Origin of the sequence: Micromonospora sp. A202, assembly GCF_006715105.1 — a bacterium.
Taxonomy (GTDB): domain Bacteria; phylum Actinomycetota; class Actinomycetes; order Mycobacteriales; family Micromonosporaceae; genus Micromonospora; species Micromonospora zamorensis.
In genome coordinates, this window is sequence record NZ_VFMP01000001.1 from 6,930,600 (window position 1) to 6,984,285 (window position 53,686).

General features: G+C 70.8%; 63 protein-coding genes, 1 tRNA gene and 2 pseudogenes (2 of these 66 only partly in view). 26 read left to right on the forward strand and 40 right to left on the reverse strand.

The features are described 5' to 3' along the window. A protein-coding gene (locus FBZ33_RS32220; RefSeq protein WP_099856886.1) for a Rieske 2Fe-2S domain-containing protein crosses the window boundary here: on the forward strand, positions 1-170 show its 3' portion. It extends 685 nt beyond the left edge of the window; the window shows 170 of its 855 coding nt (coding positions 686-855); its start codon lies off the left edge, out of view; its stop codon occupies positions 168-170. An 836-nt stretch (positions 171-1,006) separates the two neighbouring features. On the opposite strand, the pseudogene FBZ33_RS33595 reads toward FBZ33_RS32220, so the two are convergent. The 12 genes and pseudogenes from FBZ33_RS33595 to FBZ33_RS32285 form a co-directional block, all read right to left on the reverse strand. After that, positions 1,007-2,098, reverse strand: a pseudogene (locus FBZ33_RS33595) (LysM peptidoglycan-binding domain-containing protein); the annotation flags it as partial. A gap of 14 nt (positions 2,099-2,112) precedes the next feature. Beyond that, positions 2,113-2,484, reverse strand: coding sequence for a hypothetical protein (locus tag FBZ33_RS32235; RefSeq protein WP_370453118.1), 372 nt, complete (start codon positions 2,482-2,484; stop codon positions 2,113-2,115). Between the two features lie 95 nt (positions 2,485-2,579). Then, positions 2,580-3,104 (reverse strand): TadE/TadG family type IV pilus assembly protein, encoded by a 525-nt coding sequence (locus FBZ33_RS32240; RefSeq protein ID WP_141912202.1) that lies wholly within the window; start codon positions 3,102-3,104, stop codon positions 2,580-2,582. Then, entirely contained in the window at positions 3,101-3,550 is a 450-nt protein-coding gene (locus FBZ33_RS32245) for a TadE/TadG family type IV pilus assembly protein (RefSeq protein ID WP_141912204.1), read from the reverse strand. The genes FBZ33_RS32240 and FBZ33_RS32245 overlap by 4 nt, the downstream gene beginning before the upstream one ends. 5 nt (positions 3,551-3,555) lie before the next feature. Then, the gene (locus FBZ33_RS32250; RefSeq protein ID WP_088950980.1) at positions 3,556-3,759 is read right to left on the reverse strand and encodes a hypothetical protein; all 204 of its coding nucleotides are present in this window, start codon (positions 3,757-3,759) and stop codon (positions 3,556-3,558) included. 24 nt (positions 3,760-3,783) lie between these two features. After that, entirely contained in the window at positions 3,784-4,656 is an 873-nt protein-coding gene (locus FBZ33_RS32255; RefSeq protein WP_141912207.1) for a type II secretion system F family protein, read from the reverse strand. A gap of 55 nt (positions 4,657-4,711) precedes the next feature. Beyond that, positions 4,712-5,655: pseudogene (locus FBZ33_RS32260) on the reverse strand (type II secretion system F family protein). After that, the gene (locus FBZ33_RS32265; protein WP_141912212.1) at positions 5,616-7,157 is read right to left on the reverse strand and encodes a CpaF family protein; all 1,542 of its coding nucleotides are present in this window, start codon (positions 7,155-7,157) and stop codon (positions 5,616-5,618) included. The pseudogene FBZ33_RS32260 and the gene FBZ33_RS32265 overlap by 40 nt, the downstream one beginning before the upstream one ends. Beyond that, complete coding sequence (locus FBZ33_RS32270; protein WP_141912215.1) at positions 7,147-7,947, reverse strand: ParA family protein; 801 nt, start codon at positions 7,945-7,947, stop codon at positions 7,147-7,149. The genes FBZ33_RS32265 and FBZ33_RS32270 overlap by 11 nt, the downstream gene beginning before the upstream one ends. 2 nt (positions 7,948-7,949) lie before the next feature. Continuing rightward, on the reverse strand, positions 7,950-8,609 hold the full coding sequence (locus tag FBZ33_RS32275; RefSeq protein WP_141912218.1) for an SAF domain-containing protein: 660 nt from the start codon (positions 8,607-8,609) through the stop codon (positions 7,950-7,952). A gap of 40 nt (positions 8,610-8,649) precedes the next feature. Next, positions 8,650-9,612, reverse strand: a complete 963-nt coding sequence (locus tag FBZ33_RS32280) for a hypothetical protein (protein ID WP_141912220.1) — start codon at positions 9,610-9,612, stop codon at positions 8,650-8,652. Continuing rightward, complete coding sequence (locus FBZ33_RS32285) at positions 9,606-10,172, reverse strand: hypothetical protein (protein WP_141912222.1); 567 nt, start codon at positions 10,170-10,172, stop codon at positions 9,606-9,608. The genes FBZ33_RS32280 and FBZ33_RS32285 overlap by 7 nt, the downstream gene beginning before the upstream one ends. A 767-nt stretch (positions 10,173-10,939) precedes the next feature. Between FBZ33_RS32285 and FBZ33_RS32290 the strand changes: the two genes are divergently transcribed. Beyond that, a complete protein-coding gene (locus tag FBZ33_RS32290; protein WP_370453062.1) occupies positions 10,940-11,647 on the forward strand; it encodes a prepilin peptidase in 708 nt (235 codons plus the stop codon). A 5-nt stretch (positions 11,648-11,652) separates the two neighbouring features. Here the strand turns inward: FBZ33_RS32290 and FBZ33_RS32295 are convergent, their stop codons facing one another. Further along, positions 11,653-12,282: a phosphatase PAP2 family protein gene (locus FBZ33_RS32295; RefSeq protein ID WP_141912223.1), complete on the reverse strand. Its 630-nt coding sequence runs from the start codon at positions 12,280-12,282 to the stop codon at positions 11,653-11,655. A 218-nt stretch (positions 12,283-12,500) separates the two neighbouring features. On the opposite strand from FBZ33_RS32295, the gene FBZ33_RS32300 reads away from it, so the two are divergent. Next, positions 12,501-14,852, forward strand: a complete 2,352-nt coding sequence (locus FBZ33_RS32300; RefSeq protein WP_255509195.1) for a glycoside hydrolase family 65 protein — start codon at positions 12,501-12,503, stop codon at positions 14,850-14,852. A 63-nt stretch (positions 14,853-14,915) separates the two neighbouring features. Here the strand turns inward: FBZ33_RS32300 and FBZ33_RS32305 are convergent, their stop codons facing one another. Next, the gene (locus FBZ33_RS32305; RefSeq protein ID WP_099856892.1) at positions 14,916-15,380 is read right to left on the reverse strand and encodes a hypothetical protein; all 465 of its coding nucleotides are present in this window, start codon (positions 15,378-15,380) and stop codon (positions 14,916-14,918) included. A gap of 244 nt (positions 15,381-15,624) precedes the next feature. Here FBZ33_RS32305 and FBZ33_RS32310 point away from each other — a divergent pair, with 244 nt between their 5' ends. Next, entirely contained in the window at positions 15,625-16,788 is a 1,164-nt protein-coding gene (locus tag FBZ33_RS32310; protein ID WP_141912229.1) for a low temperature requirement protein A, read from the forward strand. A 10-nt stretch (positions 16,789-16,798) separates the two neighbouring features. Next, positions 16,799-17,695, forward strand: coding sequence for a helix-turn-helix domain-containing GNAT family N-acetyltransferase (locus FBZ33_RS32315; protein WP_141912232.1), 897 nt, complete (start codon positions 16,799-16,801; stop codon positions 17,693-17,695). Positions 17,696-17,714: 19 nt separating this feature from the next. Here FBZ33_RS32315 and FBZ33_RS32320 read toward each other — a convergent pair whose 3' ends face one another. Then, complete coding sequence (locus FBZ33_RS32320; protein WP_255509091.1) at positions 17,715-18,920, reverse strand: low temperature requirement protein A; 1,206 nt, start codon at positions 18,918-18,920, stop codon at positions 17,715-17,717. Between the two features lie 48 nt (positions 18,921-18,968). Further along, positions 18,969-19,871: a LysR family transcriptional regulator gene (locus tag FBZ33_RS32325; RefSeq protein WP_255509092.1), complete on the reverse strand. Its 903-nt coding sequence runs from the start codon at positions 19,869-19,871 to the stop codon at positions 18,969-18,971. A 114-nt stretch (positions 19,872-19,985) separates the two neighbouring features. On the opposite strand from FBZ33_RS32325, the gene FBZ33_RS32330 reads away from it, so the two are divergent. Continuing rightward, positions 19,986-20,597 (forward strand): dihydrofolate reductase family protein, encoded by a 612-nt coding sequence (locus tag FBZ33_RS32330; RefSeq protein WP_141912234.1) that lies wholly within the window; start codon positions 19,986-19,988, stop codon positions 20,595-20,597. Further along, positions 20,594-21,541 (forward strand): GNAT family N-acetyltransferase, encoded by a 948-nt coding sequence (locus FBZ33_RS32335; protein WP_141912237.1) that lies wholly within the window; start codon positions 20,594-20,596, stop codon positions 21,539-21,541. The genes FBZ33_RS32330 and FBZ33_RS32335 overlap by 4 nt, the downstream gene beginning before the upstream one ends. Before the next feature lie 55 nt (positions 21,542-21,596). Here FBZ33_RS32335 and FBZ33_RS32340 read toward each other — a convergent pair whose 3' ends face one another. Genes FBZ33_RS32340 through FBZ33_RS32350 form a run of 3 tightly spaced genes read right to left on the reverse strand, consistent with a single transcriptional unit; the run spans position 21,597 to position 23,196 of the window. Then, positions 21,597-21,992, reverse strand: a complete 396-nt coding sequence (locus FBZ33_RS32340) for a hypothetical protein (RefSeq protein ID WP_141912240.1) — start codon at positions 21,990-21,992, stop codon at positions 21,597-21,599. Beyond that, positions 21,989-22,903 carry a class I SAM-dependent methyltransferase gene (locus FBZ33_RS32345; protein ID WP_141912243.1) on the reverse strand — a complete coding sequence of 305 codons (915 nt, stop codon included), beginning with the start codon at positions 22,901-22,903 and terminating at the stop codon, positions 21,989-21,991. Before FBZ33_RS32345 ends, FBZ33_RS32340 begins: the two co-directional genes overlap by 4 nt. After that, positions 22,903-23,196 carry a hypothetical protein gene (locus FBZ33_RS32350; RefSeq protein ID WP_088950997.1) on the reverse strand — a complete coding sequence of 98 codons (294 nt, stop codon included), beginning with the start codon at positions 23,194-23,196 and terminating at the stop codon, positions 22,903-22,905. Before FBZ33_RS32350 ends, FBZ33_RS32345 begins: the two co-directional genes overlap by 1 nt. 56 nt (positions 23,197-23,252) lie before the next feature. On the opposite strand from FBZ33_RS32350, the gene FBZ33_RS32355 reads away from it, so the two are divergent. Beyond that, on the forward strand, positions 23,253-23,897 hold the full coding sequence (locus tag FBZ33_RS32355) for a TetR/AcrR family transcriptional regulator (RefSeq protein WP_231927186.1): 645 nt from the start codon (positions 23,253-23,255) through the stop codon (positions 23,895-23,897). Positions 23,898-24,011: 114 nt separating this feature from the next. Here the strand turns inward: FBZ33_RS32355 and FBZ33_RS32360 are convergent, their stop codons facing one another. From FBZ33_RS32360 to FBZ33_RS33015, 6 genes are all read right to left on the reverse strand, one after another. After that, the gene (locus tag FBZ33_RS32360; protein WP_231927187.1) at positions 24,012-25,919 is read right to left on the reverse strand and encodes an ABC transporter permease subunit; all 1,908 of its coding nucleotides are present in this window, start codon (positions 25,917-25,919) and stop codon (positions 24,012-24,014) included. A 125-nt stretch (positions 25,920-26,044) separates the two neighbouring features. Then, on the reverse strand, positions 26,045-27,475 hold the full coding sequence (locus tag FBZ33_RS32365) for an extracellular solute-binding protein (protein WP_141912246.1): 1,431 nt from the start codon (positions 27,473-27,475) through the stop codon (positions 26,045-26,047). Between the two features lie 302 nt (positions 27,476-27,777). Then, positions 27,778-28,548, reverse strand: a complete 771-nt coding sequence (locus FBZ33_RS32370) for an IclR family transcriptional regulator (RefSeq protein ID WP_088951000.1) — start codon at positions 28,546-28,548, stop codon at positions 27,778-27,780. A gap of 159 nt (positions 28,549-28,707) precedes the next feature. Continuing rightward, entirely contained in the window at positions 28,708-29,076 is a 369-nt protein-coding gene (locus FBZ33_RS32375; RefSeq protein WP_141912249.1) for a hypothetical protein, read from the reverse strand. Next, entirely contained in the window at positions 29,073-29,387 is a 315-nt protein-coding gene (locus tag FBZ33_RS32380) for a hypothetical protein (RefSeq protein WP_141912252.1), read from the reverse strand. Before FBZ33_RS32380 ends, FBZ33_RS32375 begins: the two co-directional genes overlap by 4 nt. Positions 29,388-29,552: 165 nt before the next feature. Next, positions 29,553-29,690: a hypothetical protein gene (locus FBZ33_RS33015; protein WP_185755454.1), complete on the reverse strand. Its 138-nt coding sequence runs from the start codon at positions 29,688-29,690 to the stop codon at positions 29,553-29,555. A gap of 610 nt (positions 29,691-30,300) precedes the next feature. On the opposite strand from FBZ33_RS33015, the gene FBZ33_RS32390 reads away from it, so the two are divergent. From FBZ33_RS32390 to FBZ33_RS32410, 5 genes are all read left to right on the forward strand, one after another. Beyond that, the gene (locus FBZ33_RS32390) at positions 30,301-30,807 is read left to right on the forward strand and encodes a helix-turn-helix domain-containing protein (protein WP_141912255.1); all 507 of its coding nucleotides are present in this window, start codon (positions 30,301-30,303) and stop codon (positions 30,805-30,807) included. Continuing rightward, positions 30,804-31,346: a DUF6036 family nucleotidyltransferase gene (locus FBZ33_RS32395; protein ID WP_141912257.1), complete on the forward strand. Its 543-nt coding sequence runs from the start codon at positions 30,804-30,806 to the stop codon at positions 31,344-31,346. Before FBZ33_RS32390 ends, FBZ33_RS32395 begins: the two co-directional genes overlap by 4 nt. A gap of 64 nt (positions 31,347-31,410) precedes the next feature. Then, positions 31,411-32,187: an ATP-binding protein gene (locus tag FBZ33_RS33600; protein WP_141912260.1), complete on the forward strand. Its 777-nt coding sequence runs from the start codon at positions 31,411-31,413 to the stop codon at positions 32,185-32,187. A gap of 145 nt (positions 32,188-32,332) precedes the next feature. Next, a complete protein-coding gene (locus tag FBZ33_RS32405) occupies positions 32,333-32,569 on the forward strand; it encodes a hypothetical protein (RefSeq protein WP_141912263.1) in 237 nt (78 codons plus the stop codon). Positions 32,570-32,647: 78 nt separating this feature from the next. Next, the gene (locus FBZ33_RS32410) at positions 32,648-32,908 is read left to right on the forward strand and encodes a hypothetical protein (RefSeq protein WP_141912266.1); all 261 of its coding nucleotides are present in this window, start codon (positions 32,648-32,650) and stop codon (positions 32,906-32,908) included. A gap of 74 nt (positions 32,909-32,982) precedes the next feature. Here the strand turns inward: FBZ33_RS32410 and FBZ33_RS32415 are convergent, their stop codons facing one another. Beyond that, entirely contained in the window at positions 32,983-33,354 is a 372-nt protein-coding gene (locus tag FBZ33_RS32415; protein WP_141912269.1) for a hypothetical protein, read from the reverse strand. A 124-nt stretch (positions 33,355-33,478) separates the two neighbouring features. On the opposite strand from FBZ33_RS32415, the gene FBZ33_RS32420 reads away from it, so the two are divergent. From FBZ33_RS32420 to FBZ33_RS32430, 3 genes are all read left to right on the forward strand, one after another. Then, positions 33,479-33,736: a hypothetical protein gene (locus FBZ33_RS32420; RefSeq protein WP_141912272.1), complete on the forward strand. Its 258-nt coding sequence runs from the start codon at positions 33,479-33,481 to the stop codon at positions 33,734-33,736. Beyond that, positions 33,733-34,146 carry a hypothetical protein gene (locus FBZ33_RS32425; protein WP_141912275.1) on the forward strand — a complete coding sequence of 138 codons (414 nt, stop codon included), beginning with the start codon at positions 33,733-33,735 and terminating at the stop codon, positions 34,144-34,146. Before FBZ33_RS32420 ends, FBZ33_RS32425 begins: the two co-directional genes overlap by 4 nt. A gap of 457 nt (positions 34,147-34,603) precedes the next feature. Then, positions 34,604-35,296, forward strand: coding sequence for a hypothetical protein (locus FBZ33_RS32430; RefSeq protein ID WP_141912277.1), 693 nt, complete (start codon positions 34,604-34,606; stop codon positions 35,294-35,296). Positions 35,297-35,501: 205 nt separating this feature from the next. Here FBZ33_RS32430 and FBZ33_RS33605 read toward each other — a convergent pair whose 3' ends face one another. Beyond that, positions 35,502-35,636, reverse strand: coding sequence for a hypothetical protein (locus tag FBZ33_RS33605; RefSeq protein WP_255509093.1), 135 nt, complete (start codon positions 35,634-35,636; stop codon positions 35,502-35,504). A 159-nt stretch (positions 35,637-35,795) separates the two neighbouring features. Further along, a tRNA-Lys gene (locus FBZ33_RS32440) sits at positions 35,796-35,870 on the reverse strand. A 172-nt stretch (positions 35,871-36,042) separates the two neighbouring features. Here FBZ33_RS32440 and FBZ33_RS32445 point away from each other — a divergent pair. Continuing rightward, positions 36,043-36,345 (forward strand): hypothetical protein, encoded by a 303-nt coding sequence (locus FBZ33_RS32445; RefSeq protein WP_141912279.1) that lies wholly within the window; start codon positions 36,043-36,045, stop codon positions 36,343-36,345. 160 nt (positions 36,346-36,505) lie between these two features. Beyond that, positions 36,506-37,588, forward strand: coding sequence for an NAD-dependent epimerase/dehydratase family protein (locus FBZ33_RS32450; protein WP_141912281.1), 1,083 nt, complete (start codon positions 36,506-36,508; stop codon positions 37,586-37,588). Between the two features lie 149 nt (positions 37,589-37,737). Here FBZ33_RS32450 and FBZ33_RS32455 read toward each other — a convergent pair whose 3' ends face one another. The 6 genes from FBZ33_RS32455 to FBZ33_RS32480 form a co-directional block, all read right to left on the reverse strand. Next, a complete protein-coding gene (locus tag FBZ33_RS32455) occupies positions 37,738-38,922 on the reverse strand; it encodes a hypothetical protein (RefSeq protein ID WP_141913071.1) in 1,185 nt (394 codons plus the stop codon). Between the two features lie 185 nt (positions 38,923-39,107). Further along, entirely contained in the window at positions 39,108-39,857 is a 750-nt protein-coding gene (locus FBZ33_RS32460; RefSeq protein ID WP_141912282.1) for a ZIP family metal transporter, read from the reverse strand. A gap of 54 nt (positions 39,858-39,911) precedes the next feature. Beyond that, the gene (gene eis, locus FBZ33_RS32465; protein WP_141912284.1) at positions 39,912-41,102 is read right to left on the reverse strand and encodes an enhanced intracellular survival protein Eis; all 1,191 of its coding nucleotides are present in this window, start codon (positions 41,100-41,102) and stop codon (positions 39,912-39,914) included. A 178-nt stretch (positions 41,103-41,280) separates the two neighbouring features. Beyond that, the gene (locus FBZ33_RS32470; protein WP_185755455.1) at positions 41,281-41,598 is read right to left on the reverse strand and encodes a hypothetical protein; all 318 of its coding nucleotides are present in this window, start codon (positions 41,596-41,598) and stop codon (positions 41,281-41,283) included. Continuing rightward, complete coding sequence (locus FBZ33_RS32475) at positions 41,595-41,933, reverse strand: PadR family transcriptional regulator (protein ID WP_099849791.1); 339 nt, start codon at positions 41,931-41,933, stop codon at positions 41,595-41,597. The genes FBZ33_RS32470 and FBZ33_RS32475 overlap by 4 nt, the downstream gene beginning before the upstream one ends. Positions 41,934-42,036: 103 nt before the next feature. Beyond that, positions 42,037-42,756, reverse strand: coding sequence for a PP2C family serine/threonine-protein phosphatase (locus FBZ33_RS32480; RefSeq protein ID WP_099849794.1), 720 nt, complete (start codon positions 42,754-42,756; stop codon positions 42,037-42,039). Between the two features lie 63 nt (positions 42,757-42,819). Here FBZ33_RS32480 and FBZ33_RS32485 point away from each other — a divergent pair, with 63 nt between their 5' ends. After that, positions 42,820-43,860: a helix-turn-helix domain-containing protein gene (locus FBZ33_RS32485; protein ID WP_141912286.1), complete on the forward strand. Its 1,041-nt coding sequence runs from the start codon at positions 42,820-42,822 to the stop codon at positions 43,858-43,860. Between the two features lie 5 nt (positions 43,861-43,865). Here FBZ33_RS32485 and FBZ33_RS32490 read toward each other — a convergent pair whose 3' ends face one another. Further along, positions 43,866-44,426 (reverse strand): XRE family transcriptional regulator, encoded by a 561-nt coding sequence (locus FBZ33_RS32490; RefSeq protein WP_088951048.1) that lies wholly within the window; start codon positions 44,424-44,426, stop codon positions 43,866-43,868. Positions 44,427-44,484: 58 nt separating this feature from the next. Between FBZ33_RS32490 and FBZ33_RS32495 the strand changes: the two genes are divergently transcribed. After that, entirely contained in the window at positions 44,485-45,726 is a 1,242-nt protein-coding gene (locus FBZ33_RS32495) for a benzoate/H(+) symporter BenE family transporter (RefSeq protein ID WP_141912288.1), read from the forward strand. 67 nt (positions 45,727-45,793) lie between these two features. Here FBZ33_RS32495 and FBZ33_RS32500 read toward each other — a convergent pair whose 3' ends face one another. The 4 genes from FBZ33_RS32500 to FBZ33_RS32515 form a co-directional block, all read right to left on the reverse strand. Then, positions 45,794-46,165, reverse strand: a complete 372-nt coding sequence (locus FBZ33_RS32500) for a hypothetical protein (RefSeq protein ID WP_088951050.1) — start codon at positions 46,163-46,165, stop codon at positions 45,794-45,796. A gap of 252 nt (positions 46,166-46,417) precedes the next feature. Next, positions 46,418-46,669: a hypothetical protein gene (locus FBZ33_RS32505; protein WP_088951051.1), complete on the reverse strand. Its 252-nt coding sequence runs from the start codon at positions 46,667-46,669 to the stop codon at positions 46,418-46,420. A gap of 82 nt (positions 46,670-46,751) precedes the next feature. Continuing rightward, on the reverse strand, positions 46,752-47,213 hold the full coding sequence (gene mscL / locus FBZ33_RS32510; RefSeq protein WP_088951052.1) for a large conductance mechanosensitive channel protein MscL: 462 nt from the start codon (positions 47,211-47,213) through the stop codon (positions 46,752-46,754). A gap of 39 nt (positions 47,214-47,252) precedes the next feature. Further along, positions 47,253-47,933 carry a FadR/GntR family transcriptional regulator gene (locus FBZ33_RS32515; RefSeq protein ID WP_141907553.1) on the reverse strand — a complete coding sequence of 227 codons (681 nt, stop codon included), beginning with the start codon at positions 47,931-47,933 and terminating at the stop codon, positions 47,253-47,255. Positions 47,934-48,067: 134 nt separating this feature from the next. Between FBZ33_RS32515 and FBZ33_RS32520 the strand changes: the two genes are divergently transcribed. Then, the gene (locus FBZ33_RS32520; RefSeq protein WP_370452931.1) at positions 48,068-49,348 is read left to right on the forward strand and encodes an MFS transporter; all 1,281 of its coding nucleotides are present in this window, start codon (positions 48,068-48,070) and stop codon (positions 49,346-49,348) included. Between the two features lie 11 nt (positions 49,349-49,359). On the opposite strand, the gene FBZ33_RS32525 is transcribed toward FBZ33_RS32520, so the two are convergent. Further along, positions 49,360-49,716, reverse strand: coding sequence for an STAS domain-containing protein (locus tag FBZ33_RS32525; protein ID WP_088951054.1), 357 nt, complete (start codon positions 49,714-49,716; stop codon positions 49,360-49,362). Positions 49,717-49,879: 163 nt separating this feature from the next. On the opposite strand from FBZ33_RS32525, the gene FBZ33_RS32530 reads away from it, so the two are divergent. The 5 genes in view from FBZ33_RS32530 to FBZ33_RS32550 are tightly spaced (each overlapping or abutting the next) and all read left to right on the forward strand, a layout consistent with a single transcriptional unit that may run on beyond the window. Then, a complete protein-coding gene (locus FBZ33_RS32530; RefSeq protein ID WP_141907554.1) occupies positions 49,880-50,740 on the forward strand; it encodes an STAS domain-containing protein in 861 nt (286 codons plus the stop codon). Beyond that, complete coding sequence (locus FBZ33_RS32535) at positions 50,740-51,150, forward strand: STAS domain-containing protein (protein ID WP_088951056.1); 411 nt, start codon at positions 50,740-50,742, stop codon at positions 51,148-51,150. Before FBZ33_RS32530 ends, FBZ33_RS32535 begins: the two co-directional genes overlap by 1 nt. After that, the gene (locus FBZ33_RS32540) at positions 51,147-51,566 is read left to right on the forward strand and encodes an anti-sigma regulatory factor (protein ID WP_099849810.1); all 420 of its coding nucleotides are present in this window, start codon (positions 51,147-51,149) and stop codon (positions 51,564-51,566) included. Before FBZ33_RS32535 ends, FBZ33_RS32540 begins: the two co-directional genes overlap by 4 nt. Further along, positions 51,554-52,576 carry a SpoIIE family protein phosphatase gene (locus FBZ33_RS32545; protein WP_370452932.1) on the forward strand — a complete coding sequence of 341 codons (1,023 nt, stop codon included), beginning with the start codon at positions 51,554-51,556 and terminating at the stop codon, positions 52,574-52,576. The genes FBZ33_RS32540 and FBZ33_RS32545 overlap by 13 nt, the downstream gene beginning before the upstream one ends. After that, a protein-coding gene (locus FBZ33_RS32550; protein ID WP_141907555.1) for a sensor histidine kinase crosses the window boundary here: on the forward strand, positions 52,573-53,686 show its 5' portion. It continues 248 nt past the right edge of the window; 1,114 of the gene's 1,362 nt are visible here — the first part of the coding sequence; the start codon lies at positions 52,573-52,575; the stop codon falls past the right edge of the window. Before FBZ33_RS32545 ends, FBZ33_RS32550 begins: the two co-directional genes overlap by 4 nt.

Genomic DNA, 53,686 nt, shown 5'->3' on the forward strand with positions numbered 1-53,686 from the left:
GCGAGGGTGAGGTGCAGGAGATCGACGGCCACGCCTGCGTGGTCTGCCCGTGGCACGGCAGCGCGTTCCGGCTCAACGGCGGCGAGGTCGTGCAGGGGCCGTCCGGCAACGACCAGCAGATCCTGCCCACCCGGATCCAGGACGGCGTGCTCCAGACCCGCCTGCCCTGACCCAGCGGCACGGTGGCCGCGGTTCGCCCGACCGCCACCGGCTCCGTGGGGTGTGACTCGGCGCCGATGCCCGCGTCGTCAAGCGGTGCCGCTTTCGACGCTGATGCCTGTGAGTCATCTTGATGCCTCACAGGCATCACGCATTCTGGAGACCTGGTCCTCCGCGCGGACCGCTGCCGACCAGACCCGCCTGCTGGCTGCTGCGACAGCCGAGTTGTGGTCGGTCGAGTCGGTGCCGGGCGGGCGGAGAGCCGCTCACGCCTCGCCCGTGCGGATCAGGTGCGTCGGTGGCGGCCGACCGGAGGTCCGTCCGGTACGGAGTCCAAGCCGTGCCCGCCCCCGAACAACCCGCCCTCAGCGCCATCGCCGGCCCAACTGTCGTCACCCCCCCAGCCCGATGCGCCGGCCCCCGCCCCGCCGCCGGTAGCTGTCGCACCGCCGGAGAGAGCCATCCCGCCACCGGGGAACGCCGTGCTACCGGGAGGAGCCATCCCACTGCCAGCGGGCCACACCCCGCCGTCGCGAGGTGTCGTCCCATCGCCGGTAGGTGTCATCCCGCCGCCGGTGGACGTCATCCCACCTCCGCGCGGTGTCATCCCGTCGCGTGGTGCGAAGACGTCGCCGCTGGGTGCCGTGCCGTTGGTCCGTGTTGCCGGGGCTTCGATGGCCGCGGCCGCTCGGCTGGCGGCCCATGCGGCACCGCTTCCGACCGCTCCACCGCCAGTCCGCCGGTCCGCGCTGGTGGTCCGGTCTGCGCCGCTGGTCCGGTCTGCGCCGCTGGCACGGCCCGCACTGCTGGCCCGGCCCGCTCCGCTGGTTCGGCCCGCGTCACCGATGCTTCGGGCCGCGCCTCCACGGGGCTTGCGGGAGGACGCGGCCAACCGGGGAGCCGCCCCGGCGGTCGCCGGGCGTCGGCGCAGGCCCAGCACCGCACCGATCTGTGCTCCGACGATGCTCGCCACGGCCAGGACGGCGGAGACCGCCAGCGGTCGATTCACCCGGTCGGCCGTGGCTGCTCGGGCTGCGCCGACGGTCATGGCGGGTGGCTGGCCTGCTGACTGCGTACCGCTGGGGGGTGCCGGGTCCACCCGCTCCGGTGCGGCACGTTCGGGCGCCGGCCGGGGCGCGGGCGGTTTGGGCGCCGCCGGCCGGCCGGCCAGGCGGCCGCTGGCGTGCTGCCGGGCCCCCTGGTCGGCGGCCTCGGTGGGGAGTCGGAGCAGTTGGCCGGGGTGGATCCGGTCGGGGTCGTCGAGCTTGTTCAGCTTGGCTAGCTGTCGGTAGTCGCCGAACTCGTCCAGGTAACGCTCGGCCACCTCACCGAGGTAGTCGCCGCGCGCCACCCGGTACATCGGCGCGGCCTCGTTGTTCGCCGCAGAGCCGCCGAATGCGGCCCGCTCTGTCCCGGCAAACCCGAGTGGCCCGCTGCGGGCCAGCGGAGCCGCCGTGTCGGGTGTCGCAGCCGCGCGGGCCGGAGCGGCCAGGGCACTGGCGCCCGGTGCGCCGGTGTACGCCGGCGCGCCGTAGATCGCGGCGGCGCTGGCGGCGGCCGGGCTGGCGACGAGGATCAGCGCGACCGAGCCGACCAGCGCGGCGGCGGCCTTCTGCTGGCGGCCCATCCCGGGCAACTTCGGCGCCGGTCGGCGCAGGCTCTGTGCCCCCAACTCGACGAGGACGGAGAAGGCGAACGTGGCCCAGCCGAACCAGCCGGCCACAGCCAGGGCGCGCAGGAAGAGTTGGCCGTCGTCCCGGCTGGTCAGCGCGGTGCCCACCTCGCTGATCGTGGGGAGGTGATCGGGCAGCGGGTTTCCGGCGAAGGCCAGCAGCGCGATCGGAGCGCCGACCAGCAGAGCGCACAGCACGGCCAGGGCGCCGATGCCGGTGAGGATCCGTCCGGTCCGTCGTACGACGGACCCACCCGATACGGGCATGGCTGTCTTCCTTCCTACGGTGTTGCGGTGATGGCTCGCGCGGTCGCCTCGCCGGTGACGGTGACGGTCTTCTCGGGAACGAACAGCCCGAGCATCGTGCGGTGATAGGTGATCGGGACGGTCACCCGGATCAGGGTCTCCCCGCCGACCACGGGGAAGCTCACGGTGTGGCCGGAGACGCCAGCGGCAGCCAGGTACCTGTCGACCGCCACGCGGGCCTCGGACTCCTTGATCCGCTTCGGTCCGCCCTCGATGGCGACGGCCCGGTCGATGGCCTGACCGCCGGTCCGGGCCGCCTCGGCAGCCAGGTTCTCGGCGCGTTGCAGGGTGCGTAGCTGCCCGGCGCCGTCGTAGGTGAGGCCGATGATGGCCAGTACGCCGATCATCGTCACCGCGAGGAAGATGCTCACCCGGCCGTGCTCACCGTGCGAGTCTGCCCGGGCCCGTTGCCCTGACCCGCCCAGAGTCCTGTCGGCGTTCATCAGACGCCACCCGCACTCGTGTCCGGCGCGGAATCCACGCCCACCGCCCCGGGCCCGAGAGCCCTGCCGCGGTAACGGTCCAGCGGCGAGGTGAATTTCGACTTGATCTGCTTCCCGGATGTCATGCCGGGCAGGATGTCGAGCGAGATGTCCTTGAAGGACACCTCGCAGATGATCTCGACCGTCACCGTGGCGTTCTCACCGACCGCGCTGCTGAAGGCGACGTCGAAGGTGGTGCGCTCGCCGGCCACCGTGCCGCTGAACGTGGGTGCCAGCTCGTTGGTGCAGGCCAGGCCGTACCAGTCCAGCTGCTGCCGGGCGGCTTCGAGCGCGGCGGTCTCGGCGGTGCTCGAGCTTCGCGAGATCGAGGCGGCGCGGGCGGCGTCGTGCGCGGCGGCGTCGATGGCCTCCGCAGCCAGCGCGGTGCGCCCGACCACGCCGGCCAGCACCATCAGCGCGATGAAGGCGGGCGCGAGCACCGCCACCTCGATGGAGACCGAGCCACGCTCGGCGGTGCGGTTCATGGTGTGGTCACCCTCTCCACCGTCCCGTGGGCGGTCTGCTGCACGGCGAAGTCCACGCCCGGCACCACCGACAGGGATCGGCCACGCACCGTGCAGGTCACCTCGGTGTCGTCGTTGAGGACGACGCAGTTCGGGCCGGTCTTGTCCCAACCCACCAGCCAGCCGCCGGCGGCCTTCAGGAAGCGGGTGGCGCTGTCCACCCCGGCGCCGTCCCTGGCCTGGTACGTCCGCTGGGCGTTGACGCCGCTCTGGGCGGCGTTCAACGCTGTGGAGCGGGCGAGGAAGACGGCCGCGATCTGGATCGAGGCGAAGAGCAGCACCAGGATCAGCGGCATCATCACGGCCAACTCCACCGGGTTGGCACCTCGCTCCCGGTCGCCGGCCGCGAGGTGGCGCCGGACGGCGCTGATCGCCCGGTGCCACCTCGGGAACGCGGCTCGGCGCATGCCGGTTACTGCGGGTTCTTGTTGTTCGGGATGGCGTTCATCCAGTTGTTGGCCTTGGCCAGGGCCAGGCCGGTGACGACCGTCGCAATGAAGACCAGACCGAAAATGATCACGGCGGTGGGGACCGGGCTGTCACCGCGCTCACCGTCGCGGCGCAGCTCGGCAAGGCGCGTCGTCAGCGCGACGTGCAGATAGCTGAGGATGGACATGGCGTTCTCCTTCAGGGGATGGGGTCAGACGCGGGCGATGAACGGATAGACGACGAAGCCGAGCAGCACGAAGACGAGCAGTGCGCCCGGAATGTCGAGTTTGCTGGTCACTCCCTCGGCGCGAGCGAGGTTGTCGGTGCGGATCTGGTCGCGTAGCGAGTCGGCCCGGCTGCGCAGGGTCTCGTGCACCTGGGCGCCCTCGCTGCCGGAGGAGCGCATGATCGCGCCGACGTCCCCCAGCTCCGGAATGCCGATCTTGTCGGCGAGGTCGCGCAGCTCGTCCCAGGGCGCATGCATCTGCATCTGGGCGATCCGCAGCGACTCCTGGAGTCGATCGAAGACCCAGCCGTCACAGACCGCCGCCGCGCGCTCCAGCGACTGCACCGGGCCGTGTGCGGCGGAGAGCTGCAACGCCACCAGATCGAGGTAGGTGCAGACCGCCTGGCGGAACTCGTCCCGGGCGGTGTCGGCCTTGGTCACCACGGCGCGGTGCGCCAGCAACGCACCCAGCAGCGCCAGGCCGAGACTGCCGAGCACCGGTATGACGAACGGGAACGAGACGTCGAGCACCAGCAGCGCCACCCCTAGCAGGGTCGGCGTGGCCAGCCCGATCAGCGCGGAGAGCAGCACCGACAGGGCGTACTGCTCGGGGGTCTGCCCGATCAGGGCGAGCTGCCGATGCGGCGGACGCAGCCAACGGGACAACCCGGTCAGCGAGTCCAGCCGGCGGGAGGCGGGAGTGGCGACCAGACCGCTGCCCGGCGGCTGGTGCAGTCGACGCAGCGCCGGCCCCAGCGCCGGGGTCGCCGGCACCAGCTCCCGGACCACCAGGAACACGCCCAGCCCGACCCCGGCACCACCACACACCGCGATGGCCAACTGCCAGTTCACGGTCACGGGACCCGCCCTTCGTTCGCGACTGCGGGGCTCCGCTGCGCTGCACTCCTCGCGCTCACGCAATCACCTCGCTCGGGTCGGGCGCCGGGAGGAACCGGGCCGGCCGCTGCGGCTGACTCATCGACCGCACCCAGGCCAGCAGGGCGATGAAGGCGGCACCGAGGACCGCCATCACCACCTGGCCGACCGGAGTGCCGTACGGCTTGATGTACTCGGTGTTGATCAGCCCGTACGCGAGGGTCGCCAGGGTCATTCCGGTGAGGAAGCGGACCGCGAACCGGGGCTGGGTGCGCTTGGCCTCGATCTCCCGGCGGGTGGCGACCTCGGCGGACGCCGCGCCGGCGATCGAACCGAGCACGTCACCCAGTCGTTCACCCCGGTCGGAGAGGTGCAGGATCAGCGCCGCGACCACCTGGTCGCAGACCGGGTCGGCGATCTCGTCGGCGAACGCCAGCAGCGCCGTGCGGGCCACCCAGCCGGCCTGCAGACGGGCGGCGAGCAGTCGCACCTCGTCCTCGACGCCGGGTGGCACGCTGCCGATCGTGCCGATGATCGACTGCTGGAGGCCCTGCCCGGTGTTGGACACGTCCTTGAGGCGTCGGGTCCACTCGCCGACCGCCTCGATCCGTGCGATCGCCCGCTGTTCGGCCTTACCCACCCCGAACAGCCACGGGGTGCCGGGCACCGCCACGGCCACCAGCAGACCCACCACCGGCAGCCCGGTCAGCAGGAACGCCAACGCGCCCGCGACCAGCGCGGCGATCAGCAGCGCCTGGTAGGACCGCTGCTCGGAGGGCGTGCTGCCGGGCCCACGCCACAGTCGATCGAGACCCGAACCGGCACCGGGGCGGGACCCGGGAGGCCGTCGGGTGCCGACCAGGGCCACCACGGCCAGCAGCAGTCCGGCCACACAGGCGGCCCCGGAGACCACCGCGATCAACTCCAGGCTCAGCATCAGGTCACCGCCGGGCCAGTCGGGTCTGCCGGGGTCGCCGCCAGGCGCCGGCGCCGGCCTCGATCCACCGGGTCAGCAGACGTACGTCGTAACCCACCCGCAGCAACTGGTCGCGCACCCGCTCCGGCAGGTGCCGGGGGACCGCACGACCGTCCGGCCCAGGCCCGAAGACCGTGGTGGTGGTGATCCGGCCGCCCTCGCCGGCGCCGATCACCTCCTCCACGTGGGAGACGAACCGGTGTTTACGCCCGCCGATCGCGGTCTCGTCCTCGACGGTGACGTAGACGATCAGGTCGAGGGCGTTGCCGGCCATCCGGCGGGCCTGGTCGACGGTCATCTCGCGGCCGTGCGCCAACGCCAGCTCGACGATCCGTTCACCCACACCCGCCGCGGTGCGGGCGTGGATGGTGCACATCGAGCCCCGGCTGGTGGTCATCGCCTGGAGCATCGGCACGATCTCCCGGGACCGCACCTCACCCACGATGATCCGCAGTACGCCCATCCGCAGCGACAACGGGATCAGGTCGGCGATGGTCACCTCACCGGCCGGGCGGCCGTCGAAGCCGCGCTCCCCATGGCCCTCCCGGGCCTCGAAGCTCATCACCGCCCGGTGCCGTTCCCGACGGCGGGCCGGCAACAGCTCCCGGCTCTCCTCCAGCAGCACGTACGGCTCGTCCTGCGGGATCTCGTTCATCAACGCCCGGATGATCGTGGTCTTCCCGGCGCCGGCCAACCCGGCGACCATGATGTTCAGCCCGGCGCGCATCGCCGCGCGGAGGAAGTCGCGCAGGAGCGGGTCGATCATCTCGTCCAGATCGCCCCGGGCACCGGCCACGTCGTCGAGGCTCACGTCCAGGGTGTTGTGCTTGCGGATCACCGCGTACGGGCGGTGGCTGACCAGGAACACGGCGGCCAGCCGGCTGCCGTCGGGCAGTTGCAGGTCGAGGGTGGGCTTCACTGTGGACAGGGACCGCTCGGTCGCGCCCGCCCGGCGGGCCGCCGCCTGGAGGATCTCCACCAGCTCGTCGTCGCTGTCGGCGATCGGCTCGGCCCAGTCCACCCCGCCGCCGTGCCGGGTGATGCGCACCTGGTCGCAGCCGAGGATGTGCACCTCCTCGATGGTCTCGTCGACCAGCAGGGTCTGCAGCCGGCCGAGCCCGACCAACTCGGCGGTCACCTGGTCGAGCAGCAGGCGTTCCTCACCGGCGGCCATCGGCGTGCCGGCCCGGCGCACGGAGTCGGCGTACGCGGCGACCACCCCGACGGCGAGCCGCGCCCGTTCGGTGTCCTCCTCGTCGACGGTGAACTCCCGGCCGCGCTGCCACAGGGTGAGCCGTTCGGTGAGTTCCCGGCGCAACTCCCGGACCACCTGGAAGTCCATTCGGGGCCGGGGTGCCGCCTCCGGCTGCGCCGTCACCGTGGGCGGTGCCTGCGGCATCGGCCCGGCCTGCTGGTGTCGTCCGTTCGACGGGGCCAGCGGCGGCACGGTGGAGGTGACGCCCGGCGGCTGCTGACGCGGGTCGGTGGAGACCGGCTCAAACCGCATCCGGCACCCCCTGCTGCACGGGCCACGCCAGCCGGGCCCGCCGCCGTTCCAGCAGCGCGCCGATCGGCACCTCCAGCGCGGCCGCCGCGCGCATCAGCGGCCGTCCGGCGCGGACAGTGCCGCCCAGTGCGAGCACCCTGGCGGTACGCGGGTCGTGCGGCAGCCGTGCGATCACCGGCAGTTTCAGGGCGCGGCTGATCTCGGTGCGCCCGTGCCCGTCGCCGACCAGCAGCAGCCGCAGGGTGCCTGGTGGCACCCGGTGCTCGGCGAAGTCCCGTTCGATGGCGGTGACCACCGCCCGGGTGCCGGAGAGGTCCGGCAGCTGCGCCCCGGTCACCAGCAGCACCACCGACGCGGCCCGCAGCACCGGCCACGGTGGCCCGGTGACGTGCAGCCGGCCGCAGTCGACCAGGACGTCGTAGCCGGGGGTGCCACGGTCCAGCGCGTCGAAGTAGTCGGCGAAGCGCTGCCAGAGCGGGGTGACGCTGCCACCCTGGGCCGGGTCGACGAGCCCGGGCAGCAGCAGCCGTTCCCGACGGGGCGCGTCCAGGTCGACGAGCTGGGACCAGAACGCGGTTTCCAGGTTGCCGTCGCGCAGCTCCCCGACGGCGAGCTCCCCGATGCCGCGCGGGCCGTCCAGCTGACCGCCGAGGTAGCCGGCCAGGATGGAGCCGCCGGCCGGGTCGCATTCGGCGAGCACCAGCCGCCGGTGCCAGGCCAGCGCGCAGGCCAGCGCCGAGGTCGTGACGCCGGGCGAACCCTTCGCGGACACCAGCGCGATGATCGCCATGCTCAGGCCGCTTCGGTCAGCACGACGGCGAGCCGTTCCTGTGCGGCGAGCGCCACCACCGCGGGGACATCGCGGGTGGGCAGCGCCAGGTACAGGACCTTGTCGTCGTTCGCCGGGCTGACCATGTCGATCACGGTGGCCGTGAACCGGGTGCTCGCTGCGGCCGCGTCCCCGGTGGCGTTGCTGTCCGGCGTGCTGACCAGCAGGACCTTGTCACCGGGGTGCAGTTCGCGGGCCGGCACCTGGGCGGTCTTCAGACCGAGCGCGATCTGCTGTTGGCCGGGGCCGAGCAGCGGGTCGTCGGTGACCTGCCCCAGCGTGAGCAGGGTTCCCGGGACCAGCGCCACCGCGGCCCGTTTGCCGATCATCTCGTCGAGCCGGCCGGCCGGCACCGGGCGCAACCCCTGACCGCCGGCGACCTGCACGCTGACCAGGTCAGCGGCGCTGATCTCGCGGCCCACCTCCACCGGCCGGGCCACCGCGAGGTAGCTACCGGTGGCCCGGACCGAGGTGACCGCGAACGCCGCGCCCAAGCCACCCAGGGCGATCAGGAGTACGGCGAGACCGAGCAACCCCGGGCGGACCCGGCGCTGCCGGACCACAGTCGGTGGGGTGACCGGCGCGTCGACCGACCCGGTTCCGTTGCGCGTCGCGAGGCTCACTGCGTCATCTCCGTTCGCGGGGCTCGCACACTGGGCTCACTCACCGGGTCACCACCTGAAGCTCGTTGATCTGGATCTGCACGACGCCGCTGCGGCGGGTCACCAGGATTTCTCCGGTCTGGCCACCGCCGCGCCAGGTCACCTTCCAGTGCGTGGTGGCGCTGATCCGGTACTTGCCGGCCTTCTGGTAGCCGTTGTCGTAGCCGCAGGTCGGGGAGGTGCCGCCCGCACGCTCGCCGTCGCGCTTGTATTCGGTGCCCGCGCTGTAGCAGGTGACCGTCTCCTTGTTGCCCATGTCCCACACGGTCCGGTCGACCTTCGCCGTGATCTCGACGGTCACGTCCCGGTCGGTCGCCTTGGCGGTCAACGGGCCGAAGTAGTTCTCGCCCGGGTCCGCCCACATCCAGACCGGCAGACCGACCAGGCCGGGGCCGATGCCCTTGCGAGGTGCGACCTTCAGCGGTGCCGGCAGCAGCTTGATCGACGCCAGGGCGCGACGGGCGAGTTCCTCCGGGTTGGGCGGCGCGCCGTAACCGGGTGGCGGCTCGGCCCGCAGAACCATGTTCCGATTGCCCACGTCGGCGCCGCCGTTGCAGGTCTGCACGTACCACTGCTGACCCTCGGGTGCCTCGTTCTGCGGCGAGGCCAGCTTGTAGTAGCAGCCGTCGCCGCTGTTGAACCAGCCCTTGAACTCGTCGTAGCAGGGGATGGTCCGCCCCTCCCACCGGCAGACGCCGCCGCCACCACCGCCGCCGCCGTCGTCCCCACCGTCGTCCCCGCCGCCGCCCGGGTCACCCGGGTTGCCGGGTTCGTCGTCCCACACGCTGCAGTCGGGCTGGTCCGGTGGGCAGCCGGCCCCCGGGTCGGCGCGGCCAGCGGCGGCGGCCGGTGGGGTCGCGCCGGCCACCAGCAGGAGCGCGAGGCCGATCCCGGCGAGCGCGCGCCAGGTGGCGCCAGCCCGACGCGTACGGGCCGGAGCGCCTCGTTCCTGCCACGTCAGCACGGCTGATCCCGGTGCGTCGCGCCGTAGTTGATCAGCCAGCGGCCGTCGGGATACCGGGTCGCGGTGGCGGTGGAGAGGTGCTTGCCGCCCCCGCTGCCCGGGACCACTCGCTTGTCCTTCGCGTAGACCAGTCGGTAGCCGGTCGTGTCCAGGCAGTCCTGGATCTCCACGGTCGCCGGCTTCGCGTCGAGGCTGACCGCGGTCACGGTCGGGTCGGACTTCACCGTCCCGGTACGCATAGCGCCGTGCTCCTTAGCATCGCGAATGGACAATTGGACCCGACTGAGAAGTGGGTCGGCGAGATACCGGGCGAGTTCCGGCGCGCGTGGGTCACTGCGCCCACTCGCCGTTCGTGAGGCCGCGAGATAACCGGAGTACGCGTCGAGGGCCGCCTTTTCGGCAGCTCTCCGTTCTGCGTCGGGATCGGCCCGTTGTCCGTCTTCACGGGCTGCCGCCGGTCGTCCGACCGACTCCTGTCCGCTGGCGCAGGCGGTGACCGGCACCGCCGATACGACCGCCAGCAGGCAGATTGCCGCTCGTCTGAGCTGCCGTCCGCGCACCGTCGAGCCTCCTCGTGGTCGCCCCGCGCGGTGTCGGTCCACCGCCGCCGGGCATGCGGAAGCGCGCCCGGATCAGCACATCCGGAGCCGTTCATTGCGCTTCTGCATTCACCGTTACGGATCTTCTACAAATGCAAGGTCCTGTGTCTTCCGGTTGTCGAGGTGAGGCTTGCGTCACACCCAAGGGGCGAGCATAGGCTGACGTTCGCCGATGCAACAGAGGTAATTCAAGTGAACACTCTCAGTGATGACAGGTGGTGGTGGCGGGTGTTCGCACTGCGCCCGAGGCAGTGGCCGAGCAAGGGTTCGTCGAAGATCGGGCGTTATCGGGACGGGTGGCGTCCGGTACGTCCCGTCGCCGGTCCCGGGAGTAGGACATCGCGCCCTCATCCCGGCATCCCAGCGGAGTTGCCGACCCGTCCGAGGGTCACCTCGTCCGACGGGATGCCCACTCGGAGGCCGGTCGAGAGCGCCGTCCGACGGCCGCGCGGCAAGGTCGCTTTCTGCGCCATTCGCTACACCACAGCGATCGTTCCATCACGATGCGTGTTCACCTTCGCGGGGGACCACCCGGGCGTCACGGACGCGGCATGGCGCTGACCGGCCCCCCGGCAGCCGTCCCGGGGCGCGAAAACCTACCCGATCGGAGCCCGGCCTCCCCACCGACCGGCGACACGACGAACCCCGCTGACCGGGAAGCGCCCCCTCCGGATCGTCGACCAGACGCGGAGCGCGTTCCTGCTGCGGCCCGCGCCCGACTCGCGACAGTGCTCGCGATCCTCGCCATCGGTCCACTGATGCGGATGGCCGCGCTGCGCTACGCCGTACCCCCGGGCATGCCCAGCCGCACCGGCTGCGACGCGTGCGGCGCGCCGCTCGGCCTGACCCGGCCCTGGCCGGCGCTCGGCCCGGCGGCCCGGTGCGGTCGCTGCCGGGCGCGGGTCGGGCCGCCACCGGGCACTGTCGAGCTGGCCCTGCTCGCCGCTGTGGTGCTGCTGGCCCTGGTCGGTCCCTCGGGCGGGGCGCTCCCGGCGCTGGCCTGGTGGCTCGGCTGGACGATCCCGGCGGTCTTCGTCGACCTGGCCGTGCACCGGCTGCCGGACCGGCTCACCCTGCCGGCGGCTGCCGGGACCTGGCTCCTGCTCGGCGTCGCCGCGCTCGACGCCGAGCCGGGGCACTGGCTGAGAGCCGTCATCGGCGGAGCGGGACTGGCGCTGTTCTTCGCCAGCACCACGTTGCTGCTCGGCCGTCGCGGCTTCGGGCTGGGCGACGCCAAGCTGGCGCTCAGTGTGGGAGCACTGCTCGGCTGGTACGGCTGGCCGGTGCTGCTCCTCGGGCTGCTGCTCGCCTTCGGGCTGTCCGCCCTGGTGAGCCTGGCTCTGCTCGCCACGCGGCGTGCCCGCTGGAGCACGCACCTGCCGTTCGGCCCGTTCCTGCTCCTTGGCACGGTAGGTGCCCTCGCACTGGCACTCTGACCGGGTCAGGGGCGGGAGCGGCTCGCCAGTTTGGGGACCGGGCTGTCGGCGCGGTCGGCTCGGCGGCGCAGCACCTCGGCGGTGGGTCGGGCCAGCAGCGGGGTTGCCACAACGGCGACCAGGGCGCCGAACAGCACGCCCGCGACCACGTCGTGCGGGTAGTGCACTCCCACGAAGACCCGGGAGAAGGCGCCGAGCGCGGCCAGCGGCAGCGCGATCAGACCGAGCCGGCGGGAGAGCAGCAGCGTGGTGACCGCCAGCGCGCCGGCGACGGTGGCGTGGTTGCTGGGAAACGACCAGTCACCAGGGGGTGGGCAGGCACCCGCGATGATCGCCCGCCCGGTCGTCCGGCAGGGGCGGTCCTCGTCCACCACGGTCTTGAAGAATTCGCTGCCCACGTACGCCAGGAGGGCCGGCACCGGCGCGATCAGCGCGAGTGCCCGGTCGTGCGGGCCGCCGCCGCGGCGGCTCAGCGCGGCCATCAGCAGCAGCACGCCGAGCAGCAGGATCACCCCCTCGGTGGCGTGTCCGACGAACCATTGCACCGGTTCTGGGCTGCGGGCGGCGGCGTCGACGACGTCGTCGTACCACTCAGCGCTGATCTCCGGAACGTCCATGCTGCCGTTGTGGACCATGCATCACCTCACTTCACGTTCATACCTCGTTCACCTTGGGGACACCCTAGGAACACGGCAGAGGGCATGGCAGCCGTCGAAGGTCAGGTCGGGTTCACGACCTTCGTCCAGGATTCGTTCAGCCGGCTCTGCTTGGCTGGTCAAGGACGTCGGCATCCACAGGAGGCTTTGTGCACACCAGTTCGGCCACCGACCAACCGCCGCCCGCTGCCGGGACGGTGGACGACCTGACCTGGCAGATTCGGCGTACGGAGGCCGATCTGGACCGGCTCGGCGAGACCGAATCGATCTTCGCGTTGGGTAACGGGTGGGTCGGTTGGCGTGGTGTGCTCGACGAGGGCGCACCCTGCGGGATGCCGGGCAGTTACGTCAACGGTCTGCACGAGCGGCGGGAGCTGACCTACCCCGAGGAGGGGTACGCGTTTCCGCAGGCCAGCGACACCGTCATCAGTGCGCCGAACGCCGCGCTGATCCGGCTCTGGGTCGGCGACGAGCCGCTGGACATCCGGACCGGGACGCTGCGCCGCCACGAACGGGTGCTCGACCTGCGCAACGGTGTGCTGCGCCGGGAAACCGAGTGGATCTCCCCGGCGGGGCGGGCGGTGCGCATCCGCAGCACCCGGCTGGTGTCCCTGCCGCGCCGCCCGGTGGCCGCCGTCCGGTACGAGGTCGAACCACTGGGCGCCCCCGTCGAGCTGCGGGTCTGCTCGGACCTGCTGGCCAACGAGACGGTGCCGGAGCGTTCCGACGACCCTCGGGCCGCCTCGGTGCCCACCGACCCGCTGACCGCCGAGTCGTACAGCGCGACCGGCCTCGACGGGATGCTGGTGCACCGCACCGAGCGCAGCGGTCAGCGCGTCGCTGTTGCCGTCAGTCACCTGCTGGACGGGCCGGACACCGTCACCACCACCGGTGACTGCACCCCGGACCGGATCCGGCTGACCGTGACGGGTCGCCTGCACCCGGGGGAGCGCCTGCGGCTGACGAAGTTCGCCGCGTACGAGTGGGCATCGGTCGACGGGAAACCGGCCGACGAGTTGGCGGCCCTGGTCGTCGCCGAGGCGGACGCGGCCCGCGCGGACGGCTTCGATGCCCTGCTCACCGACCAGCGCGCCGCTCTGGACGCGGCCTGGCAGGTCGCCGACGTGCAGCTCGACGGCGACCAGGATCTCCAGCAGGCGGTCCGCTTCGGGATGTTCCACCTGATCCAGGCCGGCCGCCCGGACTCGGAACGGACCATCTCGGCGAAGGGGTTGACCGGCAACGGCTACGACGGGCACGTCCTCTGGGACACCGAGAGCTACGTCCTGCCGGTGCTCACCTACCTGGCCCCGGCGGTGGCCCGCTCGGCGCTGACCTGGCGGCACGCCCACCTGCCGGAGGCTCGGGAACGGGCCCGCGAGCTGCGGCTGACCGGCGCAACCTTCCCGTGGCGCACCATCGGCGGCCGGGAATCATCCGGCTACTGGCCGGCGGGCACCGCGGCGCTGCACGTCAACGCCGACATCGCTGACGCGGTGCTGCGCTACCTGGCGGCCACCGACGACCAGCGGTTCCTCGCCGAGGCGGGGCTGGAGTTGCTGGTGGAGACCGCCCGGCTCTGGCACGGCTTCGGGCACTGGTCGGACGACGGTGACTTCCACCTGCATGGCGTGACCGGCCCGGACGAGTACGCCGCCCTGGTCAACGACAACGTCTTCACCAACCTGATGGCCAAGCGCAACCTGCTGGGAGCGGCGGACGCCGCCGTGCGTCACCCCGACGTGGCGGGTCGGCTCGGCGTGGACCACGACGAGGTGACCGGCTGGCGGGCCGCCGCCGACGCCATGTTCATCCCGTACGACCACGAGCGCGGGGTTCACCAGCAGGCCGCCGGCTTCACCCAGCAGCCCGAGTGGGACTTCGCGAACACGAGCGAGGACGACTACCCGCTGCTGCTGCACTTCCCGTACCTGGAGTTGTACCGCAAGCAGGTGGTCAAGCAGGCCGATCTGGTGCTCGCCATGCAGCTCTGCCCCGGTGAGTTCACCGCCGCCGAGAAGGCCCGCAACCTGGCCTACTACGAGGCCCGCACGGTCCGCGACTCGTCGCTGTCGGCCGCCCCGCAGGCGGTGCTGGCCGCCGAGGTCGGGCACCTGGATCTGGCGTACGACCTGTTCGCCGAGTCGGTCCTCCAGGACCTGGCGGATCTCGGGGACAAGACCGCCGACGGGCTGCACCTGGCCTCGCTGGCCGGTGCGTGGCTGGCACTCGTGCAGGGTTTCGGCGGGCTGCGCGACGACCGGGCGGTGCTCTCCTTCGACCCCCGGTTGCCGCGTCGGATCGACCGGTTGGCCTTCAGCCTGCGTTGGCGCGGCCACCGGCTGCGGGTCACGCTGACTCCCAGCGAGGCCCGCTACGAACTGCCCGACGCCGCCGCCGACACCGAGGTCGAGCTGTGGCACCACGGTGAGTCGGTGCGGGTCACCGGGGCGGAGCCGGTCACCCGGCCGATGCCCCCTGTGCCCGACCCGGGGCCGGAGCCGTCCTCCCCGCCCGGCCGCCGTCCCACCCGTCGCTCGGCCGGCTGAGCCGCCTCGACCGACTCCCGCATCAGCTCGGGACCGGCGGCCCGGGTCGGGCCGGCGGCCCGGTCAGGTCGGCGGGAGGCCGCCGGCCATCCGTTCGCGGACGGCCTCCAACTCCTCGAAGGCGTACGCCCAGTTGTGGCACTTGAAGCTGCGCAGGCCGTCGATCGCTGTGTGGCAGTCGGCGCAGCGCACGCCGGCGATGGCGTCCGGGATCTCGGTGTTGACGTACTTGCGCTCGCCGAGGATGACGGTGGCGATCATGGCCTTGTCGTGCAGGCCGGAGAGCGCCGACGACACGATGTCGTACCAGGTGACCCGTCGGCCGCACTTCGGGCAGTCCGGTTCGTCGCCACTGACCCAGAGCGGGGCGCCGATGCTGCGCGCCGGCATGCCGAGCAGCTTCTCCAGCCGCCGGACGTCCGACTCCGGGGTGGTCCAGCGGTGTCGGCCGGGCAGTGATGCGGGTGAGTCGTACACGGCGCGGAACAGGTCGTGATCGACCTGCACGGTCTCCCGCTGAGCGGTCATCGGCGTCCCTCCTCGTTGAGTCGGTGCCCCCACCGTGGTCAGCGACGACCATGGGCGCTGCCGGATCAACGACACGAGGGGTCAGCGGGTCGTCGCCAGGGTGCTGAACATCGAGATCGGCCGGCGAGCCGGAGACCGTGGATTCCCACGGTCGGCGTCCGCCGCTGACCCGTTTCCGCCTCCGGTGGCCACCTCGGGTGGTACGACGGACGCGGGGCGTGCGTGCCACCGGGGAGGAGCGCCGATGGCGAGCAGGCCCGAACGGCTGCTGCGGGGCAGTGACTCCCCGCTGAGCGCCTCGTTCCTGGAGCTCTTCTTCGACCTGGCGTTCGTGCTCGCCCTCAGTCAACTGGCAGGGCACCTGCTGCACGACCTCACCCTGGCCGGCGCACTGCGTACCGCGGTGTTGTTGGCCGGGGTGTGGTGGATCTGGGTGACCACCACCTGGTTCGCCGACTGGTACGACCCGGAGAGCCCGTTGGTCCGGTGGCTGCTGGTCGTCGCCGCGCTGGGCAGCCTGTTGGCCGGGGTGGCGATCCCGCAGGCGTTGGACGGGCGCGGCCTGCTCTTCGCCGGCGCGTACGTCGCTGTCCACATCGCTCGGGGCACGGTGACCGCGTTCGCGCTGCGCGGTCACCCCCGCCAGAAGAGGGCGTTGCGGATCCTCTGCTGGTTCGGTGTCTCCGCCGTACCGTGGCTTGTCGGTGGGTTCCTGCCGGAGTGGCGGGTGCCGCTCTGGGTGCTCGCCCTCGCCCTCGACTTCACCGGCCCACGAATCGGCTGGCCCACCCCACGGCTAGGACGGACGAGCGGGCAGGAGTTGCGCCTCGCAGGCGAGCACTTCGCCGAGCGGTACCAGCAGATCATGATCATTGCGCTGGGCGAACTCGTCCTGGTCGCCGGTCTCTCGTACGCCGGCACCCACCTCGACCTCCCGCAGACCGCCGCCTTCCTGCTGGTCTTCGCCACCGCCGTGCTGACCGGTCTGCTCTACGTGACGCCCGCCGGCCAGCGGCTGGCGCCGGCCATCGATGACGCCGACCCGTCCCGGCTCGGCGTCATCACCGGATACCTGCACCTCGTGATGATCGCCGGGCTGGTGGTCACCGCCGTCGGGGCTGAGTTGAGCATCGCCCACCCCACCAGGGCAGCCGACATGACCGCGGCCGTCGTCATCCTCGGCGGTCCGATGCTGTTCCTCGTCGGGCGGATCCTCTTCTCGCTGTCGATCCACCGACGGCTCTCCTGGCCGCGGGTGGTGGCCCTGCTCGTGCTGGCTGTCGGCGCGGCCGTCCTGCGACTGCCGCTGCTGGCGGTCACCGCGGTCGCCACCGGGGTGGTGCTCACTGTGGTCGTCCTGGACCACGCCGGCATCCTCTCCTACCATCGCAGCCGAAATCCTGACTAAAGTCAGGCTTATGGACTCCGCGCTCATCGCCGCCGTACGGCGGTTCAACCGGACGGTCACCCAACGGGTGGGTGCGCTCGACGACGAGTACATGGCTCAGGGGCGACCCCTCGGGCAGGCCCGCCTGCTCTGGGAGATCGGCCCCGCCGGCGCCGAGGTCGCCGCGCTGCGCGCCCGGCTGGGCCTGGACTCCGGATACCTCAGCCGGCTCCTGCGCGTCCTGGAGAACGACGGCCTGATCACCGTGGGACCGGCGGACCAGGCCGGCGGCGACGGCCGGGTCCGCACCGCCGCGCTCACCGACGCCGGCCGTACGGCATGGGCCGACCTCGACGAGCGGTCGGACGACCTCGCCGCCTCGATCCTCGAACCACTCAGCGAGCACCGGCGCGAACGACTCGTCGCCGCCATGGCCGAGGTCGAACGCCTCCTCGTCGGGTCGATGGTCGTCATCGAGCCGTGCCCGCCGAGCGACCCGCGGGCCCGCGCCTGCCTGCGCGCGTACGCCCGGGACATCGCCAGTCGATTCGACGACGGGTTCGACCCGGCGCTGAGCAACCCCGTCCACGACGAGGCACTCGTCCCGCCCGCCGGCGTGCTCCTGCTCGCCACCCTCAACACCGAACCGATCGGCTGTGGCGCGGTCAAACTCCACCCCGACGCGCCCGCCGAGATCAAGCGCGTGTGGGTGGCCGACACCGTACGCGGGCTCGGCGTCGGGCGGCGGCTGCTGGGCGAGCTGGAACGGTACGCCGCCGAGCGTGGCGCGACGGCCGTCCGGCTGGACACCAACCGCAACCTCACCGAGGCGATCGCCCTGTACCGGGCGGCTGGTTACCGGGAGATCGAGGCGTACAACGCCGAGCGCTACGCCCAACACTGGTTCGAAAAACAGCTGCGACGGTGACGGCGTGGGTCCTGGCCGGCTATCCAGGTGGCGATGGCACCTCCGATGGACGTCCTCTCGCGCGGGCGGCGTCCGAGATGGCGACCCCGGCCAGGACCGCGGCGGCGGCGAGGGCGGCCACGATCGGCGGTACGAGGAACATCAACGGCGTCAGGGCGGCCAGGGCGAGCAGCCCGATCGGCCGATCCCGGGACACCCGGCTGAAGACCACGTACTCGAAGCGGGAGCGCCCGGCCAGGAACAGCGCCGGTCCGCCGAGGATGATCGCGATCCAGGCAGGTTCAGGATGCCCGGACGGATGGGCGATGACGAGTTCGGCGCCGACCGCCGCGACGACGACACCGGCCACCATGACCAGGTGGGCGTAGAACGCCGACAGTCCGAGGCGGGCCGGGTCGTGGGAGCCGGCGATGGCTGACGCCGACAACTCCCCGGCACGGTAGATGTAGATGCGCCAGAGCAGGACCGTGGCGGCGATCGACACCAGGAACGCCGTGGTCCGGTCGGGCGCGAAGCCGCTGCCGCCCAGGGTCGACGCGGAGACCAGGATCATCTCGCCCAACGCGATGATGAAGAACTGTCGGTGGCGCTCGGCCAGGTGTTCGGCCGCGCTCGGCAACTCCGAGGGCGGCGAGCGGCCCAGGCCGGGTGTCAGGTAGCGGAGTTTTCCGGCCAGATAGTCGATGGCCACCGCCAGCACCCACAGTGCCTCCCGGACGGTGCCGTGCACCAGTGCCCCCGCGACCCACGGCACGGCAGACACGCAGAACCAGATGACCACCCGTAGGGCGCCGCGCTGCAGCTCGTGGCCCCGCAGGGCGATGAGAAGGCCGATGCTGCGACCGACCTGGACGGCGACGTACGCGCCCGCGAAGACGAGGCCCTGCGCTCCGAAGGCCTCCGGTAGCGCGACAGCCATCAGCAGACTGCCGACCAGGGTCGCGATGACCAGCAGTTGTATCGTCGGCCGCTGCGGGTCGAACCGGTCTGGCACCGTCGCCGTGCTGCACCAGACCCACCACACCGCCAGCAGCAGCACCAGCGTGTGGAAGGCCCCACGCCAGGTGAGGTTCTGGCTGAGCACCTGCCCGAGCTGGGTGAGCACGTAGACGAACGCCAGATCGAAGAAGAGCTCCAGGAAGGTGGCCCGCTGCGGATCCCCGGGCTTCCGCAGCAGCTTGCCCGCCCTGCTCGTCGTCATCGGCTCGCCCGTTCTGTGGGTCATGCGCGCTCTGCGGCATTCGTACCACGCGGCAGGGGTGAGCCGGCCGGGCTACTCGATGGAGGTGAGGTGGCGTGCGGCGCTGGCGAACGACCGGATGAGTTCGGTCTCGTTGCCGGTACGCCAGATCAGCCCCCACCGGCCCGGCGGAGCGTCGTGGATGGGCACGTAGGCGAGGTCCGGCCGTGCGTAGTAGCGGGCGGCCTGCGCGTGGACCGGTGAGACGGCTTCGCCCGTGACGAGGATCGGGATCATCTCCTGAAAGTTGGAGACCGACGGGCCGATCGGGATCAACCGTCCGCTGGGTGTGCGTACGGGCACCAGGATCTCCCGCCAGTAGTCCGGCCGGGCCCCGCCCATGACCGTCTCGTCCGCCAGGTCCTCGTAGGAGACCGACTCACGGCCGGCCAGGCGGTGGGTCGCCCCGACGGCCAGCACGATGGGTTCGGTGTAGATGACCGGGCCGACGGTGAGGTCCGGTTCCTTGACGGGCAGCCACACGATCTGCACGTCGATGTCGCCGGCGCGCAGCTGACCGAACGGGTCGCCGAAGTCGACATGCCGGAGTTGCACCTCGCACTCCGGGTGGTCCTTCGCGAACCCGTCGAACAACTCGCGGAAATCGTGGAGGTTGACGGCGATCGACCCGACCCGCAGCACCCCGGTCCTGCCGCGGGCGGCGAGCCTGGCCCGGTCCATGCCCTCGTGCAGCCCTCGGTACATGGGTTGAATGTCGTCGAAGAGCCGTTGACCGATCGGTGTGAGTGCCACCTGCCGGTTGTTCCGCTCGAACAGCGCCGCGCCGATCCGACGTTCCTGCTTCCTGATCGCCTGGCTGACCCGGGCCTGGGTCACGTGCAGCCGCTCGGCGGTGCGGGTGAAGTGCAGTTCCTCTGCCAGGGTCAGAAAGATCTCGATGTCGCGGAGTTCCATCACTGTCCCCGATCCACTCATTAGCGAAGGGTTATGGCACGTTGCCAGATGTGATCTTGTAGCCCGGGGCCTCGCCGGGCAGGCTGAGGGACGTCGGAGCGGAACAGCATCAGGCACCCTAACGAGGAGATCGTCGTGCGCAAGCTCGTGTATTACATCGCCGCCACCCTGGACGGTTTCATCGCCGGTCCCGACGGCGCCGACCCCACCGGCCCCGACGGCTTCTGGCCCATCCCGGACGACTACCTGCGCCACCTCGTCGGCGAATATCCGGAGACCCTGCCCGGTCCGGCCCGGCAGGCGTTCGGCATCACCGACCAGGGCAGCCGGTTCGACACCGTGCTGGAAGGGCGCCACTCCTACGAGGTGGGCCTGAAGGCCGGCGTGACCGACGCGTACCCGCATCTGCGCCACCTGGTGTTCTCCCGCACGCTGGGCGCCAGCCCGGACCCGGCCGTCGAGGTCATCGCCGAGGACCCCATTGCCACCGTACGAGAGCTGAAGCGCCACGACGGCAGGGACGTCTGGGTGATCGGCGGCGGCGCCCTGGCTGGTGCCCTCTACCCCGAGATCGACCAGCTGATCATCAAGCTTGCCCCGTTGACCATCGGCGCCGGCATCCCGCTGTTCGGCCGCGACGCCGTCTTCGCGCCAACCACCTGGCGCCTGACCGACCACACCGTTCTGGACAGTGGCGCCCTCTTCCTCACCTACACGCGCGCACAGACCGGGAACGAGCCCGCATGAGCACATCCCCCAGCGGCGTCACCATCCGTCCCATCACCGGGCCGGACGAGATCGCCCTGTTCAACCGCCTGCCGTACACCATCAACCACGAGCTCGACGACGACCTCGCCGCCAAGCGCCGCCGACCGGAGTGGATGTGGGTGGCCCTGCGCGGCGACCGCCTGCTCGCCAGGGTCGCCTGGTGGGGTCGCGGCGACGACACCGCTCCGCTGCTGCTGGACATCCTCGACGTCGACGACGGTGCCGAAGACCTCACCGAGGTGGCGCAGGCGTTGTACGAGACCGCCGCGAGGCAGGTCCTGGCACCCGGCGTGGCCCCTCCCGAATACGGCCGCTTCATCCCCGCCGACTGGCGCGAGGACCCGGACACGTACCGGGCGGTGCGGACCAGGATGGGTGTCCTCGAGAGCACCGGCGCACGCCTGACTGTCGAACGGCTACGCCTGGAGTGGCGCCCCGCGGCCGGCCTGCCCACGCCCGACCAGCGACTGGTCTTCCGCCCGGCCCTGGACACCGACGAGCTGGTCGCGCTGATGACCCGCGCCCTGGACGGGACCCTGGACGCACACAGCCGTACCGACCTTGCGCAGATGTCGCCCCACGAGGCCGCGCTGAAGCACTACGAGCAGGAACTCGCCACGTACTCCAGTCCCCGTGAGTGGTGGCGCATCGGCACGTTGGGCGAGAACGGCGACCCGGTCGGGTTCGTCATTCCGGCGCGCAACGCCTACCACCCGGTGATCGCCTATCTCGGCGTCGTCCCCGAGCACCGGGGCCACGGGTACGTCGACGGGCTCCTCGCCGAAGGCACCCGAACCCTCGCCGCCGAGGACGTCCCACGCATCCGCGCGGCCACCGACCTGGGCAACGTACCCATGGCAAAGGCCTTCGCCCGCGCCGGTTACGTCAACTTCGAGCGGGCCATCAACATGGCCTGGCACTGACCAGCGACCGCCGCGGTGAAGCCCAGTTGCCGAGGTCATGGCCGGCCCGCGGCGGCTACAGCCGTTCGAAGCTCTCCATGCCGGCGAGTTTCAGCACCTCGGTCCGGGTTGCCGGGCATTCCTGTCGGGTCTGGTCGTCGATCTGCCGGCCGGTCGGCACGGGGCCCTGCTTCTCGTACCAGGAATAGAGGTTCACGGTGAGGTTGGCCATGACGCCCGTCTCGGACCCGATTCCCTTCAGGGTCGGCAACTGGCCGTCCAGGTAGACGCACACCTCCTTCGCCGACACCTGCGTGGAGGCGCCGTCCGGAGCGGATCCGGCCGCGCTGGACGCGGCGGCGGTTGTGGTGGGGCTGCCCGGCGCCGCAGCCCCGGGCTCGGGCGCGTCGGTGCACGCCGTCGCAGCCAGCACGAGGCAGACGGCCGGCGCGAGCAGACGGATCGTTCTCATCGGGTTTCGTCCTGACGTGGTTGTTGGTGGGTGGCGGACGGGTTGTCAGCCCCGACGGAGGTTGCGGCGACGAGCCAGAGGCCGGTGGGCAGCCGGTAGCCGACACCAGGCTCACGGAACCGGCCGAGCAGCCGGGCGACTCCCGCCCGGGCCGAAGCCTGCCCAGCCGGCGGAGCCGCCCGGTACGCGGCACCGGCCGGGCCGACCTCGATAAGCCACTCGGCCACCGTGTCGGCGTCGTCCGGAGTCTCAAGGGCGACATCGCACGGCGTGATCGTGACGGCGGTGAAGCCGGCGCTGGTGAGGATCCGGACGAGCCGGGCCGGATCGGCGAACGCGAACGGACCGGGCTCGTCACCGACCGGGAGCGGTGGTAGCGGTCCGAGGTGCGGTGCGGCACCGAGCATCGCCGCGGACAGCCACGGGTTGACGCCGCTGTCGCGAAAGACGGTCGCGGCGAGGCGCCCTCCCGGGCGCAGTGATCGCCGGATCGTGCGGCAGCCGGCAACCGGGTCCGCCAACAGCATCAGGGCCATTCGGGAGAACGCCGCGTCGAACGGGCCACCCGGCACGACATCGAGAGTCTCGATGTCGGCCACGTGGAACTGGATGCCCGGGTGCCCGTCGGTGGGGAACCGGCGCCGAGCGGCGGTCACCATCGCCTCGTCGAGGTCGACACCGATCGCCGCGCCGGTCTCGCCGACCGCGGCGGCGATCTCGGCCGTGGTGCCGCCGCAGCCGCAGCCCACATCGAGGACGCGTTCGGCGGGTCGTGCGGCCAGTCGATCCATGGCCGCTGCGCCCAGCGGTCGGCCGGTCCCGTCCTGCCGATCGGCGTGGCGAATCCAGCCAGCTGCCGCTCCCGCCCAGAAAGCGGCGCTGCGGGTCCGCAGGCTGGCGGTGTCGGCCATCAGAACGGCATCTCGGTGCCGTCGACGCTCATCGAGCGAAAGTGAGCCGCCTTCGTCGGGTCGAAGCCGTCCTCCTGTGCCGCCAGGCCAGCGGCCCGGACCAGCCGTTCGGACTGGAACCGGCGGAATGCCGCTTCGTCCTGCCAGATGTTGATGATCCGCCAGCCGTCCTCTGTCGGCCCGGCGACATGGGCGAGGAGGCCCGGGGGCCGGTCCGGCCCGAGGTGTCGTTCCACCTGCCGGTATTCCGCCTCGCTGACGCCGGGCATCTCCTGCAACACACCGAACGGCATAGCCGCCGCCTCTCGATAGAGTGAGACTCTATCCAATAGAGCACTACACTTGAGAGGTGGTTGTCAAGAGACGTTATGACTCTTCCCGCCGACAGGAGCAGGCCCGACAGACCCGGCGAGCGATCCTCGAAGCGGCTGGCCGGCTGTTCGTCGACCCTGGCTACGCGGCCACACCACTGACCGCTGTCGCCGTGGAGGCCGGCGTCGCGGTCCAGACCCTGTACGCGGTGTTCGGCAGCAAGCGGCAACTGCTCTCCCAACTGGTCGACGTCACCCTGGCCGGCGACGACGAACCGGTGGCCCTGCCGGACCGGCCCTTCGTCGCGGAGATCCGCGCACTCGCCGACCCCCGCGCCAAGCTCACCCGCTACGCCCGCCATCTGGCCGAGGTCAACGCACGACAGGCTCAGGTGATGCTCGCGCTGGCCGGGGCTGCCACGGCCGATCCGGACGCCGCCGAGATCTGGCGCAAAAACGTCGACGACCGCCGCCGCGGCATGGCCATGTTCGCCGCGGAACTCGTCGGCACCGGGGGCCTCCGCCCCGACCTGGACGTCGAACAGGTGGCCGACATCCTCTGGTTGGCCCAGGACGTCCGCAACTTCGACTGGCTCGTCCGGCAACGCGGCTGGCGGCCGGAGCAGTACCAGCGCTGGTATGTGGACACCGTGAGCGGCGCCCTGGCCGTCAGCGCCGACTAGCGGACAGGCCCGGCCCACCACCGCATCTCGACCGAGCGGCACTGGTCGAGATGCGGTGGCGGCGGCGAACGCTCGGACGGGTCCGTCTCGTTGCCGGTGCGACCCTCGTTGAGGTCAGCCCTTCACCGCGCCTGCGGTGAGCCCTTCGGTCAGGAAGCGCTGCCCGAAGGCGTACATGACGACCACGGGGATGCTGACGAGCAGCGACGCCGCGGCGAGTTGTCCCTGGGGCACGACGTCTCCGGCGATCATCGACTGCATCCCCACCGGCAGCGTCTTGTACTCGTCCTTCGTGATGAACACGAAGGCGAAGAGGAACTCGTTCCAGGCGTTGGTCAGGGTGAAGAGCGCGACCGCCAGCAGCCCTGGCTTGGCGAGTGGCAGCACCACCTTCCCGAACGCCTGGACGCGGCTGCAGCCGTCGACCAGCGCGGCCTCCTCCAACTCGACGGGGATCGACGAGAAATACCCCACCAGCAGCCACGTGGCGAACGGAAGCGTGAAGGTCGGATACGTCACCACCAGGGACCACAACGAGTCGGTGAGCCGCGCGCCGATGAGCATCTGGTACAGCGGGATGAACAGCAGCGCACCCGGCATCACGTAGGTGAGCAGCACCGTGACGGTGAAGCCCTGCGCACCGCGGAACCGCAGCCGGGCCAGCGCGTAACCGGCCAGGGCGGCGCAGACCAGTGCCACCGCCGTGGACGCCGCGGACACCAGCAGGGTGTTGAGGTACCAGCGGCCGAAGGGCTGGTTGTCGAAGAGGGCACCGAACTGCTCCAGAGTCCACGGCGTCGGCCACAGGTCGTCGGTGCGCATGACGACCTGGCCCTCGGACTTGAAGGCCGTGACGAAGATCCAGTACAGCGGGCCCAGCACGAAGAAGAGCAACCCGGCCAGCGCGACCCAGGAACCCAGACCCGACACCGCTGACGACGACCGGCGACCGCCCCGGGACTGGAGGGTCGAGACCACCCGGCCGACCGCCACCGCGATCAGCAGAATCACTCCGAGGACCACCGCCGCCTTCCAGAAGATCTCTGGCGATGCCCAGAAGAGCAGACCGGTGACCACCGCGGTGACGACCCACGGCAGCGCCCTGCGCGCCGTCCCAGCCCACCGCCGCGCCCCGATCCGCCACGCCGCCTGGCGTCGCCGGGGCAGTCTGATGTTGGTGTCCTGGCGCAACAACCGGACCAGGACGAACACCAGCCCACCGATGACCGGCAGCATGACGAGCGTGACCGCCGCCCCCGCGCCGTACTGCAACTGCAGGATCGCCTTCGAGTACGCGACGAGCACGTACGGCGCGGTCACGTCGCCCGGGCCGCCCTGGGTCAGCAACCAGACGAGGTCGAAGTTGTTGAACGTCCAGATCGACGACAGGGTCACCGTCACGGTGAGCACGTGGCGCAGCCCGGGCAGCGTCACGTTGGTGAACCGCTGCAACGACGAAGCGCCGTCGATTGTCGCCGCCTCGTAGAGGTCCGCCGGGATGGCCTTCAACCCGGCGAGGAAGCACACGGTGAAGAACGGCACGCCCTTCCAGACGTTGACCAGGATCACCGACGGCATGGCGAGCGACGGGTCGGACAGCCAGCCCGCGGGCCAGCTGTCGACCAGGTGCGCGCTGGCCAGCAGCGGCCCGATTCCGGTAGCGGTGAGCAGCGTGTTGACGCTGCCGAAGATCGGGTCGAGTAGCGCGCGCCAGCTGAACGCCGTCACCACCGTCGGCACCACCCACGGCACGAGCAGCAACCCGGTCAGCAGGGCCCGGCCGCGACGCCGATGATGCAGTAGCAGGGCCGCGGACAACCCCAGCACAACCTTGAAGATCTCGGCGTACGCGGTGAAGACGAACGAGTTCACGACGCCGGTGTGGAACTGCTCGTCGCCGACGAGCGCGAGGTAGTTGTCCAGGCCGACGAACACGGTGTCCTGCCCGTGCCGTTCCGTGGTGCTGGTGACGATCGACCGGGCGATCGGCACGAGGACGAGACTGCCGACCAGCACGGCCATGGGCGCCAGGAACAGTGCCCCCAGCCGCCAGTCACGACCCAGCCGCCGCTGGGTTGCCGTGAGAGAGCCGGGTCCCGGCGGCGGGGACTTCCTCGCCGCCGGGACCCGCGCAGGACGGACCGAGCTCACTGCGGCAGCCCCTGCTGGTTGAAGATCTGCACCATCTTCGCGTGGGCGCTCGTCACGGCCTGCGCCGGCGCCGTGCCCTGCACGACCTGCTGCATCATGTCGGTGAGGACGTAGGCCGACCCGACCGCCTGCTGGCCCGCGCTGGCCTTCTGCGGGAAGGCCAGGCCGTTCTTCGTGTTCAGCGGCAGCTTCAGTTCAGTGATCTTGCGCAGCATGGGGAACGCCGGGTCGCCGCTGGTGAAGAACGGGTCGGCGTCCCAGACCTTCTCCCAGGCGGGCATCACCAGGCCGGGTGCTTCCTTCGCGACCCCGAGCAGCGCGGGCGCGCTGACCAGGTACTGGGCCAGGAGCTTGGCGAGCGCTGGGTTCTTGGCACCCTTGAAGACGACGAAGCCCTGCGACTGGCCGAGCAGCAGGGGGTTGTTGGTCGCGGGCCCGATGCAGTCGGAGAACACGTGGGTGTTCGCGTGCACCGGGTTCTTCTTCGTCCTGGAGTCGGCGTAGACGCTGAACTGGTTGCGGGTGTAGCCGAGGACCCCGGCGAGCCAGTTCTCGTTGTTGCTGGTGTCGGTCCAGCTCGCCACCCCGGGCGGCAGCATCGGCTTGTACTTGGGGTTGGTGTAGATATCGCCCAGGAAGGTCACCGCCTGCACCGTCTCCGGGGAGTTGAACGTGACCTTCCGGCCGTCGTTGGAGGCGATCGACCCGCCGTAGGCGTTGATCAGTGCCTCGATCATGCCGTTGCCGTCACCGGACCGGTTCACCGTCATGCCCCAGCCGAATCGGCGTTTGGCGGGATCGGAGATCTCCAGGCACAGATCCCGCAACTCCTCCCAGCTGTAGATGTCCTTGGGGGAGATGCCCTTGTCCTTCATCCAGTCCTTGCGCAGGAACGACCCGATACCGATGAAGTGGTATGGGATCGCGAACCACTTGCCGTCGAAGACGCAGAAGTTCTTGGCCTCAGCGCAGGGTTCGCCGTACTTGGCGGTCAGCGCCTGGACGACGTCCGTCACGTCCTCCAGGTCGCCCAGTGCCTGGAACTGCGCGACGAACCGTGAGTCGGTCATGAACGCCAGGTCACGCGCCACCCCGCCCTTGACCTCGGCGTCGATCTTGGCCACCACGTCACCCGCGTCGGCCTGGACCAGACTGTTCTCGATCTTCGTGCCGGTGGTGTCGGCGAACTTCTTGATCGAGCTGTTGAGAGCGTCGTTCGCGGCCGTCGAGTACAGCTTCTGCGACAGCATCCCCATCGAGGAGCCCTTCATCGCCGCCGCGGCGTCGATCAGCTCCTGCGGAACCTCCGCCTGCACCTTGGAGGGCGAGTCGGATTCGCCGCCACAGGCGGCCAGGCCGGCTGCGCCGAGAACCCCCACCCCCATCCCCAGAAAGCCGCGCCGTGACCAGGCTGGATTGTTGTCCATGGACTTTCGCCTCCTTCAAGTCCCCGCAGCACGGCACGCCGAGGGCGTAGCTCGTGCTTCAGGTGTGTCGTCATGACGGCGACCACGGACGAGTCGCCCGCATCGATCAGTGCGTTGAGGCGATCGGGGACCGGGCCGAGAAAGCAGCGTTGACGTACCAGTTCGGTCGGGCCACGGGACCACCACCGTTCGAGATTTCGAACTGAGTTCGAGATACCGTATCGAGTGGTCGCGACGCTAGAGCAGCGCTCTGAGCGATGTCAATGTTTCGATGAGGTTTCGAGCCGAAAGCGGGAAGTCGGCTATCGAGACAGAGCCCGGTAGCCCATCCGGGCCGACAGCGCCGCAGCGCCCTCGCGAACCAACCCGGTCCACTCCACGTGCGCCTCGGGGGTCCAGCGAATGATCGGCGCGGACAGGCTCATGGCGGCGATGGTGGTGCCCGAGTGGTCTCGGATCGACGCGGCGACGCAACGCATGGCGCTGTCAGACTCACCAATGTCGACAGCGACGTCATCAGCCCGGACACGGTCGAGATGCTCGCGGAGCCGGTCCGGGTCCGTGATGCTGTCCGGCGTCATGCCCGGCAGGTCGCCCTTCGTCAGGACGTCATCCAGGCTCGCCTCATCAAGGGCGGACAACAGGATCTTGCCGACCGCCGTGCAGTGGGCAGGCAGCCGCCGCCCGACCGCGGAGACCATCCGAACCGGATGCGTGCTGTCGAACTTCACCAGGTAGATGACATCGGCGCCGTCGAGCACGGCCACGTGGACCGCCTCGTCGCAGGCGGCGGCCACGTCCCGCGCGACGCACTGCGCCTCGCGGACCAGGTCAAGCCGGCCGGCGAACGCCGCGCCAAGCTGGAACAGCGGCATGCCCAGCCGATACTGCACCGGCTGACCCGGAACGGAGATCAGGTACGAGCGAGCCTCGAGCGTGACAAGCAGTTCGTGGACGGTGGTACGGGGCAGGTCGAGCCGCTCCATCACCTGACGGGCCGACAGTTGGGGGCAGTCCAGGAACAGTTCGAGGACGTCGAGTGCGCGGATGACCGCCGGTACCACACGGGGCATGTCGATAGTCCCTTCGCAGTGCCGGACCCCGTGTCAACGATCTCCACGGGCCAGCACCTGAAGAGGATAACTGCGTCAGCTCCCGGCGCCAGGTTCCGGACCAGCGCTGCCGTCCGGTGGGCCTGGCGCCATCCCGCGCCATCGAGCTTGATTGGGTGTCTATCCCCACTCGGCACCGGGCGGGAGAGCGAGGAACTGCTCGATGTCGGCGATGGCGTCCTCCACAGTGCCGCCGACCTCCGGGTCGCGCAGGCGGGCGCGCAGGGCGGGCAGGACTCTGTCGGTATCGAGTTGGTGGTGGATGCGGGCAAGGTGGCCAAGGCAGATCGCTGCTGTGGCGCGGACGTCCTCCTCCGGATGATCCAGCACGCGTAGGTAGAAGTCCTGGCACCACCGCCAGTCCGCATCGTGCAAGGCGAGCCCGACCATCGAGTCGGTGAGGGTGTCGATATCGCCCGCTGCGAGTGCGGCTGTGACCGTGTCGTGGGTCGCCGGAGCCGGTTCGTAGTAGCTGCGCTGTGTGCTCATGCCTCGTCCTTCGGCGGCGCGGTCGGCCTGCCTTTCTTGTCTACCAGTCCGGCACGCTTGAGGGCGTTGCGCATGTCGTCGTTCGGGCCGTCTTTGCTGTGGTCCTCCCAGTCGCGGACATGGCCGTGGTAGATCTCGACGACGTCGTCGCCGGGGTTGGACGGCTCGATGCGGCGGTGCCGGTCGAGAACGACGATCTCACCCGTCTGGTGATCGACGCCGATACGGCGACGCTCGTTGGTCTCCTTGATCTGCACCGACCGGTCCAGTGCGCTCTGACCGTTGGTGGGGGCACGGCTCGCGCTGCCCATGACCAGATTGCGGTCGGTGTCCCGGTGCTTGGGCCGTTGCTCGTCGCCGACGTGGTACTCCCGGCGTACCCGGGGGTCCGGGCAAGTTGCGCGACCGGCTTGACCAACGCCGACTCCACCTCGGGCGGCACTGCCGCGTCGCGGAGATGTCGGTTACGGTTTCGCTTACCCACCCAGGATCGCCCGCATGGCCATGTCGATGAGCTGGTCGAGGATCAGGCTGGTGATCATTTTGAAGATCGGGATCTCCAGCAGGGATGCGCCGAAGGTGGGCACCGCCGGCCAACACGCTGCCCGACCCATCGGCACCGGACCAGTACGCGTCGAAGGCCGCGATCACGCCGCCCTGGTTGCCGTCAGTCACATCCGCCGCCAGCGCGTCAGCCTCCCGACCCGCCTCCTCGACTGTGCTGGCGAAGTCCATCCAGACTTGCCCGAGCTCGAAGAGCATCGAGATGGCCGCATGGTTAGAGTGCGACCGAAAGGTCATTACGGACCAGGCGCTACAGCAGTTCCAGCTTCAGCCGAGCCAGGTCGTTACTCAAGCGTTCCTGGAGGCACCAGCGGGTTCCGCTCGGAAGAGACGTGCCGAGGACGGTCCGTGGCGGTACACCCACTACCGTCTACTGCTCTTCCTTCTCACCAAGGACGGGGTTCGGCAAATCGGCTTAGAGCTGGACTGCGCCGTCGGCTTGTTCAATGCGGTGATGACGGCGACATCGACCGGTCATGCGAGTGCTGGCTGTGCGACGGCGTTGGCGGCCTTGCGAGCCGATGTTGCTCGTCTGCTTCCGCCGCCCGGCAGCGCAGCAGCGCAGCGTCCGACCGCTGCCAGCCGATCGGCCGGTGCTCGACTAGCGAGGATGCTGCCAGCGCAGTTGCGTTTTTAGCGTTTGTGGCGCAAGCTCTAACTATGGTAGCGCTGAGTGGTGACCTTCTGACCACGGGTCAGGTTGCCGAACTGCTGGGGTCGTCGCGCCAGCAGGTGGTCAACCTGTGCGAGCGTGGAGATCTGCCGTTCGTGAAAGTCGGTAAGCATCGGAGGATAGAGCGGGCTGCGGTTGAGGCGTTTCTGCGTCCCAAGCCGGTGTTGACTCGTGATCAGCTTAAGTCGCTGTGGCTACATCAGGCGGTGGCTGGCAGCTTGGTGACTGACCCAGACAAGATACTGAGCAAGGCCAGAGAGAATCTCGATCGGCTCCTCCGGCAGCATCAGGGGACCATGACCGAGATCTGGCTGAAGCGCTGGCAGGAGAAGATCAACGAGGGAGTGGGGGGCGTCCTCAAGGTGCTGGCCTCGGAGGACCCGGAAGCTGTGGAGCTACGACAGAACTCACCCTTCGCGGGGGTCCTTTCACAGTCGCAGCGTAAGAAGATTCTTGAGTCCTTCACACGCAGCGGTTGGAAGCGAGCAGCGTGAGGCGCGAGCAACTGGAGCATGTCCTGCGGTCGGCGTGCCAAATCGTCGGAGACCCGGACGTGCTCGTCATTGGCAGCCAGTCGGTGCTGGGGTCGATCCCGGAGAGCAGGCTTCCGCTAGAGGCCACTGCCTCGATGGAGGTCGACGTGGCCTTCTTCAACGACCCGGACGATAAGAAGGCTGATCAGGTCGATGGCGCTATTGGCGAGCTTTCGCCGTTTCATGAGATGAACGGTTACTACGCGCAAGGCGTGAGCGTGTCGACCGCAGTGCTGCCCGATGGGTGGCGGGACCGCTTGGTTTTGGTGGAGTCTCAGAGCACCCAACCGGGGCGCGGCTACACGCTCGAACCGCACGACTGTGTGGTATCCAAGCTGGTAGCCGGCAGAGAGAAGGACCACGCCTTCGCCAACGCGCTGATCCGGGCCGGGCTAATCGATCCAGCAGTGGTTGCCGAGCGGATCGAGTTGGTCGACGTCCACACCGTGGTGCTGGCCCGACTCAAGGGCTGGATCGCCTTGTACCTGCCGGCGACCTGATTCGCGGCTCCTGCCGAAGCAAGGCGCCTTCCACTCTCTGCGCCACTTCTTCGCCACGGCGCTGATGAGCAACGGCGTCGATCCTCAAGAGGTACATGCCCCCGAGGGCAAGGTGACCCCGGAGCTGGCCGCCAAGCCCGGATCCGGGTTGCACCCGGTGTTCATCCTGCTCGACGAGGCGCACGAGCTGTTCGCGGCCGTGCCGGGCTCCGCTGCGGCGTGTGAGCGGGCCATCAAGCGCGGCCGGGCGCTGGGCATCATCTTCTGCCTGGCCACGCAGATCCCCGACAAGGACAGCCTGCCGCCGAACATCACCCGGTGCATCACGACCAGGTGGTGCTTGTCGGTGCTCGGGCAGGTGGAGAACGACATGATCCTCGGTACCGGAGCGTACAAGCGGGGCATGACCGCCACCGTCTACCGGCCCGGTGTGGACGCCGAATGGGGCGTGCTGGTCGGCGTCGACAAACCGGGTAGCGCCCGCTCGTTCTACCCGACGCCGGAGGTCACCGCGGCGATCGTCGCCCGCGCCGGGCAGCTGCGCGGGAAGGCCGTCATCGGTGAGGACGTCAAGCGGACCGAGATGCGCGACATGCTCGCCGACGCCCGCAGCGTTCTGCGCAACGGTGAGGCGGGGTTGCCGTGGGCGGTGCTCGCGGAGCGGCTCGCCGAGCTGGCGCCGGAGTTCTACGACGGGATCACCCCGGACATGGTCCGGGAGGCGCTCGCCCCGTACGCCGTCGAGTCGCAGGACATGAAGGTCGGCCGGAACAACATCAAGGGCGCCCGCCGGACGGCCCTCGACAACGCCCACCAACGCCGTGAGATCGAGGCCGAGTAGTGGTCGCGGGGCTGGTCGCACCCGGCAGCTTGGTCGCGGATCCGCGACCAAGCCCCGCGACCAGCCCTGAGCAGCGCAAACGCCCGTTGGTCGCGTGGTCGCGGCCCCCGCCCAGTACCCCCGAAAGCTGCCCCTGGAGGGCATCGTGGGAGGCACCCTCGTTGCGACCGGCATCGCGCTGGTCGTCCTGTCGGGCTACGTCCTGTCGTGCGCCGTACGGCCGTTCCGCGACTGCTGGCTGTGCGACGGCAAGGCCCATCACCGCTCCAAGCGCAACCCGAAGCTGTCCCGCCCGTGCCGGTGGTGCCGGTCAACCGGGAAGCGGTTGCGGCTCGGCCGGCGGCTGTGGAACAAGGCTCGACGCGTGCACCGTAACGCTTGAGCCGGCGCGGTGACGGGCATGTCAGCCAGGCGACAGAAGCCTCCCGCCTGGCTGACGCTCTCGACACGATCGACGGTCATGACGGACCGGAGCACGCAGCACCTTCAGGAAGCGATCAAGACGGTAAACCAGGCGCCGGCGCAGAGCACTCCCGAGCATTCGCTGGCCGTTTCACAGGCGGCTACGGCACATGCCCTCATCGCCGTAGCCGAGGAGCTGAAGGCCATGCGCCAGGCGGTCGAAGACCTCAAGGAGGCGGTCACCGACGCCGACGGGTTCAGCTCAGCCGACCATCTCCGCAACATCAACGGATGGGTGGAGCGCATCGCCAAGGGCTGACCCAGCACGACGATCGGCCCGCCAGGCGTGATCCTGGCGGGCCGTTCCGGCGACTGAGTCTCAAATGGCGGCAATCAGGTGTTGACGTCTTCGCCGAGATGCTGCGGAACCTCCGTCTCCACCCGATCCAACAGCGCGTCCACCTGCTCAGGTGGGAGGGCACAAACCGCCAGAGGCAGCCCCACCATCAAGGTGTCAAGAGTGATCGACCTGCCTGCGGCACCGCCGCGCCGGAGCTGCCAGAGTAGATCGCTGACCATCGCAACGGCACGATCCGGCTCAGCAACCCACATCCATTCCAACACCATCCCGAAGGGATCTGGGGGCTGCAGGATCCCGTCCGGCTGCCAGTGCTGGAGCATGAACTGGGCCGTCTCCTTGACCAACGCGCCCACCAGGTGAGTGAGGATGCTGTCGGGTACCTCGCGGGGCTCCCCCATCGGCATGAGATCTCCAATCGGTCGTGCGACGTCATGCTGGATCGTTGCCGCTGAGCTTTGGCGGTTCTGCCGCTCTGTCGGGCACTGGACAGTTGGTGCGCGTACCACGGACAGTCGGAGGATCCCACCCATGGCCATTGTTCCCATTGACCCCGCTCAGGGGCCGCTCTCGACAGGCAGCTACCTCGTGATGTCCTTTGACCAGCGCAACGCCCAACTCGCAGTTTTCGGCGACCACTCCTACATGGAGGGCAACGTCAGCGAGGCCATCGAAGAGGCAAAGCACGGTGCCGAGCAGGCTGCGGCGCTCGGGCTGCCGCTCCAATTCCTCGTCGTGCGGGTGTCCACCGAGCATGGCTTCAAGCCGGCGGCAGGGGCAGGGCAGTGATCCCGGCGCAGGGCACACACCTTGCCGAATTTCGGCGTACGGCCGACGCCAGCAAAAGTTACATCACCACCATGCGGGTGGAGGCATGGGACGACGAAGGGCTGCCCATGGTTGTGGGCAAGAACGGCCTCGTGCTGGCGCAAGCCATCGAGGGGTTCGTCGGTCTGAGGAAGAACGAGGAAACCGTCCGAGCCGTGATCCCCGGGGGTGGGTGGCGGGTCCGCGTTAAGAACACCAAAGACACCTGGGAAGAATTCGTCGTGGCGTGGGTAATTGACCACGACGGATGGGCGACGCCCCTAACGCCGCAGTGGAGCGAGCCCGACAAGATGGCCCCGATCGCCGGCCCCGTCGAGGGTGATGCTGAACTTCTGCCGCCGCAGGCCTTCGGCGGTGCAGCCGTTGAATGAGGGCATCACCGAATTTCCGCGCCCTGGACCCGGTGATGGCAAAGGTGCCCGCCAGTAGTTCACCCGGCGGGCACCTGGCTGGTCACGCCGAGCAGCGAGCGATCAGCTCCGCCCCCCACCACGACACCAGCAGCGCCCACCACCAAGGCCGCAACTTCCACGCGGCTGGCGATCCGGCCCCGTCTAGGGCGTACCCGTGGCCCCTTGCCCTTCGTTTCCGACATTGCCGATGCCCTCCCCAATAGAGCAGAGGCCGGGGCGGTGCATCGTGTCAGCGGTGCACCGCCCCTTCCGACCTCCTGCCAGGCCCAGTTGCCTGGCGGGGCGATCAACGGCGGGGACGTGAACGACCATCGGACCGCCTATGCGATTTTCACGTCTTGCGTACGGATCGCTCGCAACCGTCGCTGTTGCCTAGCCGACAGGCCGCCCCGACGGGTGGGGGCAGGATGCCCCGGTGAACCTTGATCGGAAGACCTGGTGGTACATCGCTGGAAGCGTGGCGCTGCTGCTGCTAGCCCTGGGCCTGGCCATGGCGTACACCTCGGTGATCTACCAGGCGCCCTCTGGCGAAGAGCAGCCGAAGGTCACCGACTGGATGCAGGCGTGGGGGAGCGTCGCCGGGGTGTTCGCCGGGCTGGCCGCGGCAGTGGCTGCCACGGCGTTGCTGATGTTCGAGCGTCGGCAGGCACAGGAAGCCCGCCGACAGCTCGCCGAGGAGCGGCGGTCACAGGAGGAAAGTCGCGCACGAGCGGTCGCCTCCGGAGGCCTGCACTGCCCAAGCGGCACATTAAAGCTGGACGCCAACACCGCCGAGGTCAAGATCACCCACGTTGACCTCTTGGTTCACAACTTCGGCCCCGACCCAATTCACTGGGTGGTCGTCGCCGTAGCCCTGCCCAACGGGCGGATCGTCGAGCACAACGGCACCGAGCTGATCGGTCCTCAGCAGACCGAGGCCGTCAGAATCCCGGTGAACCCGTCGCATGCCTGCACCACCACCGACGCGAACTTTGAACTCAAGCTCTGCGATGTCACTGTCACCTTCACTGACTCGTCAGGCATCCAGTGGAACCGCACGAACAACGGTGCACCCGAGCGTGACTCTCGGACGCTCATGACCCTGCGGAACCTGATCGAGTTTGGGTGAGGGTAGAAGCAGGATCGGTCGTGCGGGTCACGCGCCGTCGGTGGCCCGGATGCGACCGCGTGCACCCTGCGACGCCTGGCGACGCTCGGCAACCTCGTCAACGGTCACGTGCCAGAGCAGCAGCCGCATGGACTTCGGCGTCAAGCCGAGTCGATCCTCCAGAACCGTGGCCTACGCGAGCAGCGCGGCCATGGCGTCCGGTTGCTCAGCGGCGATCATCACGCGGCAGTACCGGGCGACCGTTCGCGTCCAGCGCAGCTGCTCCCACGCTGCGGCCTGCGGGGGGCGTCGACATGAGCGTGATCTCGAAGGGACTCGGCCACTCGTCGATCTCGATCACGTCCGACACCTACTCGCACCTACTCACCGGGGTCGGGAAGGCAGCCAGCGAGGCTGCCGCCGCACTGATCCCGCGCAAGCCACGTGACCAGTCTGTGACCACCGGGGCGAATCCACAGGATGCCGTACCGGCTACCGAGCCTGTTCACGCTGGTAAAGGTGGTGGGCCGCCAGGGACTCGAACCCTGAACCTATGGATTAAAAGTCCACAGCTCTGCCATTGAGCTAGCGGCCCGCGCGCTCAGGTTACCCGACGGTGAGCGCCGGCGACTCTCGGCTTCCGGCCGGCCGTCGATGCCTGCCGTCAGCCGGCGCTCGCCGTGCCTGATCACCACCCGGTCAGCGAGAGGCCGGTGAGGTTGATCGGGCGACGCATGGGTGTGGGCGGGCGGGGAACCGGGATGGGCATGAGGGCGAGCAGCATCCCGGCCGTGGCGGCGTCGGGCGAGGAGATCGGGCCGGACGGCGTACGCCAGCCGGGTGGCGAGGTGCATGCCTGGCGGCCCGGTCAGAACCAGACCGTGTGCGGCCTGGCTCTGAGCCGGACCCGGCTGCGTCGTTTCCCGCATGTGCGCTTCGACTACTCGGGCACCGACGTGCTCACGGAGGCTGACGCGGTGGGCTGGATCTGCCCACGTTGCCTGGCCGCTACCACTGGCCGGCGGGGGGCGGAGAAGCACGGCTGGGTCCGGGACTCTCCTCGCCCTTGATCGACTCGGGTTTCCGGAAGTCGGGCTGTCGTGCCCGCCGGGATACCGCGACCTTCAGGAAGCCGAGTGGATCAAGACCGCCACGCGTGCCGGGCACGCCGGGCGCGCCACCCGCGTGGGTGGGCGGTTGAGCTGCTGCTGGGCGGGTACGGGGTCGGGCATGCGGATCGTGGTGGTGGGGGCGAGCGGCAACGTCGGTACGGCGCTGCTGCGGCGGCTGCGCCGGGAGCGGGGCGTGGAGCTGGCCGGGGTCGTTCGACGGTTGCCCGGCCCGGATGCGGGCGAGCCGTACGACCAGGTGGAGTGGCACTCCTGCGACATCGGCGCGCCGGGTGCGGCGGGGCAGCTCGCCGAGGTGTTCGCCGGTGCGGACGCGGTGGTGCACCTGGCCTGGCAGATCCAGCCCAGCCACGATCAGCGGGTGTTGCGGAGGACCAACGTCGACGGCAGTCGGGCGGTGATCGACGCGGTGGTCCGGGCCGGTGTGCCGGCTCTGATGTACGCGTCGTCGGTCGGCGTCTACGCGTCCGGCCCGAAGGACCACCCGATCAGCGAGAGGTGGCCGGCCACCGGTGTGCCCGGCTCGTCGTACAGCGAGCACAAGGCCGAGGTGGAGGCGCTGCTGGACGGGGTGGAGCGCGAACACCCGGCGTTGCGGGTGGTGCGGATGCGACCCGGGTTGATCTTCCAGCGGGCCGCGGGCACGGAGATCACCCGCTACTTTCTCGGCCCGTTGGCGCCGGTGCGGCTGCTGCGCTTCGGCCGGATCCCGCTGGTGCCGACGAACCGCCGGTTGCGGATGCAGGCGGTGCACGCCGATGACGTGGCCGATGCGTACGCCCGGGCGGTGTTGGGTGATGCGCGTGGCGCCTTCAACCTAGCCGCGGACCCGGTGCTGACCCCGGAACTGGTGGCCCGGCACTTCCACGGTTGGACGGTGCCGGTCGCCGCGCCGGTGCTACGGGCGGCGGCGGCGCTGACCTGGCGCGCGCGCCTGCAGCCGGTCGACGCCGGCTGGGTGGAGCTGGGTCTGAACGCCCCGCTGATGTCCAGCGAGCGGGCGGAGACCGAGCTGGGCTGGCAGCCCACGATCAGCGCGCTCACGGCGCTTAAGGAACTCTTCGCCGGAATGGCCGACGGCGCCCACACGGGAAGCCCGCCGATGTCCGGCGCACGGGACCTGCCGGGCCGCCCCGCAGCCCTGCTCGAAGCCCGCCCTCCAGGCCAGGGAAACCCCTACTGACCCCAACCCGCCGGCAGGCCCGGGTGATCAAGAGATTTCGGTCAGGAAATGCGGCTCCGGTGACCGAAACCTCTTGATCACTGAGGCGGGCGCGCAGGCCGAGCCCGCGCGCAGGCGCCGGATCCGCAGGCGCTGGACCGCAGGCTGGGTCAGCTCAGTTTGGATGCCGTTACCGTCGGGTTCTGGGCACCCAGGAAGAAGATGCCGGGGAAGCCGCGGGTCTCGAATTTGCCGCTGGGGTTGCGGCGCAGGGTCGAGTTTTCGATCTTCATCGTGCCGGTGCGGTTGTTGCTCACGAAGAAGGCCGCACCACCGCCCTCGTTGGCCTTGTTGTTCTCGATGATCGTGCCGGCGATCCGTACGGTGAACTCGTTGCCGTCGCAGTAGATCGCGCCACCGCTGCCGCCACCCGGCGTGCCGGACTTGGCCGGGTTGGCGCCGCTGCCGATCGCCTCGTTGTGGCTGAGCACGCTGTTCAGCACCACCCAGGAAACGCCGATGCTGCTCAGCGCGCCCCCGTTGGAGCAGGAACCGCCGTCGAAGGTGCTGCCCACCACGTACACCGGCTTGTTCTTATGCTGGCTGAGGACCCGGATGGCCGCGCCGCCCAGGTCGGGCCCGGTACGGTCGCAGCGGTTGCGGACAAAGCGCGAGTTGACCACCTTGAACCGCCCACCGCGGACGAAGATCGCCCCACCGCCGCCGCCCTCGGCCTTGTCGCCGGTGGAGTTGCCGTCGGCGAACGTCAGGTTCTGCACGGTCAGCTGCGGGTGGTCCTGGTTCTGGCAGTGCGAGGTGGTGAAGCCCTGGGCCTCGTCGCAGGTGTTCATGTAGAGGATGCGGCGTTGGCCCTGGCCGCTCAGCGTGACAGTGCCGCCGCCGTCCAGCACGACCTTCGGCCCGTTGGCGTTGCGGACCTTCGCGGTGGCGGTCATCTTGATCGTCACCGGGGCCGGCCCGCAGTTGAACGTGATGACACCGCCGGCCGCGACGGCCTTCACGACCGCGGCGGAGGTGCAACTCGCCGGGGTGCCGGTGCCGACGGTCCGGGTCGGCTTCGAGGTGTCCACCGCCCGGGCCTCCGCCGGCACGCTGGCCCTGCCGTTCGGGTTGCCGGCCGCGAGGACCTTCTCGGCGGGCTTCGGGCTCGCGCTGGCCCCTGGGCCACCGAGGCCGTCGCGGGCGACCGGCGCTTCGCCCTGGCCGGCGGTCGGCAGGGCTGTCGGCGAAGCGGACGAGCCGGCCTCGAAGGTGGGGGCCGGATCGTTGGGCGCGCAGGCGGGCAGGGTCGCGGTGGCGACACCGAGGACGACCAGAGCGGCAAGCGACGTCATGCGCACCCCGTGATGCTAGGAGCCGCGACGGCATCACGACGAATCCGCCGGGCCGGTTTAATGCACCGCTAAGCCACGCGCCCACCGTCGCCGCCCACCGCCGCGCCGCCCACCGCCGCCGCCCGCCTGCAGACCGCCGCACCGCCCGAAGACCGCCGCGCCGCTCGTGGCGGTGTGTCCGGTGGTCAGCTGTGGGACAGGGCGAACGCGGTCAGGAAGCCGGCGACCGTGACCAGACCGACCAGCAGGTGCGCGTCCTCGAACGCCTCGGGGACCATGGTGTCGGTGATCATCGCGAGGATCGCGCCGGCGGCCAGTGCGGTGATCCCGGCCAGCACCTCCGGCGGGGCGCCACCCAGCAACGTGTTGCCGAGCAGCGCCGCCACCCCGCTGATCAGGGCGATCCCGGTCCAGAGCAGGAAGACGTACCGCCGGGTCCGGCCGGCCTGACGCATGCCGGCCGCGCTGGACAGACCCTCCGGCACGTTGCTGAGGAAGACCGCGGCCACCGTGACCAGGCTGACCGTGCCACCACTGAGCAGGCTCGCGCCGATCACCACCGATTCCGGTATGCCGTCGAGCAGCGCGCCCACGGCTATCGCCGACCCGGAGCCGGGCTGCTCGTTCTCGGAGGGCTGCTGGTCGCCGGACCGCTTCCGGTGCCGGGCGCCGTGCCGGGCAAGAGCAACGTTGGCCAGTGTGTAGACGACCGCTCCGCCGGCAGCGCCGAGCGCGGTGGGCAGCAGGCCGCCCTGCTCGTGTGCCTCGGCGATCAACTCGAACGACACGGCGGAGAGCAGCACCCCCGCCCCGAACGCCATGATCGACGCGGTGACGCGTTGCGGCACCCGGGCGAACCAGCCGACCGCCGCCCCGACCAGCAGAGCCGACCCGGCCAGCAGCCCCCACCCACCCGCCTGTAACCACTCCGGCATTCGCGGGACCCTACCCACGCCCGCCGGGGCGACAAACCCGGTCGTGAGGAAGGCTCAGAAGTCGGCGAAGAGATACGGCACCCGACGGGGGAAGATGCCGCGCAGCTCCGCGGCGGCGTCCACCGGCACCTCACCCAGACCGCGCAACGGCAGCTCGGCCGGGTCCAGCACCCCGTACGCGAGGGCGGAGAGCCCGGCCGCGGTGAGGGTGGCGGTCGGCGTGCGGTCGGCGGTGTCGCCGACCAGCTCCAGCGCGCCGGTCGTGCCGTCCAGCAGGTGCGTGCCGGCGAGCCATCGGTCCCCGGTCAGCTCGACCCGTACCCGGCCGGGGCCGGCGGGCAGCCCACGCAACGCGTCCAGCGACAGCAGCCTGGCCATCGGAGCCGACGCACCCGGCACTGCCGTCCGCGCCTCGACGTGCACGTCCAGGTCGGTCAGCCACAGCTCCGGCAACTCGTCGGGCGGGACCTGGACGGTGATCCGGTCGATCTGGTCGACGTGCCGGGCGAAGAACTGCAACAGCAACGCCCGCGCGAGCGGGTCGGCGACCAGCAGCTCGTTGCCGTGCAGCGTGCCGCCGTGCTCGTCGATCCGGTACGTCACCGCGCCGGTGACCTCGCCGGCCACCCGGGCGGTGATCAGCCAGTATTCGTCCCGGTCGCGCATCCCGACCGCCCGGTAGTCCGGGAAGATCGAGAAGCCGTGTCGTTCCTGGAGGTTGCGCTCGGTGAAGGCCCGCCACGCCGGATAGCCGGCGGCGATGCGTTCCCAACTCACCTCGCCGGGCAGGTCCACCCGGAGCAGTGACCCCAGGTTGGCCGGGGTGAAGGTGACCCGGCGCGGCTTGGGCAGCCCCGTGTAGCCGAACCGGGCGTAGAAGCTGGGACGGAACGGATAGAGCGCGCTGAGCGAGTGCCCCTCGTCGCGCATCTCGTCGAGGAGTTGATGCAGCAGCGTCCGGACGTGCCCCTGCCGGCGGGCCAGCGGGTGGGTCGCCACCCCGGCGACACCGGCCATCGGCAGCACCACCCCGCGCAGGTTCTGCCGCATCGGAATGGCCGTCACGGCGGCCAGCGTTGCGCCGCTCTCCTCGGCGATCAGCGTCCGGTTGCCCTCCTGGTAGGGCAGGTAGTCGCGGAACTCGTCGATCCGGGCCGCGCTGAGCGGCGAGGACTCGAAGGCGTACGCGGCCAGCGGGAAGCTGGTGGTGAGACGGTCGTCGGCGGTCACCCGGCGGATGGTCATTCGCCCATCTCAGCCTGCCGTACAGGTCGCAGCAACCCGATTGGCGGGATCCGTGCCACCGGCACGGCGCTCGACGCCGGCCGGCACACCGGTCATCCGACCGGCAGGTGCCGCAGGTGCCGGCGGCGGCGCAGGCGGACGCTGACCACGGCGGCCACACCGACGACCAGCAGGACGGTCACGGCGAGCCCGTGCAGCACACCACGGCCCGGACGGTCAGCGTGGCGTCGTGCAGCACCGTTCGCCGCCCGTACCGCTTGGTGATGCCCGCCGCGTGCAGCCGGACCGGCCCGGGGCGTGGTCCGGGCACGGTGCCGATGCTCTCCACGACGGCGCCCGCGTACTGCTGGGGTGGACCGAAGACGACCCAGGGGTCGCCACCACCCTCGCGCAGGTGGGTGGCCGCCTCGGCGACCACGTGCCGGGCGGCGTCCGCCGCGACCCGGCGCTGGTGCAGCTCGGCCGTGAGCGTTCGCAGCCAATCGTCGGCGTTCACCGGGTGACCCCCTTCGTGACGATGTCGTTCACCGGCTGGACGAAGGTGAGCCAGGCGCTGCCGCCCGCGCGGAGTGCCGCGTACCCGTCGTCGGTGAGCCGGTAGTACTTGCGGGCCGGCCCGGCGCTGCCCTCCCGCCACTGCGCGGTCACCAGGCCGGTCTTCTGCAGGCGCAGCAGCACGGGATAGAGCGTGCCGCCCTGGATGGGCCCGACGCCCGCGGCGTCGAGCGCCTGGGCGAGCTGGTAGCCGTAGGACTCGCCCTCGGACAGCAGGGCCAGCACGCAGATGTCGAGCACCCCCCGCAGCCACTGCCCGCGCCGGTCGGAATCCACGCGTCGGACAGTAGCGGCGCAACCTAGATGGCACAACTACCTACTGGGTCGACCGGATCCGGTCCGGCCGGTTCCGCGAAACCGTCGAACAGGTCCGGCGAGGTCAGCGGGCGACGACGTCGGAGACGACGACTGTCACGTTGTCCGGTGCGCCGGCGTGGTGCGCGAGCTTCACCAACTGCTCACCGCACTGCTGGCGGTCGGCGTACATGCCCAGCGCCGCCGCGATGGCCTCGTCCTCGACGTAGTCGGAGAGCCCGTCGCTGCACAGCAGCAGTCGGTCGCCGGGGACCACGGTGAGCACCCCGATCGCCGGTGGGGTGTCGGCACCCTGCACGGCCCGGGTCACCAGGGACCGCTGCGGGTGGTGGCGGGCCTGGTCGGGGGAGAGCGTGCCCTGGTCGACCAGCGCCTGCACGAACGTGTCGTCCCGGGTGAGCTGGGTCAGCTCCGCGTCGCGCAGCAGGTAGCAGCGGGAGTCGCCGACCTGGGCCAGCACCAGCGTCTCCCCGGCCAGCAGCGCCGCGGTGAGCGTCGTGCCCATCCCGTCACGGGTCGGGTCGACGGTGATGGCGGCGTGGATGCGCTGGTTGGCGGTGCTGACGACGGCACGCAGGGCGTCGGCGGCGGCGTCGGGCTCGGTGGGCGGAGCCAGCTCGTCCAGGATCCGGATCACGATCTCGCTCGCCACCTCGCCCGCGGGCAGCCCGCCCATGCCGTCGGCGACGGCGATCAGGCGGTCACCGGCGAGGGCGGAGTCCTCGTTGTTGGTGCGCACCAAGCCGATGTCGTTGAGGATGACCGAGCGGAGGATCAGCGTCATGGGGTCAAGCTTGCCAAGAAGACCCTGCCTTCGTCTCTACGCACTACTGCGTAGGGTTGAGAAATGATGCCGGTGTCCATGGTCGGACGCGCCGGCGAGCTTGCCGAGCTCGACCGCGCGTGGTCCGTCGTGTCGGCGGCCGGCCGCTCGGCGCCGACCGTCGCGGTGATCACCGGCGCGGCGGGAGTGGGCAAGAGTCTGCTGGTCGCCGCCGCTGTGGACGCCCTCACGCCTCGTCCCGCGATGATCCTCTCCGGGGCCGCCCGGGTGCACGGCCCGGCCCCGTACGACTGGTTGGCCGCCGTGCTCACCGGGCGCGACACCGGTCGACTCGCCCTGCCGTCGGACGCGCTGGCGTGGCTGGCCCAGCAGCCCACCGCACCCCGGGAGCGGTACGCGCCCGGCACCCTGCTGCGACTCGCCGTGCGGACCGTCCAGTTGTTGGTCGGCGCCGGCCCGGCCGTTCTCGTGGTGGAGGACCTGCACGCGCTCGACCCGGCCAGCGTCAACCTGATCGGCGAGCTGGCCACCGTGGCCAAGCTGCCCGCCCTGCTGGTGGTGGCCAGCCGACCGGCCGCCGACGCGGTGGCGCCGGAGCTGACCCGTCGTGCGCTCGCCCGTCTCAGTGGGGTCCGGGGAGCCGTCCGCCAGCACCTCGGCCCGCTGCGCCAGGCCGAGGTCGCCGAGGTCCTCACCCAGGTGTACGAGGGCTGCGACCCGTCCGACCGGCTGGTCGCCTCGCTGTGGCGGTGCACCGGCGGCAACCCGTACGCGCTGACCGAGTTGCTGGCCGCACACGCCGGAGACGGGCCGGAGGCGTTGCTCCGGCGACTGCCCGAGCCGCGCTCACCGGTCGAACCGATGGCGACGGTCGAACCGATGGCGGCGGTCGACCCGGAGTTGACCGCCCGGGAGGTCGAGGTGCTGGGCTGCCTGGTCGACGGGATGTCGAACAAACAGGTCGCGAAGGCGCTCGGCATCTCGGTTCGCACGGTCACCGTGCACGTGTCGAACCTGCTGCGCAAGACCGGCTCGGCGTCGCGGACCGAGGTCGCGCTCTGGGCGGTACGCCGTCGGCCGCCGGTGCCCGCCCCTGTGGACTGAGGCGGTCAGCGGCGCGGATAGCGCAGCAGCAGGCTGGCGGCGACCTCCTCGTCACCCACCGCCGCGTACGTGTGCGGCACGTCCGACACCCAGCGGAGGTGACCGCCGGCCGAGGCGGTCAGCGGCGCGTCGGCCGGGCCTGCGCGCAGCACCCCGGCGAAGACGGTGACGTGTTCGGTGACGCCCGCCTGGTGGGCGGGGGAGAGCTGCCCGGGCCCGGGTGCGACCCGCATCCGGTACAGCTCGTAGGTCGCGTCGGTGTCGGTGAAGACCTCCAGCAGCGTGGCGCTGACCGCGGTGCCGTGCACTGTGGGCTCGTCGGACGGCTCGGCCAGCACACCGGTCAGCGGTACGCCGAGTTGCACGGTGACCGCCCAGAGCGTCTCCAGGGTCGGGTTGCGGGTGCCGTGCTCCAGTCCGGAGAGGGTGGCCTTCCCGACGCCGGCGAGTCGGGCGAGTGCGGACAGCGAGATCCCCCGCTCCTCGCGCAGCGCGCGGACCCGGCGACCGACCACGGCGGGGTCGACATCGAGGTTCGGGCGGCGGGCTGGTGGTGGGTGCGGCACCCGGCTATCGTCCTACACGCTGTCGTTCCGTAAACGGAACGGCCGGGGGAGGGTGGGGATGACCGGACGTGTGCAACCGGTGCTGGCCGGGGTGGTCACCGCGCTGGTCGGCTTCGCCAGCTCGTTCACTGTCGTGCTGGCCGGGCTCCGTGCGGCCGGCGCGTCGGACGCGCAGGCCGCCTCCGGTCTGCTGGCCCTCTGCGTGGCGTGCGGGCTCGTCGCCGCCTGGCTGGGCTGGCGACACCGGATACCGATGAGCGTGGCCTGGTCCACCCCGGGTGCGGCGCTGCTGGTCGCGACCGGGCCGCCCCCGGGCGGATGGCCGGTCGCGGTGGGCGCCTTCCTCGTCTCCGGTGCGCTGATCGTCGCGGCCGGGCTGTTCCCACCACTCGGCCGCGCGGTGGCCGCCATTCCCAAGCCGGTGGCCGGCGCGATGCTCGCCGGGGTGCTGTTGCCGCTGTGCACCGCCCCGGTCCGCGCGCTGGTCGAGTTGCCCCTGGTGGCCGGGCCGGTAGTGGTCGGCTGGCTGCTGCTGCACCGGTTCGCCCGCCGCTGGGCGGTGCCCGGCGCGCTGGTCGTGGCGGTGGCGGCGATCGCGCTGACCACCCCGCCGGCCGGTCTGACCGGTGCCGCGCTGGTCCCGTCGGTCACGCTGACCGCGCCGGCCTGGAACGTGTCCGCGCTGGTCGGGCTGGCCCTCCCGCTGTTCCTGGTCACCATGGCCGCGCAGAACGTACCCGGCATGGCCGTGCTGGTCGGCTACGGCTACCGGCCGCCGTTCGGCGCCGCGCTGCGGGCCACCGGCCTGGCCAGCCTGCTCGCCGCCCCGGCCGGTGGGCACGCCGTGAACCTCGCGGCGATCACCGCCGCGCTCGCCGCCGGCCCGGACGCGCACCCGGACCCGGAGCGCCGATGGGTCGCCTCGGTCACCGCCGGTGCCGGACTGGCCCTGCTCGGGTTGGGTGCCGGCGTGGCCACCGCACTGGTCGCGGTCGCGCCGCCGATCCTCATCGAGGCGGTCGCCGGGCTGGCCCTGCTGGGCGCCCTCGCGACCGCGCTCGCCTCGGCGGTGACCGAGCCGGAGGCCAGGGAGGCCGCAGTGGTCACCTTCGTGGTGACCGCCTCCGGGGTGACGCTGATCGGCGTGGGCGGCGCGTTCTGGGGCCTGGTAGCGGGCTGCCTGATGCTGCTGCTCTTCCGCCGCCGCCGACCCGCCGCCGCAGGGCCGGAGCAGCCCGCGCTCGCAGCGCCGGACGAGCCCGCGCTCGCAGCGCCGGAAAGATCCACTCGGGGTTCATGAAATCGGGGTGTCCTAAGGCTCCGGACGCCCCGATTTCCTTGAACCCGAGTCGATCAGGGCGGTGCGGCTACTCCTCTGGCGGCAGGTCGGCCACACCCACGGCGAGGAGGACCCGGCCGTCGGCCACCGACCCGATCCGGTCGGCCGGCACGTACACCGCGCCCGTGCGGGTCAACTCGGTCGAGACCTTCAGGTAGCCGCTGTGCAGCAGCCGCGCCGCCAGGTCGGCCGGGACGTCCGGCTCCTCGACGGCGGTCGCCTCGATCAGCTCGTCCAGGCTGCTGCCCGGGTCGGCGGTCGATGTCTGGACGGTCACCGCGTTGGGGTCGCCCCGCTGGACGAGGTCCACGGTCCCGACCTCGGTGCCGGCTGAGTCGATCACCGGCATCCCGGTGGTGATCCGCGAGATGGTCGCCTGCTGCTCGTCCTGCTGGTCCATCCCACCGCGGTTCCCAGGGCGATACGCCGCTAAACGCCGTCACCGCCCGACCCGCCGCCCGGGCAGCGGAGGTCGCGGGCGGCGCATGAGGGTGATGGGCATGATCGCCACCGACCTGCGGGTGCCGGCGCGGCCCACCCTGGAGAGCGTGATGACTCTGCGGCATGAATATGCCTGTGAGTCATCACCGTCGAAAGCGCCACCGCCGCCAGGTCCTGCGGCGGTGGGGGACGACGGACCGCGGCCGGTTGCTCAGCTGTTCGGGAGGGTCCAACTGCCCGGCGGGCGTGGAGACAGCTCCCGCCAGGTGTCCGGACCGTCGAGAAGCGCCCGGACGGTGTCCTCGGCCTCGTCCGCACTGCCGTACTCGTAGAACCGGGAGATGCCCTCCGCGCCGCCGGCCCGCTGCTCGACGTGCCACCGGTCGGCGTCCACCCGCAGGAAGACGTCCCGCCGGGCCAGCCGCCCCCACTTCCCGTTCCACCAGTGCTTTCGCTGCTCCATGGCGGGACTCTATCGAACACACGTACGAGAAGATGCGGCCCCTGCGGGAATCCCGCAGGGGCCGATGTGCATCTCGTTCAGGTCAGCGCGGCGCCGGGGGTTCGGTCCGGCGGCCCAGCACGTCGTCCAGTGCCCCACGCTGCTGGCCCGGGGTGGTGTGACCGGCAGAGACCAGCGCGTCCCGGATCTCGGTGAGCAGCTTGACCTCCTCGCTCGGCGCCGCCGGCGGCGGCTCCTCGCCCCGCTGCCGACGCTCGGCCAGCTTGTTCATGGGGAACACCACGAAGAAGTAGAGCACTGCGGCGGTGAGCAGGAACGTGATCAGGGCGTTGATGAACCCCGCCCAGTCCATGTAGTTGCCCTTGGTGATCTCCCACCTCCCGGCCGACAGGCCAGTGCCCCCGCCGAGTGCCTTGATCAGTGGTTCGAGGAACGACTTGGTGAGTTGGGTGACCACGCCGGTGAACGCGGCACCGATCACGATGCCGACCGCCAGGTCGACGACGTTGCCGCGCATGATGAAGTCTTTGAAGCCCTTGAGCATTCGTACTCCTGAAGTGTCCGCTTTTCTGTCCGGCACAACCTATGCCCGTTCGGCGGGTTCCAGAAAAGCGCCGGCTTCGAGCGCGGCCCGGCCGGGATCGCCGGCCCGGATCGCCTCGACCAGTCGGGTGTGGTCGACATAGCGCTCGGGGGTGAGCGCGCCTCCCATCGCCTCGGCGACCGTGCTGCGCAGGGCGGTGCCGACCGAGGCGTACAGCTCGGCGAGCATGGCGTTGTGCGCGGCGGCGACCACCGCCGTGTGCAGCGCCGCGTCGGCCTCGACGAACGCGTCGACCCGGCCACCGTGCCAGGCGGCCTCGCGCTCGGCGAGCGCGCCGTCGAGCGTCGCCAGGTCCTCCGGTGTACGCCTCAACGCGGCGAGCCGGGCGGCCTCCACCTCGAAGGCCCGGCGCACCTCGATGACCTCGGTCATCCGGTCGTCGCCGAGGCGGCGGGCCACCACGGGTGCCAGTTCGTCGGTGGACACCACGTACGTGCCGGATCCCTGCCGGCACTCCAGCACCCCGGCGTGCACCAGGGCTCGGACCGCCTCGCGGACCGTGTTGCGCCCCACGCCCAGCGCGGCGACGAGCTGCGGCTCGGTGGGGATGCGCCCGCCGACCGGCCACTCACCGCCCAGGATCCGGGCGCGGAGCTGCTCGGTCGTCTGCCGGACGCGGTGGCCGCGAGGCGGCACGGCGGGCTGGCCGTGGGGCGGCACGGCGGGCTGGCCGTGGGGCGGCACGGCGGGCTGGCCGCGAGGCGGCACCGGCGGGGCGGAGGGGAAATCAACCGACGGTGGCACTGGTTACATCACCGGTCCCAAATTCATCCCATGATTGTAGGTTAGAGGCCATGACCCCGCCACCAACCGCCGCTCCGGCGCCGCCCGCCCCCGTCGCCGTCGACCCCCGCCCGACGCGGGACCCGGGCACGGGTCGACGGACGCACCCGGCGACCGGTGGCGCGCTCGTGCTGGTCGGGATGCTGCTGGTCGCGCTCAACCTGCGGGCCGTGGTGACGAGCCTCGGCGCGCTGCTCGACGAGGTCCGCGACGGGCTGGGCCTTTCCGGCGCCACCGCCGGTCTGGTCACCACCCTGCCGACCATCGCGTTCGCCGGCCTCGGCGCGCTCACCCCGTGGCTGGTCCGCCGGGTGGCGCCGGCCCGGGTGCTGGTGGTCGCCATGCTCGCCCTCGCCGTCGGTCAGGTGCTCCGGGTCATCACCGACTCGACCTTGGTGTTCGTGCTCACCAGCGCGCTCGCGCTGTCCGGCATCGCGGTCGCCAACATCCTGCTGCCGATGCTCGTCAAGCAGCACTTCCCGCACCGCACCGGCCTGGTCACCGGCGCGTACACGATGGCGTTGACAGTGGGCACGACGGTGGCCGCCGCCTCCGCGGTGCCGATCGCGCACGCCTTCGGGTCGTGGCGGGCCGGGCTCGGCGTCTGGGCCGCGATGGCTGCGGTGGCCGTACTCCCGTGGGTGCCGCTGGCGCTGCGGACCCGGGCGGGCGCGCGGCGGGCGACCCCGACGGCGGTCGCCGCAGCGCCGGTGCGGGTTCGGCCGGCGCGCACCCGGCTCGGCTGGGCGATGGCCGTCTACTTCGGGGCGCAGTCGCTCAGCGGGTACGCGATCATGGGCTGGCTGGCCCAGTTGTTCCGCGACGCCGGCTACCAGCCGGAGTCGGCCGGGCTCCTGCTCGCCGGGGTGACCGCGCTCGGCGTGCCGATCGCGCTGGTGATGCCCACCCTGGCCGGCCGGCTGGGGAGCCTCCGCCCGCTGGTGCTCGGGCTGACCACCGCGTCGACGCTGGCCTACCTGGGTCTGGCCCTCGCACCGAACCGCGCCGCGCTGCTCTGGGTCGCCCTGCTGGCGATCGGGCAGGGCGCGTTCCCGATGATCCTGACCGCCATCGGTCTACGTGCCCGCACCGCCGAGGGCACCGTCGCGCTCTCCGCGTTCGCGCAGAGCACCGGGTACGTGATCGCCGCTCTCGGCCCGCTGATGGTCGGCATCCTCTACGAGGTGACCGGGGGCTGGACCGCGCCGATCGGGTTCCTGCTGGGCGCCCTCGCCGTGCAGACCATGGCGGGCATGGCGATCGCTCGTCCCCGCTACGTCGAGGACGAGTGAAACCGCAACGGTCAGGAGGAAGCCGGCGTCGGTTCGCCGGCGACTGCCTCATCCACCGTGGGGTAGGTGTGCAGCACCTCGACCAGCCCGCTCACCTCGAGGATGCGCAGCACCCCGCGCTGTGGTGCGGCCAGCCGGACCACGCCGCCAGCCTCGTCGCAGCTGTTCTTGGCGCGGACGAAGACCGACAACCCGGTCGAGTCGCAGAACGAGACGTCCGCCAGGTCGAACACCAGCCGGCTACGGCCCTTGTCGAGCAGGTCGGTGATCTGGTCCTGAAGCTGCGGTGCGGTGGCCATGTCCAGCTCGCCCGCCACCGACACGACGACCACGTCGCCGCGCTGTTCCGTGTGCACCGTCAAGGACATTCGCCAGACCTCCTGTTATCGGGGGAACGGTATCCCACGACCGGGGTCGTACGCAGAACGGGAGGCAGGATCCGGTGGCCGTCGTCATTCCGTTGCTACGGGGCAAGTAGTTGATCAGGCCCCGGTGATAGAGTCCGCCCGGTCCAGGTCAAGGGGGTTCGAAATGGCGTTGAGCACCGAAGAAAGTGGTCGGCTCGCTGCGCTACTCAGCGGGCAGGGCGAACGGGTCACGACTCGGTGGACCGAGATCGTCACCAGTTCGTTGCGGGGCCGGCTGAGCCAGGCCGAGTTGCGCCGTCAGGTCGAGGACCTGCACCGTGCTGTCGTCGCCACCGGTCAGCAGGGTGGAATCGATCTGGCCAGCGAAAACGCGGCCGAGTTGCGGGCCGCGCTCTCCGAGCTGTCCCGTGGTCGGGCCCGGCAGGGCTTCTCGGCCACCGAGACCACGATCAGCATCTTCGCGCTCAAGGACGTGCTGGCCGAGCTGGTGCAGGAGGCCGGCGGACCCACCGCGCTGCACGACTTCGTCGCCTTCTCCAAGCTGGTCGACGAGATGGGCCTGTTCACCTTCGAGAGCTTCGTCCGCACCCGGGAGAGCCTGATCGCCGACCAGGCCGAGCAGCTGCTCGAGCTCTCCACGCCGGTGGTCAAGCTCTGGGAAGGCGTGGTCGCCGTCCCGCTGGTCGGCACCCTGGACTCGGCCCGGGCCCAGGTGGTGATGGAGCGGCTGCTCCAGACCCTGGTCGACACCGGCTCCCCGTACGCGATCATCGACATCACCGGCGTCCCGGCGGTGGACACCCAGGTCGCCCAGCACATCCTGAAGACCGTGGTGGCCGCCCGGCTGATGGGTGCCGACTGCATCATCTCCGGCATCCGCCCGCAGATCGCGCAGACCATCGTCGCGCTCGGCATCGAGTTCGGCGACATCGCCACCAAGGCGAGCCTCGCCGACGCGCTGCGTCACGTGCTGCGGCTCAGCGGGGTGGAAACCGCCCGTCGCCAGCCGCGTCGGGGCGTCTGATGGAGCGCGTTCCGATCCTCAAGATCGGCGACATCCTGCTCGTCTCGATCCAACTGGACATGTCCGACCAGACGGCCGTCCAGCTCCAGGAGGATCTCGCCGAGCGGATCGTGGACACCGGCTGCCACGGCGTCATCATCGACATCACCGCGCTGGACATCGTCGACTCCTTCGTCGGGCGCATGCTCTCCACCATCGCCTCGATCTCCAAGGTGCTCGACGCGGAGACGGTGGTGGTCGGGATGCGCCCAGCCGTCGCCATCACCCTTGTCGAACTGGGGCTGTCGCTGAACGGCATCCGTACCGCGCTGAACGTCGAGCGCGGCATGGAACTGATCGCGGCTGCCCACGCCGACGAGCTCGATGACCAGCTCGACGACGATCCGGACGCCGAGACGGCTACGACGTGACCGCGGACATCGACCTGGGCCACCCGCAGGCGCAGGTGATCCAGAGCGATGAGGACGTGGTGCGCGTCCGGCAGTTGGTTCGCGCCGTTGCGGTGGCCGTCAAGCTGTCCCTCGTCGACCAGACCAAGGTGGTCACCGCGGCGAGCGAGTTGGCCCGCAACACCCTGGTGTACGGCGGTGGCGGCTCGGTCGAGGTGACGACCGTGGACAACGGCCGACGCAAGGGCGTCCGGATCGTCTTCGCCGACTCCGGGCCGGGCATCGCCGACCTGAATCTGGCCATGACCGACGGCTACACCAGCGGCGGAGGGCTCGGCCTCGGGCTGAGCGGGTCCCGCCGGCTGGTCGACGAGTTCGAGATCGAGACCTCTCCGGAAACCGGCACGCGGATCACGGTCACCAAGTGGTCCCGGTGAACGCCGAGGCGGTTACCGACAGTGGCATCTGGTTCCGGGTGGAGGCCAGCAGCGCGGCGAGCGCCGTCCGGCGCGCCGCCGAACGCCTCGGTGCGCAGGTCGAAATGGGTGCGGCGCGCATCGCCGACCTGGCCATCGTCGCCGCCGAGCTGACCAGCAACCTGGTCAAGCACGCCGACGAGGGAGTGCTGCTGCTCCGGCCGGTGCGCCGCGCCGGGCAGGCCGGTGTGGAACTGATCGCCATCGACTCCGGGCCCGGCATGGCCGACCTGACCGTCTCGTCCCAGGACGGGCACTCCACCACCGGCACCCTCGGCATCGGCCTGGGTGCCATCGTGCGGCAGGCCAGCTGGTTCGACGGATATTCGCTGCCCGGCAAGGGCACCGTCCTCGCCGTGCAGGTCTGGCCGGCGGAGCCGGCCCGGCCGTCCTGGGCCGGCGCCCTCACCCGACCGCTGACCGGTGAGACGGTCAGCGGCGACGGGTACGCCGTCCGGATCGCCGACGGACGGCACCAGGTGCTGGTCAGCGACGGGCTGGGGCACGGCCCGCTGGCCGCTGCCGCCACCGAGGCGGCACTGGCCGCGTTCCGGGACGCCCCGGCCGGCCCACCGGCGGTGGTGGTCGGTCACCTGCACCGGAGCATGTCGCACACCCGTGGCGCGGCGCTCGCGGTCGCCGAGCTGGCACCGGCTGCCGGTGTGCTGCACTACGCCGGCCTCGGCAACATCGCCGGCGCCGTCGTCGAGGGCGACGGTCACCGGCGAGGGCTGGTGTCGCTGCCCGGCATCGCCGGTCACCAGCGGCCGACGATCCGGGAGTACGACTACCCACTCGCGCCGGGCGCCCGGCTGGTGATGCACAGCGACGGGGTGGTCGACCGTTGGCGGTTGGCCGACTACCCGGGGCTGGCGGAGCGATCCCCGCTGGTCATGGCGGCGACCCTCCTGCGCGACGCGGGTGTGCGACGTGACGACGCCTGCGTACTGGTCGCGAGGTCCTGGACATGACCGGCGAGCCGGCCGCGCTGCCGCTGTTGCAGATGGCGCTGCGGGTCGAGCAGGACATCTTCGTGATCCGCCAGCGGGGCCGCGAGGTGGCGGCCGTGGTCGGTCTGGAACACCAGGACCAGGTTCGGATCGCCACCGCGCTCAGCGAGGTCGCCCGGGACCTGTTGCGGACGACCGGCGGCGCGGACATCTCCTTCCACATCGATGCGGGCATCGACGGCCGGTTCCACCTGCGCGCCGACCTGGCCCCGGTGACTCCGCTCCCGGACGGCCGCTACCAGCCGCAGTCCGGCGCGGTGTCCCGACTGGTCGACACGTTGAGCGTGTCGACCGTCGGTGGGGTTACGGTCGTGAGGATGTCCCGACGAGTTCCGGCCAGCGCGCCGACGCCGACCCCGGAGCGGCTCGCCGAGTTCCGCGCCGAACTCGGTCGTACCGCGCCGGCCAGCGCGCTGGACGAGTTGACAGTGCAGAACGGGCAGCTCATCGCCGCCCTCGACGAGGTGCGCAGCCAGCGCGACGAGCTGGCCGTGCTCAACGAGGAGCTGGCCGAGACCAACCGGGGTGTGCTGGCGCTCTACAACCAGCTCACCGAGGAGTTGGAGGAGACCAACCGCGGTGTCGTCGCCCTCTACGCCGAGCTGGACGAGAAGTCGGCCCAGCTCCGGGCGGCGAGCGAGTCGAAGAGCCGGTTCCTCGCCAATGTGAGCCATGAACTGCGCGCCCCGGTCACCGCGATCATCGGGTTGGGGCGGCTGCTCACCGACTCCGCATCCGACCCGCTCACCGACGAGCAGGGCCGCCAGATCGACCTGATCCGCTCGTCGGCGGCGGATCTGCTCAATCTGGTCAACGAGTTGCTGGACCTGGCCAAGGCGGAGTCCGGCCGGATCGAACCGGACCTGACGGACGTCGACCTGCGGTCGGTTCTCGGTCAACTGCGCGGCACGATGCGCGCGCTGGCCACCCGCCCGGAGGTCGCGCTGGTGGTAGAGGAGCCGACCGCGCCGACTCTGCTGCGCACCGACGAGGTGCTGCTCGGCCAGGTGCTGCGCAACCTGCTGCACAACGGGTTGAAGTTCACCCAGCGCGGTGAGGTGCGGCTGCGGG

Coding starts and splice junctions, on each gene's coding strand:
- FBZ33_RS32235 (WP_370453118.1), bottom strand. CDS start 2,484: ATGATCGGCGTACTGGCCATCATCGGCCTCACCTACGACGGCGCCGGG.
- FBZ33_RS32240 (WP_141912202.1), bottom strand. CDS start 3,104: ATGAACCGCACCGCCGAGCGTGGCTCGGTCTCCATCGAGGTGGCGGTG.
- FBZ33_RS32245 (WP_141912204.1), bottom strand. CDS start 3,550: ATGCGCCGAGCCGCGTTCCCGAGGTGGCACCGGGCGATCAGCGCCGTC.
- FBZ33_RS32250 (WP_088950980.1), bottom strand. CDS start 3,759: ATGTCCATCCTCAGCTATCTGCACGTCGCGCTGACGACGCGCCTTGCC.
- FBZ33_RS32265 (WP_141912212.1), bottom strand. CDS start 7,157: ATGCGGTTTGAGCCGGTCTCCACCGACCCGCGTCAGCAGCCGCCGGGC.
- FBZ33_RS32270 (WP_141912215.1), bottom strand. CDS start 7,947: ATGGCGATCATCGCGCTGGTGTCCGCGAAGGGTTCGCCCGGCGTCACG.
- FBZ33_RS32295 (WP_141912223.1), bottom strand. CDS start 12,282: ATGGTCCACAACGGCAGCATGGACGTTCCGGAGATCAGCGCTGAGTGG.
- FBZ33_RS32305 (WP_099856892.1), bottom strand. CDS start 15,380: ATGACCGCTCAGCGGGAGACCGTGCAGGTCGATCACGACCTGTTCCGC.
- FBZ33_RS32310 (WP_141912229.1), top strand. CDS start 15,625: ATGGCGAGCAGGCCCGAACGGCTGCTGCGGGGCAGTGACTCCCCGCTG.
- FBZ33_RS32315 (WP_141912232.1), top strand. CDS start 16,799: ATGGACTCCGCGCTCATCGCCGCCGTACGGCGGTTCAACCGGACGGTC.
- FBZ33_RS32320 (WP_255509091.1), bottom strand. CDS start 18,920: ATGACCCACAGAACGGGCGAGCCGATGACGACGAGCAGGGCGGGCAAG.
- FBZ33_RS32325 (WP_255509092.1), bottom strand. CDS start 19,871: ATGAGTGGATCGGGGACAGTGATGGAACTCCGCGACATCGAGATCTTT.
- FBZ33_RS32335 (WP_141912237.1), top strand. CDS start 20,594: ATGAGCACATCCCCCAGCGGCGTCACCATCCGTCCCATCACCGGGCCG.
- FBZ33_RS32340 (WP_141912240.1), bottom strand. CDS start 21,992: ATGAGAACGATCCGTCTGCTCGCGCCGGCCGTCTGCCTCGTGCTGGCT.
- FBZ33_RS32345 (WP_141912243.1), bottom strand. CDS start 22,903: ATGGCCGACACCGCCAGCCTGCGGACCCGCAGCGCCGCTTTCTGGGCG.
- FBZ33_RS32350 (WP_088950997.1), bottom strand. CDS start 23,196: ATGCCGTTCGGTGTGTTGCAGGAGATGCCCGGCGTCAGCGAGGCGGAA.
- FBZ33_RS32360 (WP_231927187.1), bottom strand. CDS start 25,919: ATGGCCGTGCTGGTCGGCAGTCTCGTCCTCGTGCCGATCGCCCGGTCG.
- FBZ33_RS32365 (WP_141912246.1), bottom strand. CDS start 27,475: ATGGACAACAATCCAGCCTGGTCACGGCGCGGCTTTCTGGGGATGGGG.
- FBZ33_RS32370 (WP_088951000.1), bottom strand. CDS start 28,548: ATGCCCCGTGTGGTACCGGCGGTCATCCGCGCACTCGACGTCCTCGAA.
- FBZ33_RS32375 (WP_141912249.1), bottom strand. CDS start 29,076: ATGAGCACACAGCGCAGCTACTACGAACCGGCTCCGGCGACCCACGAC.
- FBZ33_RS32380 (WP_141912252.1), bottom strand. CDS start 29,387: ATGGGCAGCGCGAGCCGTGCCCCCACCAACGGTCAGAGCGCACTGGAC.
- FBZ33_RS33015 (WP_185755454.1), bottom strand. CDS start 29,690: ATGGGTCGGGCAGCGTGTTGGCCGGCGGTGCCCACCTTCGGCGCATCC.
- FBZ33_RS32390 (WP_141912255.1), top strand. CDS start 30,301: ATGGTAGCGCTGAGTGGTGACCTTCTGACCACGGGTCAGGTTGCCGAA.
- FBZ33_RS33600 (WP_141912260.1), top strand. CDS start 31,411: ATGAGCAACGGCGTCGATCCTCAAGAGGTACATGCCCCCGAGGGCAAG.
- FBZ33_RS32410 (WP_141912266.1), top strand. CDS start 32,648: ATGACGGACCGGAGCACGCAGCACCTTCAGGAAGCGATCAAGACGGTA.
- FBZ33_RS32415 (WP_141912269.1), bottom strand. CDS start 33,354: ATGCCGATGGGGGAGCCCCGCGAGGTACCCGACAGCATCCTCACTCAC.
- FBZ33_RS32420 (WP_141912272.1), top strand. CDS start 33,479: ATGGCCATTGTTCCCATTGACCCCGCTCAGGGGCCGCTCTCGACAGGC.
- FBZ33_RS32445 (WP_141912279.1), top strand. CDS start 36,043: ATGAGGGCGAGCAGCATCCCGGCCGTGGCGGCGTCGGGCGAGGAGATC.
- FBZ33_RS32450 (WP_141912281.1), top strand. CDS start 36,506: ATGCGGATCGTGGTGGTGGGGGCGAGCGGCAACGTCGGTACGGCGCTG.
- FBZ33_RS32455 (WP_141913071.1), bottom strand. CDS start 38,922: ATGACGTCGCTTGCCGCTCTGGTCGTCCTCGGTGTCGCCACCGCGACC.
- FBZ33_RS32460 (WP_141912282.1), bottom strand. CDS start 39,857: ATGCCGGAGTGGTTACAGGCGGGTGGGTGGGGGCTGCTGGCCGGGTCG.
- eis (WP_141912284.1), bottom strand. CDS start 41,102: ATGACCATCCGCCGGGTGACCGCCGACGACCGTCTCACCACCAGCTTC.
- FBZ33_RS32480 (WP_099849794.1), bottom strand. CDS start 42,756: ATGACGCTGATCCTCCGCTCGGTCATCCTCAACGACATCGGCTTGGTG.
- FBZ33_RS32485 (WP_141912286.1), top strand. CDS start 42,820: ATGATGCCGGTGTCCATGGTCGGACGCGCCGGCGAGCTTGCCGAGCTC.
- FBZ33_RS32495 (WP_141912288.1), top strand. CDS start 44,485: ATGACCGGACGTGTGCAACCGGTGCTGGCCGGGGTGGTCACCGCGCTG.
- FBZ33_RS32500 (WP_088951050.1), bottom strand. CDS start 46,165: ATGGACCAGCAGGACGAGCAGCAGGCGACCATCTCGCGGATCACCACC.
- FBZ33_RS32505 (WP_088951051.1), bottom strand. CDS start 46,669: ATGGAGCAGCGAAAGCACTGGTGGAACGGGAAGTGGGGGCGGCTGGCC.
- mscL (WP_088951052.1), bottom strand. CDS start 47,213: ATGCTCAAGGGCTTCAAAGACTTCATCATGCGCGGCAACGTCGTCGAC.
- FBZ33_RS32520 (WP_370452931.1), top strand. CDS start 48,068: ATGACCCCGCCACCAACCGCCGCTCCGGCGCCGCCCGCCCCCGTCGCC.
- FBZ33_RS32525 (WP_088951054.1), bottom strand. CDS start 49,716: ATGTCCTTGACGGTGCACACGGAACAGCGCGGCGACGTGGTCGTCGTG.
- FBZ33_RS32530 (WP_141907554.1), top strand. CDS start 49,880: ATGGCGTTGAGCACCGAAGAAAGTGGTCGGCTCGCTGCGCTACTCAGC.
- FBZ33_RS32535 (WP_088951056.1), top strand. CDS start 50,740: ATGGAGCGCGTTCCGATCCTCAAGATCGGCGACATCCTGCTCGTCTCG.